The following is a 55,142-nucleotide window of genomic DNA, read 5'->3' as shown; positions in this document are numbered from 1 at the left end:
TCTCCTGCAAACGGGCATGGGCATCGATAACCTGACCGCATAGGAGACCGAGGATCTGCTTTGCCATTGCCGGCAGGTCGGGTTCCGCTTCCTTCGCGGCGATCTGGCGGGCCAAGCCAAGCGCCCGCACCACACCTTGCGGGATGTTGATGCCAAACTCGACCATGAGGCCGCGGATCATGTTCACCAGCTGTCTACGTTGCTTAACCAGCAGATCGCGCACACTCCCGCCAGTGCTCCAGCAGGCGAATGCCAACCAGAAGGTCGAGTCACGCATTGACGCCGCCGTCGACGGCAATGATGCTGCCTGTGATGTAGCTTGCAGAGGGCGACGCGATGAATGCGACAACGCTCGCAACTTCCGTAGGCTGGGCGTAGCGACCAAGGGCGGTTCCCGCTTTTAGCCATTTTGCCGAAGGACCATTATCGGGGTTCATATCTGTTTCGACTGAGCCGAGTGCCAAGGCATTTACGGTGATGCGGCGGCCGCCGAGATCACGGGCTGCGCCTTTGACATAGGCTTCTACAGCTGCCTTGCTGGCAGCATAGTCGGCAAGCCCTGGGCTGCCTGCGCGACGCGCCATCGCTGACGACATCGCGATAATGCGACCATCGTCCTCCATGACCTGGCTTGCAGCCCGGACCAGCCAAATCACGCCGTCGATATTGACGCGGCGCATGTGGTCAAGGGCGTCGGTGTTGCCGTTCATGTCGGTCGGGCCCATGTCAGACACACCGGCATTGGCAACCACGATGTCGAGCCGGCCGAAATACGCCAATGTGGCGCCGACCATTCCCTTGACCTGATCGGCATCCGCCTGATCGGCCCTGAAAGCTTTGGCGCGGACGCCCTTGGCGATAAGCTCCGCCACTACCGCTTCAGCTTTGTCAGCCTGCGCCGTGAAGCTAATCGCGATATCGGCGCCCTGATCTGCAAGGGCGCCGGCAGTTGCCGCTCCAATGCCGCGAGAGCCGCCGGTGATCAATGCGACTTTTCCATTCAAAGGCGTGTGGTTTGTCATGGTGTCTTCCTTGTTGGTCAGCGAAACTGGGCGTGAAAAGGCGCAGCGCTTTTGTCGCGTTTATGCGTTTAAAGTAACGGGTGGGATTAGGAGGTAGCCATCGCCATCGGTGGGAACTGGGGCAAAACGTGTTGTGCCAGCTCGTTGATCACGTCTGGCACTGGACGCAGGCTGAACCGCAGATTGAAGGTGACGTGATTGACTCCCATGTCCCTCAACTGTTCGAGCAGACCGATCAGGTGATGACGACCAAGGCGATAGCCAAGATGGATGGGCTGGGGCATTGCATTCGGATCCGCCGCGAGGTCGATGTAAAGCGACTGCGTGAACGGCTTGAAAATGTCGCCACACTGATCTCGCACCGCTGCTCGGTAGGCATCGAGAACGGTTTTCTGATGTGTAGGCGGGCGCGGATAAGTAATCCATCCATGGCCATTCCTCGCGATCCAGTCGACCGACTGCCTGCTGCTGCCGGTGATGAGCAGGGGAATTTCCTCTGCCACCGGCTTGGGTATCATGTCCGCCCCGGCAAGCGATCCGCCGCTCCAGCAAACAGGTTGCAGGCTGGATTTCTGCACCTGCCGGAAAACTTCGACATATTCGCGAAACAGTGCCGCCCGCGTATCAGGGTTGACCCCAAACGCCGGAAATTCCACAGGTCTATCACCCGAAGCGACACCGAGTAGGAGGCGCCCACCGCTCAACTGATCGACACTGGTGGCAGCCTTGGCCAGATGGAGCGGGTTGCGGATCGGCACGACTATCGAGCCGGTCGCAAGGGCAATATCGGTGGTCTGACCGGCGAGATATCCGAGATAGACGAACGGGTCGTAGATCTGGCCCACGTCGCCGAATGTAGGATCGTAGAGCGGCACGTCGCGCAGCCACAGTGCAGCAAAACCCGCTGCCTCAGCCAGCTTTGCAAGCTGGACTTGCCCGCTCATGGTGGGAAACTCGCCGCTAAAAGACTCGATGGGAAAGAACAATCCCAGTGTCAGCTGGCCAGGCGCAAAGGTGCGCGAAAAACCATGCTGGGCGGCGTAAGGAGCTGATGATGGCTTGAGCATTGCGAGTGGATCAAGCATCGATATGGCTCCCCCAATGAGGGTGCGCTTTAAGGCGGGCGACCAGATCCTTGAGCATGTGCAAGGAGCGTTCCAACTTATTATAAGTGTCACCTCCTTCGTGCCAACCATTGTAGCCGAGCGCGCCCTGATAGCCGAGCCGTGTCAGCAGCGCCAAAACTGCGAAATTGTCGAGTTCGCCCATGTCGAGCGGTTCGATGGTAGCTACTTCAAAGAACCCGAGTGGACTGCGGCGGCTGCCGGAGAAATTGGCCTGCTTGATGAAAGGCATGGCGCGCCTGAGCAAAGGCGCCAGATTTCGCCCCTCTCCCATGTACCACTGTAGTGCGGAAAAGGTCAGGCCGAGGTTGGGGTGATTGATCTTCTCGCAAAGGCGCAATGCGTCGCCGTGTTTTTCGGCCCAGAACTGGATATGAGTATAGATCAGAATGCGCGATCGGCGGGCTGCGGCGACAACCAATGCTTTGTTGAGCCAAGCCATGACTGCGGCATCGCCTTTGGGGTCAGAGCGGCCAAAATTGGTCCCTGCGCTTTTGATAGCGAGATCGATGGTCGATCCCTCAGGCATGGCTTCGATAAGTTTGATGATGCCTGAATTGCGCAGATCCGCTTCACCGACTGACAGATCCAGCACAACGTAAACACCGGCGATGTCGAGGTCGAAACGCTTCTTGACCGTCGCGATTTGTTGCGCGTGTGCCGTCCAGTCACGACCGTCCCAAAGCGTGAGGTGAATGGCGTCATATCCGGTTGCTTTGGTGATTTCGCACCGGTCATCAAACGAATAGACGCCCATCGAGCTGTAGAAGGCAAAATCCATCGAGAAGTATTGCTGGGCCATTGAATTTCCTTATCCGTTGACCGGGACTATAGACCCTGCAATGATATCAAAACAAACAGACATTTTTTGTAGGAGACACAAATTTGAACGCGGCATCCCGCCTCAGCCTGAAGCAATTGCAGGTTTTCTCCGCGTTGCTCAAATCAGGTAATCTTTCTCACGTGGCTGACCAAATAGGTCTGACTCAACAAGCGGTCAGCGCGAATCTGGCCGTGTTGCGAGACATTTTTGGCGATCCGCTTTTTACCCGTACAGGGCGTGGCGTAGCGCCGACAGCTTTGGCAAAAGAGCTTGGAGTGGAGGTTAGTGCGATCCTGTTGGCGCTTGATCTGCTAGTCGCCCGCGCCCCTTTCGATCCAGCCCAGATCGAGGCGACGGTGACTATCTCGGCGGCGGACTATGCTCATGCAGTCGCCATTGCGCCCCAGCTTGGCGCTATCCGGCGGCAAGCTCCCAAACTCAAGATTATTCTCAGCGAACTTGAAGTCGATGCAGTGGTCACTAAAATGGCCAGTGGGCAAGTCGACATCGTCGTCACCATCCCCCAATTTGTGCCCGACACCGTGCCGCGGAGGACGATCCTGCGTGAGCATTATGTTTGCGTTACTGCGGCTGGTTCGCCGCTAGCCGGACAAAGGATCAGTCTCGCTACTTTGGTCGAGCAGCAGCATGTGGTGGTGTCTCCAGCCCGCGCCAACTTGATCGGTTCTGCCGATGATTGGCTCAAGCGATGCGGATTGACTCGCAATATAATCTTGTCAGTGCCTCATTTTCTGTTGCTGCCTCTGGTAGTCGAAGCAACAGGGGCGGTGGCCTTTGTGCCGTCCCGACTTCTGCCCAATCCTCATCTGGTCCGGCTAATGCTTGATGGTGACGTTACACCGCCCGGATTTGAGGTTGTCGCCGCGTGGCATCCCCGATCAGCAACCAGTCCTCTCATCGGCTGGCTGGTAAGTATGCTTGCTGGTACCGGGTTTGGAGAGCCTTGAACGCCAGTTAACAGTTGCAGGGCACGGGCTTTGGACTCAGGGAAAGTCAGGATATCGAGTTGCACGCTTTCGCATCGTCATAGGCCAAATTGTGGTGGCACGAAATCGGTTGTCACCCAAATTTGGCAACCGGTCAGTGTCTGCTTTTTGATTGACCCCTCGAAACCTGCCATTCCGCTTTCCACCCCATCACTGACATCGGATTTATGCAGGCAGACCGGCAGTTTTCCAGAATTCGGCGGGTCGGCTTGAAAGGCCGGCACGGGGGCGCAAAGCAGTCGTTCCCGGAACAAAAATCGAACGGCGGCTTCGGGCCGAAAGTGTCAATTCGAGTACCCATATCGAATCCCTCATATGCACTCGAAGCCGACCTTCATTGAAGGCAGACCGCGATCCCAAATCGGACACTCTCGCGTGGGCACGCCGATGGCCTGACCGAGGCGCATCCACGCCTGCGGGTTGGCACTGCTCTCCGCCGACCCCGGCGCGATGGCAACCGGGGGCGACAGAGCAACGCCTTGCGCCCGGGTTCCCAACGTTTCATTCCTCCGACATGGAACGGATCCGCCGGGCTGGATTTGCGGCCCCGCCCCCTGCCCTCAGAAGCGGACGGACAGGTCGAGCCTGGCCTGGTGGCTGGTCGTGCCGTCGCCGAACTGGCCGCCATAGGAGACGCCGAGCACGGTCGTTTCCGTCACATCCATGTCGAGGCCGAGGCTGAGCAGCGCCAGGTCGCGGGCGAACGGTGCGCCGCCGACGGTGAAGCCGTTGCCGCCGGCGAGCGCCATCGTCGTCAGCGGCTCCGGATCGGCGAAGGCGTGCTGCCAGGCGAGGCTCGCATGGGCGCGCGCCGCCATCGAGCCCAGCATCAAGCCGGTCGTCGCCCGCGCGCCGAGCGTCGTGAAGGTGGCGTCGTCGCTTTGCCCATCCAACGACAGCGCCGCCGCGCCGCCGGTCTCGGCAAAGCCGTCGCTGTCGAGATGGACATAGGCGAGCGCCGCGAAGGGTTCGAACACCGCCGCCTCGGTGCGGATCTTGTAGCCGACCTCGCCGAACACCTGCGTGGTGCGCGCATCGTAGTCCGCCGTCAGCGTGTCGGCGAAACCGCCGATGCCGACCAGGCGCGTCGTGTCGATCTGCTGCCAGCTATGGCTGGCGCCGCCGCTGAGCCCGATGCCGCCGAGTTCCGTGCCGCCATAGAGCCCGAGCGTGGTCCGCCTGTTTCGATTTGGTTGACCAAGGGACAGGCCCTCGCCCCGATCAATTGCTAGAACCTGACGGTCCAGCTCGAGCGCAGCCAGACATCCGGATCGCTGCCCTGGCTGGCGGCATTGAGCATCAGCGAGGCGGTGCCGCCCGCCACGTCGAACTCGGCGCCGGCGCCGCCGCGGACCGAGATCTGGTCGACATCCTGGCCGGCGAAGCTGAAGCCCGACAGGCCGAGGATCTCGCCGCTCGTGCCCGATGCCTGCTTCTCGAAGCGGTAGGAGACCTCCGCCTTGCCGAGCAGCCGGAAGCTGTCGGTGACGCCGTGGACCATGTCGACGCCGAGGCGGGCCATGGTGGAGTGGTCGGTTGCGGCATTGAAGCTTGCGGGGAAACCGCCGCCGGTCTCGGTATAGGCGTCGATTGTCGAGTGCGCGTAGCTCAGGCTCGCATAGGGCGTGAAGCCGGTGCCCTGATATTTGAAAGCGTCGAGCCAGTCGAAGCGCAGCTTGGCGGCGAAGGTCTCGGTGTCGGTCTTTCCGTTGGAATAATCCATGGCGCCGCCGTTGAGATAGCCGCGGTCGACGGTCATCCGACCGCTGGAGAAGAAGCCGCCGAGGGTGGCATGGACATTGCTCTCACCGAGCGCGATGCTGGCCTCGGGCGCCACATAGAAGCCCTTGATGTCGAAGGAGCCGCCGGTGGAAATGTCCTGGTCGGTGTAAAGGCCGCCGGCGGCGATGCGGGCGGTGATGCCGCCGTCGAAGCCGCGCGAATAGCTGACATCACCGAGCGTGAAGCCGCCGTCGGAGGCGCCGCTGTCGATATAGCCGGAATCATTGGTGACGGAGACCGACTGCTGGCCGGGGGCGAGCAGGTCGCGCATCGGATTGCCATGCGCGCCGTTGAGCACGGTGTTGGCAAAGCTGAGGCCAATCCCGGTGCCGGGCGCATTGGCGAGCGTGGCCGCATTTTCGGCGTTGTCTATGATGCCGGAGCCGGTGTCCGAAACCCGCGCGATATATGCATCCCGTTCTGGCTCTGGCCAACCACCACATCGCCGTCTGCGGAGACGCCGATAGCAGTCTTCGCAATGTCCACAGCGACGTCGACGCCATTGTTGCGCAGCCAGTCACCCACCGAGATCACGCCGTCGTCTTGCGTCCAGCGGAAACCGGACTGGGTGTCGTGGAGAAAGATCCCGTCGAAGTAAAAATTCTGACCTGTGCCGACGATGACCGAGCCGTCACCGTTAACCGCAGTGGCCCGCGCAGATGTCATCCCATCGGCAAGCGCCAGACGATGGACGTCGCGTGCGGCATCCCAGTAGACTGCATATTTGGTGCCGGCTTCGAATGCACTGCCGACGATCACCGACCCGTTGTTGCTGGCTGCAACGGCATCAGCGTTTTTTAAGCTGTCGAGATCAGCGTTGTTTCCGCTGTCGAGAAAGGCAAGGCTGTGAATGATGTCGCTGCTGTCCCAGTAGACTGCCGTTCTGTTGTAGGATTCATCGATGGCATAACCAACGATCACCGATCCGTCGGCGCTGACACCCCGGGCCATCGCTTCTGTTTCGCCGGTCAAATGGTCGAGTATGTTAATTCCCTCGGCATCCCAGCGCACAGCCACTTGGTTGCCTTCGCCAGCTGCGTATCCGACGACCGACGAGCCGTCGCCGCTGACGCCCAGGGCTTGAGACCCACCTCCAAAGTCCGGAAGAACCTCGGTTTCCCCATCGACCCATTTCAAAGCGATCGTATTTTCGGTAGAATACTGGAATGCCCCGCCGACAATAATGGTGCCATCCGCGTTCACGGCAACCGCACTCCCCAAAACCCCTGCAGACGGCAGATCGGTGCGAACGCCGGTGCTGTCCCAGTAGGCTGGCCCAACGTATGAGCCAACGACGATCCGGCCATCGGCACTTATACCCGTTGGCGTTCCGCTGAATGTGACGATTCCAGGACTGGGCTCTTCCGACGGGGTAACCTGGAACGTCGCGGCGCTGCCGGCGGCCAAGGGCAGCGATGCCAGCACAAGAGCCAGTGCCGATGTGCGCAGGAGTGCTGCGCGGGCGGTCGGGGCGGTCGCGGAGGGATGGATCGAGACGGACATAGGCAATGGTTCCTTAGCTCATGCGCCAAGAAATGGCGCAGTGTTCCATGGAACCTGCCTAGTCGCTTGCCGGGACACGGGAAACTGCGATCCGTCCGGAAGAATCGGCTTTGCGTCCACCTGTTTGGATTTGGTTAGTCATGCGGCTTCGCATCGCACCGGTGATGCATTCGGGCAACGTTCCGGTCGCCCCGGCGCGCCGGTCCCTGACGGCCCGCCTCAGCTATCGCCCAGCTTGCGGAATTCGCTCGGCGTCATGCCGAAGCGGCGCCGGAAGGCGCGGCTGAACATCGTCGCATCGGTGAGGCCGCACGCAAACATGATCTCGCCGATCGACCGTGTCCTTGCCGTCTGGATCTGCCGCCTGGTGGCATCGAGCCGCGCGTTCAGGATTGTCGCAGCCACCCCTTCGGTCTCCGCGAAAGCCTCGTAGAGCCGGGTGCGCGAAACGCCGAGCGCCTTGCCGATCTCGTTCGGATCGAGCGCCTGGTCGTGCAGGCGGCGCCGGATCATCGCTTCGGCGAGGTCGCGCACGGTGCGGGCCCGTATGTCGCCGTCGGGCCTGTGCCGGCCAAGCGCGTGCTGCAGCAGGTGCAGCACACCCTCGAAGCCGATGTTGGCTTCCACGGCACTCATCTCGGGCAGACCTGCGACATAGGCCTGCAGATGCCCGACGAACAACGCCTGCAACGGCGAGCCGGCGGCGAAGTTCCGTCCGGCCATCGAGTCCAGTTTGCCGATCTGCGCATTGAACACGTCACGCGTCAGATGGATGCGCAATTCGCGGTATTCGCCGCTGCAACTGTTGAGAAACGGCCTGCTCATGTCGACGATGCCGATGTCGCCCGGTCCGACCGCCGCACTGTCGCCACCTTGCGCGATACGGCCGTCGCGTGACAGGAACACCGAGATCGCGACATTGTCCAGGTCGTCCTGCCTGACCTGCGCCCTCGTCCGCTCTATGCAGACCGCTGAGCTCCGCGTGTCCAGCAGATCACCGAGATCGAGCGCCGTAAACTGCCGGCTGGCGGTGAACGCCGCAATGTCAGGCGTTGAGGCGTCGACCATGGGCATCGCCAGATACCGCCAGTACTCGAACGCCCGCTCCGCGTCCGTGTCTTCCGTCGTCTGTGTGATGATGTGGATGGTAGCCCCTCGCGCCGGCAACCCTATCGGACCCGCGCGCTGACGCAGCATAACGCAGTCGCGGCAAATAGTTCAAGCGGGAAGGCAGCGTCCGCAGGGACGCCCGGGACCTGTGGCTGACCAGGCAGGGCCGTGAGGGGGACTGTGAGGCGGCGAGTTGCGTCTTCGTCTGGAAATGCTCTAGCGGCGCACTCCACGATTGCCGGCTTCCCGATTTTCAGTTTTCTTTGCCTCCATCTCCTGCTCGTGGCGTATCTTTGCCGCAGCAAAATCCGCCGCCACCCCGTCCATGCGGGGGCGGCCCTTTGGTCTCCAGTCCTCAATCCCGAACAGCAAGAGATAAGCGCTGAGCAGATCGAAACTGCTGTTCCAGCCACGGCCGTGGCCATCGCGCTCCTCACGGCTGATGAATGGCGTCTGTTTGAACACCATCCGCGTGGTGCCGTCCGCCTGCTCGACAAAGTCCATGGTCACGACTGTCTCGAAGCCGTCGCGCGCGTTGGTGTAGGTGAAGCTCAGGCGGCGTGGTTCGTCGATCTCGAGGAACTCTCCAAAGATCACGTGGGCGTGCCCAGGGCCGGCGGTCATGGTCCGCCGCCACGTCCCGCCAACACGGAAATCCTGTTCGCACTGACTGAGCGCGCAGCCCTCGGGCCCATGCCAGCGCACCAGGTGGTCTGGGTCGCTCCAAAGACGCCAGACGAGGTCCCGCGGTGCGGCGAACACCCGGTCGATGTCGAGTGCGAGCGCGAATTGCTCGGCCGTCGCATTAGTGTTTGGCATCAGGATCTCCCTTCTGAAGCTCGGCCAGGTATGCCTCCATGCGATCGAATGCACCCTGCCAATGCCGGCGATACCGCTCCACCCAGTCCGAGACCTCGGCCAGCGGCGTCGCGTTGAGTTGCACCGGTCGCCATTGCGCGCTCCGGGTCCGCACGACGAGCCCCGCCTGTTCCAGCACCTTGAGATGTCGTGAGATCGCCGGCATCGAGATGGCGAAAGGCTCGGTCAGTTCGCCGACAGAGCCCTCGCCCTCCATCAGACGCTGCAGAATTGCGCGGCGGGTCGGATCGGCGAGTGCGGAAAATGTGACGGACAGGCGATCGATCATCATTTAACCCAGTGGTTATTTAACAAGCATGTTAAGTGCAGCTTTCTGGACTGTCAATATGTCGGCGATTGACCCGGCTCCCGGCCTCGGGATCAAGGCCAAGCCACCGGCGGCTTTCGGGAGTTCGGCGGGTCGACGTGATCGGAGATGGTGACGCACAGTGGACGTTGGATATGAACGACGCGAAGATCAGCTTGGGGCCGAGAACCTCAACTCGAGGTCCCATACCCAAGCCCTCAAATGCACTCCAAGCCGATCGTGGCCGAGGGCTGTGGGAATCCCAAACCGGTCTCTCCCATTCGGATCAATCCACCATGAATCGGCGGCTGTCTCGGCTCAATTCCGAGCCAGCTGCCAAACAAACCGATTCCGGATTTCCCGCCAAAGCATTGAACTCAAATCGACTCCTGGCTACGGCGGGCTCAGCTCCAGCTCTGCCAGGCCGTCCACAGCGCGGTCAGGATCAGCAGCACGCCGATGGCCTGGCCCAGGCGGATCTGCGCCTCATGGTGGCCGCGCAGCCAGAGTCTCAGGCCGGAGGCGCCGAGCGCGATGGTGCCATAGACGGCCAATTGGGTGAGCGCGATGATCAGCCCCATGGCGATGGCCTGCAGCCAGACCGAGCCGTATTCGGGGCGCAGGAACTGCGGGAAGATCGCCAGCATGAACAGATAGGCCTTCGGATTGAGCAGGCAGTTGATGGCGCCGCGGCGGAAACTGGTGGCCAGCGTCACCTCCCTACCCGCTCTCACCTCGCCGAGCGGCGCCGCGCCGCTGATCAGCTGCCAGCCGATCCAGGCGATGTAGACGGCGCCGGTGAGCAGCATGAGGTTGAAGGCGGCGGGGAACGCCTTGAACAGGATGCCGATGCCGAGCACCCCCATGACGACATGGACGACGCCGCCCGCCACCACGCCGGAGACCGCTGCCATGCCGCTGCGGCGGCCGCCGGTCAGGCTCGACGCCATCACATAGGCCATGTCCATGCCGGGCAGGATGATGATGCCGGCAACCAGCAGGAAGAACAGCCAGAGATGGCCGGTATGGGTGAGCGCGAGGTCCTGCATGGCGAGGCTCCTGTTCCGATGCGAGTGAAGTGACTTGTCAGTTGCGATCCCGCTGGCCGGGATGCATTGCCGGCCATTTGCTTGATTTTCCTGGCCACCGCAATGATACTGGCGCCCGGCAACTGACAGCATTGTGTCAGTTGCGATCACCAACCGGGGGAGCGCGGATGCGCAAGGCGTCGCGACTGTTCGAGATCATCCAGATCCTGCGGCTGGCGACAGGGCCGGTGACGGCGGCGGAGATCGGAGCGCGGCTCGGCGTCACCGCGCGCTCGATCTACCGGGACATCGTCGAGCTGCAGGCGATGGCGGTGCCGGTCGAGGGCGGGCGCGGCATCGGCTACATCCTCAGGCCCGGCTTCGAGCTGCCGCCGCTGATGTTCTCGATCGAGGAGACGGAGGCGATCGTGCTGGCGCTGGCGCTGCTCCGGCGCACCGGCGACCGCGGGCTGGATGCGGCGGCCGGGCGCATCAACCGGAAGATCGCCGCGGCGATGCCGGCGCCGCTCCGGCCGCATCTTGCCAGCACCGCGCTGCACGCCTGGGGCTCGGTGGTGGCGCCGGCCGCCGGCATCGACACCGCGCTGGTGCGACAGGCGATCCGCGACGAGCGCAAGCTGACGATCGACTATGCCGACGCCGCCGGTCTCGCCAGCCGCCGAACCATCCGGCCGGTGGCGCTGATCTACTACTCCTCCGCCCACAACATCGTCGCCTGGTGCGAGCTGAGACAGGCGATCCGCCATTTCCGCACCGACCGGGTGACGGCAAGCCGGCTCGAGGAGGCACATTTCCGCGGCGAGGGCGAATCGTTGCGGCGGATATGGATCGCCGGCTGGACGCAGGCCGATGCGGAGCCGCCTCAGGTCTGATGGCCATGGCCCGGCGAGCGGGGGAGTGTCAGGACGGAAACAGGCGCCCTGACCTGAGAACGGCCGCGCCAAGGGCTGCGGCCGCCGGCCGCCATGCCCCGTGCGGATCCCGCGCAAAACGGCCGCGCGGCGCAGAATCCCGTTGCGTTTCGTCGCTTCCGGACACAGTTTGACGCACGCCCGCGGAGCTTCGCCGATGACCTGGTCCCAGATTCTCACCTTCGTCCTTGCCACCACGCTTCTGGTGACGTCACCCGGTCCCAACGGCGTACTGATCGCCCGGACCGTGCCCACCTCCGGCCGCGCCGCCGGCTTTGCGACCATTCTCGGCTTCTTCGCCGCCTTCTACGTGCACGGCACGCTGTCGATCCTCGGCATTTCGATCATCCTGACGAAATCGGCGATCGCATTTGCGATCGTCAAATATCTCGGCGCCGCCTATCTCTGCTGGATCGGCGTCAAAGCGCTAGTGGCGGCCTGGCGGGGCGTGGCGACAGTCCCTGCCGTGACCCCGGCACGACGGCGACGGACGCTGCTCAAGGCGTTCGGCGAGGGGTTCCTGACCAACGGTCTGAACCCGAAAGTGTCGATGTTCTACCTGGCGGTGTTCCCGCAGTTCATCCCGCTCAACGCCCATCCCGTGGCATGGGCGTTCCTGCTGGTGTACCTGCACTCGATGATCAACGTGATCTGGTTCTCCAGCATCGTGTTGCTGTTTTCGAAGCTCACCCGGGTCACACGCGGCGGCCGCTTTCAGCGCTGGCTCAAGGCAGTGACCGGCGGCGTGTTCATCAGCTTCGGATTGAAACTGGCAACGCTGCGGCCCAGTGTGTAAACCATGCCGTAACTCCGAGCGGCGCCGGGACGGCGGATCGTTCCGCCCCCCTCGCGCTGACGGGGCCGCCGCTCACCCCATCAGCGCGTCCTGCAGCCGCTTGACGGCATAGCCCGCCTGCACCGGCCAGTGGGTCCAGGCCTCCCCGTCGCCCAGCGCCGCGCGGGCATGATGCGGGAAGTTGGGATCGTTGAGCGCCTGGCGGGCCATGGCGACGAGATCGGCCCGGCCGCTGTCGACCGCGTCGGCGGCCGCTTCCGGCGTGGTGATCAGGCCGACCGCCATGGTGGCGATGCCGGCTTCCTGCCGGATGCGGCCCGCCAGCGGCACAAGATAGGACGGGGCGGGCTTGAGCGGCGAACCGGCAAAGCCGCTGGCCGAGCAGTCGATCAGGTCGACGCCGCGGGCCTTGAGTTCGCAGGCGAGCACGACGCTGTCCTCGATCTTCCAGCCGTGCTCATGGCCATCGACGGAGGAGATCCGCACCGAGATCGGCTTCTCTGCCGGCCAGACCTCGCGCACCCGCTCGACCACCGCGAGCGCTAGGCGCATGCGGTTCTCGCGGCCGCCGCCATAGGCGTCGCCGCGCCTGTTGGCGATCGGGCTCAGGAACTCGTTGATGAGGTAGCCGTGGGCCGCATGGATCTCGATGATGTCGAATCCGGCGGCAAGCGCGCGGCGCGCTGCGGCGACGAAGGCGGCGGGCAGCGCCTCGATCTCGGCCACTGTCATTTCGGCAGGCTCGGCATAGGCATCGGATTCGGCGATCGCCGAGGGCGCCCGGGTGGTCCAGGGGGTGACGCCGAGCTCGGCCATGTCCTGCGGCGTGACGGTGCCGACCCCACGCCAGGGCAGCCGCGACGAGCCCTTGCGGCCTGCATGGCCGATCTGGATGCCGGCTTTGGCGCCGTTGGCATGGAGATAATCGACGATGCGGGCGAGCGGGGCGACCTGGGCATCGGTCCAGAGGCCGAGGCAGCCATGGGTGATGCGGCCTTCCGGCACCACCGCGGTGGCCTCGACCATGACCAGGCCGTAACCGCCGAGCGCGAAGCGGCCGAGATGGACGTAGTGGTGCTCGTTGGCGAGCCCGTCGGTGGCGGAATACTGGCACATCGGCGAGACCACGAGCCGGTTCTGCACGGTGAGGTCGCGAAGCCGGAACGGGGTAAAGAGCTGGGTCATGCAAGGTCTTTCGGTAAGCGGCGGGCGGGATGGTTCCTGGAAAGGGGTGGCGAATGCCGGTCGCATATGGGGTCTTAGGGCGACAGCTGCCACCCGAACCGGCAAGAGCTCAATCGAATTTTTCTGATGCTCCGGACCATGCGGGTTGCCGGCCGGCGACCGCCCTCCCCAGGCCCTGCAGCATTCCAGCGCTCAACCGCGTCAATCCGCCTCAATGTCGAGCCGACAGGTCATTTCCAAACAGACCGGATCGGTGGTGTGCGGTTCCGGCCGGAATGCCCTTTCTTGAGCGAGGCCGCCGTGGGGGCGGCAAAGAACAAAGGCCGAAAAGCAGGATTGCAATCGTACCGACCAGTTGGTATGGATATCTGACTGGAGACATGCATGACCGACACAGACATCATTCCGACACAGATGAGCGCCCGCGACAAGTTGCTCGCCGCGGGCTTCCAGCTGATCCGCTCGAAGGGCTATTCCGGAACCACCGTGGATGACCTCTGCGCCGCCGCCGGGGTGACCAAGGGCGCCTTCTTCCATCACTTCAGGAGCAAGGAGGCGCTCGGTGTTGCCGCCGCCGATTTCTGGGCGGAGTTCACCGGCCGGCTGTTCGCCGAGGCGCCCTACCACGCTCATGCCGACCCGCTCGACCGGTTCACGGGCTATCTGGATTTCCGCCGCCAGCTGCTGGCCGGCGAGCTGCCGGATTACACCTGCCTGGTGGGTACCATGGTGCAGGAAACCTATCTGACGGCGCCGGCGATCCGGGACGCCTGCGAGGCGTCGATCTCGGGTCATGCCCGCACGCTGGAGCCCGACATCCAGGCCGCCATGGACGCGCGCGGCATGGGCGACCGCGGCTGGACAGCGGGCAGCCTGGCGCTGCACACCCAAGCGGTTCTGCAGGGCGCCTTCATCCTGGCCAAGGCGCAGGATTCGGTGACGGTCGCCGTCGAATCCGTCGACCATCTCAAGCGCTATGTTGCGCTGCTGTTCTCGCCGCCGGGGGGCGCAACCGCCGGCAACGGCTGACCCTGAGCCACCGGCGGCAGGGCGCCGGGATCGGACTTACTTCATGCACCATGAGGAGATGACCATGACCACATCCGACTTCCCCGCCGAGCGCGAACTCGTCATCGACCGCTATGTCGATGCGCCGCGCGATCTCGTCTGGCGCTGCTGGACCGACCCCGAGCTTCTGGTCAAGTGGTTCACGCCCGCTCCCTGGAAGACCAGGAGCGCCAGCATGGACGTGCGCGCCGGAGGCTCGTCGATGGTGGTGATGGAAAGCCCGGAGGGCGAGCTGTTTCCCAATCCCGGCATCTATCTCGAGGTGGTGGAGGGCGAGAAACTGGTCTTCACCGACGCCTACACCGAGGCCTGGGCGCCGAGCGAGAAACCGTTCATGACCGGCATCCTCACTTTCGCCGACGAGGGCAAGGGCACGCGCTACCGCGCCGTCGTCCGCCACTGGAGCGTCGAGGACAGCAAGCGCCACGAGGAGATGGGCTTCCATGACGGCTGGGGCAAGGCCACCGACCAGCTTGAGGAAACCGCGAAATCGCTGGCAGCCGACGCCTGATCCGAGGACTACCTGCTGCCTGCCAGATCATCGAAACCAGTATTCGGGAGAAAGAGGATGAACGCGATCGTCGATGAAGCCGGCTGGCGCTCCGCCCATGCGGAGCTGCTGGCCCGGGAAAAGGCCATGACCCACGAACTGGACCGCCTGGCGGCGCAGCGCCGCCGCATGCCCTGGATGAAGATCGAAAAGCCCTACCGCTTCACAGGTCCCGCCGGCGAGACCGATCTTCACGGCCTGTTCGAGGGTCGCAGCCAGCTCATCGTCTACCATCACATGCTCAAGCCCAACGATCCCGCCCCCTGCTCCGGCTGCAGCATGGTCGGCGATCACATGCCGCATCTGGCCCATCTCAATGCTCGCGACGTGACGCTCGCCTTCATCGCCCGCGCCCCCTCCCCGCAGATCGAGGCCTACAAGCGCCGCATGGGCTGGACCATGCCGTTCTATGAAAGCACCGACAGCTTCGGCACCGACCTCGGCATCGACGGCGGCTTCGGCCTCAATGTCTTCCTCGACACCGACGCCGGCATCATGCGCACCTACTACACCAGCGGGCGCGGGGTTGAGAGCCTGGGCACGCCAATGACGCTGCTCGACATCACGCCCTACGGCCGCCAGGAAAACTGGGAGGACGCGCCGGAAGGCACTCCCCAGGGCGATCCCTACGCCTGGTGGCGCCGCCACGACGAGTATGACGAGCACCCGTCCGCGCCCAGCGCCGCCCGCCGGCACGCCGCCGCCCGCGATTGACCTGCAAGGCTCCGGAGGAGGATCCGCCATGCCCACAGCAGCCAAGAGCTTCAAGCCCGAGGGAATGAACCCGGTCACGCCGCATCTGATCTGCCGCGGAGCGGCCGAGGCCATCGACTTCTATGTCCGCGCCTTCGGGGCGGTGGAGAACGGCCGCATGCCCGGCCCCGACGGCAAGCTGATGAACGCCATGATCACGCTGCAGGGCGGCACCATCATGCTGGTCGACGAAAATTTTCTCCACGGCATGAAGAGCCCGCAGAGCTATGGCGGCAGCGCGGTGTCGGTGCATGTCTTCGTTCCCGACATCGACGCCTTCGCGGCGCGCGCCGAGGCCGAGGGTGCCGAGATCATGATGAAGCCCGAGGACCAGTTCTGGGGCGACCGCTTCTGCATGATGCGCGATCCCTTCGGTCACGTCTGGAGCTTCGCCACCCACCAATACGATCTCACGCCCGAGGAGATGGCGGCAGGCGCCGAGCAGCATCGGGCCGAGATCCGCAAATAGGAGAATCCGCCCATGAGCTTCCAGGCCTATCTCGACACCATCAAGGCGAAGACCGGCAAGACGCCCGAGGATTTTCGCGCGCTTGCCGAAGCAAGGGGCCTGCTCGCGGATGGCATGGTGGCCAAAGGGGTCAAGGCCGGCGATGTCGTCGGCTGGCTCAAGGACGACTTTGACCTCGGCCGCGGCCACGCCATGGCGATCTGGGCGCTGTTTTCCAACATCAAACCAATGCCGGGCGCGTAACCGGCAAGGCAGGAGCAGAGCATGTCCGAATCCGAGGACCAATCCCGCCGGAAGATCGTGCCGTTCATCTGGTACGACAGCGAGGCCGAAGGCGCCGCCCGGCTCTACACATCGCTGTTTCCCGGCGGCCGCATCACCCAGGTCAGCCATTACCGCGGCGAGGGCGAGCACATCCACGGCCAGCCGGCGGGCAAGGTGATGACGGTCGGCTTCGAGCTCGACGGCCAGGCCTTCTGCGGCATCAATGGAGGGCCGGTGTTCAGGCCGAACCCGTCGATCTCGTTCTTCGTCCACCTCGACAGCCACGACAAGGTCGATGCGCTGTGGGCGGGCCTTGTCGATGGCGGCCAGGTGCTGATGGCGCTCGACGCCTATCCCTGGAGCACGCGCTACGGCTGGCTCAGCGACCGCTACGGCGTCTCCTGGCAGATTGCCGCCTGGGACAGGGCGGCTGAACGGCAGAGCATCATCCCGTCGCTGATGTTCACCGGCGACCGCGACGGCCGGGCCGCGGAGGCGATCGATCTCTACACCTCCGTCTTCCCCAACTCCGCCAGGGGAGCCGTCCGCTATCGGCAGACGGGCGACGGACAGCCGCGGGACTCGGTGCTTCACGGCCGGTTCACGCTGTTTGGCCAGAGTTTTTCCATCATGGACGGCGACGGCCCGCACGATTTCACCTTCAACGAAGGCGTGTCGCTGATGGTCTCTTGCGAGGACCAGGCCGAGCTCGACGGCTACTGGGCGGCGCTGACAGCCGATGGCGGCTCGGACATGCGGTGCGGTTGGGTCAGGGACAGATTCGGGGTATTCTGGCAGCTCGTGCCCACGGCGCTGCCTCGGCTGATGACCTCGCCGGATCGCGCGCTCGCGAGCCGCGTGACGCAGGCGATGCTGACGATGAACAGGATCGACATCGCAACCCTCGAGGCGGCAGCCCGGGGCGAGTAGGAGCAAGGGAGAAAGAGATGGCCTATGTGAACGGATTTCTGGTCGCAGTGCCGACCGCGAAAAAGCAGGACTATCTGGAGATGGCAACCTTGGCATCCCAGGTCTTCAAGGACCACGGCGCCATTCAGGTGGTCGAGAGCTGGGGCGACGAGGTGCCGGACGGCAAGCTCACCTCGATGCCGATGGCGGTGAAGGCCGAGGACGGCGAAGTGGTGGTCTTCTCGTGGGTCATGTGGCCGGACAAGCAAACGCAGGCCAGCGGCATGCAGAAGTCGATGGAGGATCCGCGCATGAAGTTCGATCCGGCGGCCTCTCCGTTCGACATGAAACGCATGATCTACGGCGGTTTCGAGGTCATTCTCGACGTGTGAGAGCAGATCCGGCAGCGGCGGGCCAGGCCGGTTCCGCATGCAGACGCGGCCCTGGCCGCGCCCTTTGTGAACCCAGGAAGGAAACGAAAAATGGCATATGTCAGCGGATTCATGGCGCCGGTGCCGTCGGACCGGAAGCAGGACTATCTCGACATCGCGACGAGGTCGGTCGCGGTGTTCAAGGATCATGGCGCCTTGCGGGTGGTGGAAACCTGGGGCGACGAGGTGCCGGAAGGCAAGCTCACTTCGATGCCGATGGCGGTCCAGGCCGGGGAGAGCGAAACCGTGGTCTTCTCCTGGGTGTGGTGGCCGGACAAGGCGACCTATGTCGCCGGCATGGAAAAGGTGATGGCGGACGAGCGCATGGATTTCGATCTCGGCTCGCTGCCTTTCGACATGCAGCGGATGATCTTTGGCGGGTTCGAGGTCATCCTCGACGCCTGACAGCGGACCCGGAGGGAGGATCCCCGCCCTGCCCCGGGAAAATGCGCGAGGAGAACGGAAATGGCCTATGTCAGTGCATTCATCGCCCCGGTGGCGACCGACAGGAAGCAGGCCTATCTGGAGCTGGCCACGATGATGGCCGGAGTGTTCAAGGAGTACGGCGCCAGCCGCATCGTCGAATCCTGGGGCGACAAGGTGCCGGAAGGCAGACTGACGTCGCTGCCGATGGCGGTGCTGGCCCGGCCGGATGAGACCGTGGTCTTCTCCTGGGTCTGGTGGCCGGACAAGGAAACCCAGAAGACCGGCTTCGACAACGCGCTCCGCGACCCGCGCATGCAGCTTGACCCGGCGGCAATGCCCTTCGACATGAAGCGGATGATCTTCGGCGGCTTCGACGTCATTGTTGACGAATGACACGGCGGGGCGAATTGAACCAGCCATCGTGGCGAAGCCCGGCGCGCGGCAGCGCCCCCCCGGGATGCCGCCATGACCTCCGGGCCCGCATCCCGGCTCCCCGCGCCGGGTCGGTAGTCCGTGTCGGGAAGAATAATCCTGCGCGCCCTTGCAATATCCGGCGGAAGGGCCATATTGGTCTCAACACGAAATTTGTCTCCACCCTGACCACGGATGTACTGGCAGCGTGTCGAGGCAAGTCAGGAAGGTCGGTGCGAATTTCGCCCGGCCTTTTTCTTTGCCCGATCGGTGCCGGAGCTCCCACAGTACCCTCCGAGCGTCACCCCGGCCCCCGAGCCGGGGTCCAGCCACCGCGCGTCCGCGTGGTGAGAGACTCTTTTTGCAGACGATCCCGACCGAGAGTCCCCCGGCTCGCCGACACGAGCCCGCTGGATGCCGGGTCGAGCCCGTCATGACGCAGGAGAGTACGCAATCAGCCGCTCAGGCCAGGCGGAAGCCCAGCTTCTTGCCGGTGAGCCTCGCAAGCTGCTGCAGCCGGCCGTCGAGCCGTTCGCCCATCAGGTCGCTGCAGTCCCGCGGCACCACCAGCACGATATCGACATCGCCGTCGCCGGCGCGCGCCGGCTCGAAGGCCAGCCGCGGCACGGTGCCCGGCATCGAGGCCGAGAACAGATAGACCACGCGCAGCATGCCGCCGAGCAGCTTGGCGAGCTCGAGATAGCGCGGCGTGGCGATCGCCGCCATCGAGGCGGAGACGCCGTCGTCGTTGAGACCCTCGAAGCGGAAATAGTTGGCCAGCGCGATATAGGCGCGGCCGGCATGGCTGATGCCGGTGAAGGTGGAATGGGCGATGATGTTGAGCGCCTGCGGGCCGCGGTAATCGGGGTGGGCGCGCCAGGAGATGTCGGCGAGCAGGCACGCGGCCTGGCGGTAGCGGCTGTCATCCTCGGTTTCGGTGATCCCGAAGACCGGAAACATCCGGCCGGTCCATTGCGCGAGCTCGCGGGCATGCTCGGGCGAGCGGGCGCGCAGGATGGCGAGTTCCCCGGCCGCCGTCAGCAGCGGATCGAGGCGCGCCTCGCGCTCGCCCAAGAGCGAATAGAGATAGCCCTCGCGGACGCCGAGCGCGGAGAAGCTCACCCTTTCAGCCTTCATGGCCATCAGCGTCTCCTGCAGCGCCACGGCGCCGTAGGGCAGCAGCGAGCGCCGGTTCTTGGAGACGGCCTTGAGCGTCTCGACGTGGCTGCCCTTCATGCGCGCCACGTCTGCGAGAAACTCGATCGCCTCGGGGGCGGCGATCTCGTATCCCTGCATCATGTGCAGCTGGTAGGAGGTCATCTCCATGTGCAGCTTTGCGATGTTGCGCCAGGTGCCGCCGACGGCATAGAAGGTGCGCCCTGCCCCTCCCTTGAGCACGGGGGCCTTCTTGAGATGCTCGCGCACGATGGCGCGGGCCTTGGTGACGGAACTGCCGGCCAGTTCGGCAAGCCTCAGGCCGCCCAGCGGAAGGGTCTGGCCGCCGGAATAGGCATGATCCCGGACATCGACGAGTTCCAGCGAGCCACCGCCCAGGTCGCCTGCAATGCCGTCGGGCAGATGATAGCCGCTGACGATGCCGAGCGCCGAGTACTTGGCCTCCTCCTCGCCGCTGAGCACCCTGATCCGGCAGCCGAGCACCGCTTCCGCATTGGCGATGAATTCCGGACCGTTCTCGGCCTCGCGGGCGGCGGCGGTGGCAAGCACGTGCATGTCGCGGGCGCGGGCCTGGTGCGCCAGCGCGCGGAAGCGCTTGAGCGCGCCGAGCGCCCGGGCGATGCCGTCGGCGTCCATGCGGCCGCTGCCGGCCAGACCGCGGCCGAGGCCGCACATCACCTTCTCATTGAACAGCACAGCCGGCGCCCGGCTCAGCCCCTCGTAAATGACGAGGCGGACGGAGTTCGACCCTATATCGACAACGGCAACAGGGTGAATGCCCGGCAGCCGGCCTTGCGCTTCCGATTCGACCATCAGGTCTATTGCTTCTCTTTTGCCTTGCGGGCAACCCGGCCCGCGATCAGCTTGGGCGCATTGGACTTCAGGGCTTCACCTCGGCCTGACAGGCTGGGATTGGTCATGAAATACAGCTGCGCATCGAACGGCTCCTCATCCGGCTGGGCTATGACTCGCCGTGAGGTCCCGTCAGGGAGTATCTCGTAACTTTGCTGGTTATCAATCAAATTCCCCAGCATGATCTGCGAGAGCACCTGTTCATGCACAGTCTTGTTGATGATCGGCACCAGGGTTTCGACCCGGCGGTCGAGATTGCGCGGCATCAGGTCGGCCGAGCCGATATAGACCAGCGCCTCCTTCGACGGCAGGCCCGCGCCATTGCCAAAGCAGTAGATGCGGCTGTGCTCGAGGAAGCGGCTGACGATCGACTTGACGTGGATGCGGTCGGACAGGCCGGGCACCTGCGGACGCAGGCAGCAGATGCCGCGAATGATCAGGTCCACTTCGACGCCGGCCTGGCTGGCCCGGTAGAGCGCATCGATGATTTCCGGATCGACGAGCGAATTCATCTTCATCCAGATCGCGGCCTGGCGCCCGGCGCGCGCATGGGCCACCTCCGCCTCGATGTTGTCGAGGATGCGCGCGCGCAGGTTGAGCGGCGAGACGGCAAGCTTGGACAGGCCTTCCGGCTCGCCGTAGCCGGTGATGAAGTTGAACACATGCGCCATGTCGCGGGCAATCACCGGATCGCAGGTGAAGTAGGACAGGTCGGTGTAGATCTTGGCGGTGACCGGGTGGTAGTTGCCGGTGCCGAGATGGCAGTAGGAGACCAGCCGGTTTTCCTCGCGCCGGACGATCAGCGACATCTTGGCGTGGGTCTTGAGCTCGATGAAGCCGAAAACCACCTGCACGCCGGCGCGCTCCAGATCTCGGGCCCAGCGGATGTTGGCTTCCTCGTCGAACCGCGCCTTGAGCTCGACCAGCGCGGTCACCGATTTCCCGGCTTCCGCCGCGTCAACCAGCGCGCGAACGATCGGGCTGTCGTTCGAAGTCCGGTAAAGCGTCTGCTTGATGGCCAGCACGTCGGGGTCGCGCGCTGCCTGAAACAGGAACTGAACCACCGCGTCAAACGACTCGTAGGGATGGTGGATGACGAGGTCCTTCTCGCGGATGGCGGCGAAGGTGTCGCCGGCATGTTCGCGGATGCGTTCGGGAAATCGCGCATTGTAGGGCACGAAGCGCAGGTCCTCGCGCGGGGCCTTGGTGATTTCCGACAGCGTGTGCAGCGCCAGCAGGCCTGGCAGCACGGCGATGCGGTTTTCGGGCACGTTGAGTTCATGCACGACGAATTCGCGCAACGGCTGCGGCAGTTCGGAATCGAACTCTATGCGGATCACCGAGCCGCGGCGGCGGCGCTTGAGCGCGCTCTCGAACAGCCGCACCAGATCCTCGGCCTCCTCCTCGACCTCGATGTCGCTGTCGCGAATGAGACGGAAGGTGCCCGAACCGTGCACGGTGTAGCCGGGATAGAGCCGTCCGATGTACATCGAGACCACGTCCTCGATGGTGATGTAGCGGATCGCGCCGGCGGAATCGGGCAGCCGGACGAAGCGGTCGAGCGCCACCGGAAGGCGGATCAGCGCCGTCATCGGCTCATGGGTTGCCTTGGAGTAGAGCTGCAGGCAGATCGAGAAGCCCAGATTGGGAATGAACGGGAAAGGATGCGCCGGGTCGATGGCCAGCGGCGTGAGCACCGGGAAGATCGACTGCAGGAACTCGTCCTCAAGCCACACCCTGTCGGCGTCGTCGAGCACCGTGGGGCGGACGATGAGGATGTTCTCCGCCGCCAGATGCTGCTGCAGCACGGCGAGCGAGGCCTGCTGCTCGAGTTGCAGGCCATCGATCTCGCTCAGGATGGAATCGAGCTGCTCGGCGGGGCTGAGACCGTCGGCCGACCGGGTGGAGATGCCCTGGCGGACCTGGCCTTCGAGGCCGGCAACTCGGACCATGAAAAACTCGTCCAGATTGGCCGCAGAGATCGACAGGAACCGCACCCGCTCGAGCAGCGGATGATTGTCGTTGAGCGTTTCCTCGAGCACCCGCCGGTTGAACTGCAGCCAGGAGAACTCGCGGTTGACGAAGCGTTCGGGGCTGGACATCAGGTCGACGACCGGAAGCTCCGGCACATCGATCTTCAGCGGCGTCACGTCGGCATTCATATCTGACAGGTCGTCCATGGTCCGGGCATCCGATTGGTCTCGCGCCTGCCTTATAGCACGAGAACGAAGGAACTATGACAGTTCGGTGTCAGCGTTTCCGGCCGCCATTTCGGCCAGCGCCTCGGCGGCCAGCGAGCGGGTGATGCGCGACTGGCGCCCCAGCGCCAGCGCGTCGAGCCGCACGACGAGATGACGGGCGGCGGCCAGCGAGCGTTCCATCCGGGCGACGATATAGGAAATGACCCGGTCGTCGGCCGCCACCTGGCGGTCGGCGAAGAGCTTGACCAGCACCTGGGCGAGCAACTCGTCATCCGGCTCGCCGATCTCGACCGTCATCGCCGCCTTCAGCCGCGAGGCCAGGTCGGGCAGCGCCACGTTCCAGGCGGCCGGCCATAGTCGGGTGGTGATCAGCATGCCGCCGGAATGGGCGCGCACCGCATTGATGAGGTGAAACAGCTGCACCTCGTCAAAGCCGGTCTGGTCGATGTCCTCGATCAGCACCGGACCGGCCGAGGCGAGCGCGATGGCATCGGCGTCTCCGGCGGACGCGGCAATGGACACCGCACCCGATTTTGCCGCCCAGATGGAGGCCAGATGCGACTTGCCCGACCCGGTGGGCCCGGTCAGGATGACGACCGGAGATGGCCAGTCCGGCCAACGGTCGACGATGGCGACGGCGGCGCTCAGCCGGTCGGAAACGATCAGGTCGTCGCGCGAGGATGCGGGTACGGGCGCGAAATCGAGCGGGATCTGGCTGGAGCGCGGCGGCTTGGGCATGTCGGCGGCGGTGTCCTTGCGTTTGGCTTGCTGCGAACGATCGCGGTGCCGGTCAGGGCTTGGCAGGCTTGCCGGGCCGGGCAGCCTGAACGGCACCGACCGCGGCCTTCCGCGGCTTGGCCGCCGCCGGGGCCTGCGGCAGGGTAGCCGGCGCGGCCGGTACCGGCGGCGCGGGGGACCGCTCGGTTCCGTGATACAGGTCGCTTTCCAGATAGCGCTCGATGGTGAAGCGCACAAGCACGCCGATGGCCGCGGCCGTGGGCACGGCCACCAGCAGGCCGACAAATCCGAACAGCGCGCCGAAGGCGAACAGCGCGAACATCAGCCATACCGGATGCAGCCCGACCGACTGGCCGACGAGCCGCGGCTGCAGGATGTTGCCCTCGAAGAACTGCCCCGTGAAAAAGACGGCGGCGACGATGCCGACCATGATGTAGTCGGGCCAGAACTGCACCAGCGCGACGCCCAGCGCCAGCACCAGGCCGAGCATCGAGCCGACATAGGGAATGAAGCTGACGAGACCGGCGAACAGGCCGATCAGCAGGCCGAAATTGAGCCCGGTCATGGTCAGGCCGACGGCGTAGAAAACCCCGAGCAGCAGGCAGACCGTACCCTGGCCGCGAACGAAACCGGCTATCGTGGCGTCGATGCGGCGGGCCAGTTCGCGCACGGTCTCGACATTGTCGCGCGGGATCCAGCTGTCGACGCGGGCCACCATCCGGTCCCAGTCGAGCAGCAGGTAGAAGGCCACCACCGGAGTGACGATGAACAGCGAGGCAATGTCGATGAGCGCCTTGCCGGAGTTCCAGATCTGCTGGAAGATCGTGCCGACAAAGCCTGCCCCCTCCTTGAGGAGGGCGGCGAAGCTGTCCTTCAGCCCCGCCATCTGGGCGACAAGCCAGTCGGGAATGAAACGAGATTCATGCGTGAGCAGCGTCTGCAGGTCGGCGATATAGCCCGGCAGGCGGCTGCCGAAGTCGGCAGCCTGGGTGACGAGCAGCGGAATGATGATGATCAGCGCCAGCGCGAAAACGAGCACGAAGGCGATCAGGATCACCACCGTCGCCATCAGGCGGCTGAGGCCGATACGCTCGAGCCGGTCGGCGACCGGATCGAGGAAATAGGCCAGCGCCATGCCGGCGACGAAGGGCAGCAGGATGGAGCGGAACAGCAGCAGGAAGCCGCCGAAGATCGCCAGCGCCACAAGCCAGAAGAACAGCTGGCGACGCAGGACCTTCGGATCGATATGGGTAGCCATCGCGCTCTCGCTTTTCGTTGTCCGCCGCCCGGTCATGATCCGGCGCCGCCCGATCCGGCCATGTGCCGCAGCCAGATGACGAGATAGGCCGCCGCCGAAGCGATGGTCAAGCCCGCAACCGCCACCACGAGCCAATATACCTGGGCGGCGAATTCGCCCGCACCGGCGAGGCTGGCCAGCACCACGACGATGAGCAGGATCTGGAGCGCGGTGTTGATCTTGGACACCAGCAGCGGCCGCATCTCGACCGGGTTTTCCATCAGCCCTGCGAGCAGGACACCGCCGACGATCATCAGGTCGCGCGATACCACCAGCACCACCAGCCAGAGCGGCAGGGCGCCGAGATAGCCGAGCATGATGGCGACGCTGACCAGCAACAGCTTGTCGGCCATCGGATCGAGATAGGCGCCGAGTTCCGAGCGCTGGTTGAACTGGCGGGCAATGAAGCCGTCGAGCCCGTCCGACAATCCGGCCAGCAGAAAGATCACGAAGGCGGCCTGCATCTGGCCGTTGATCATGGCCATGATGACGAGGGGAACCATGAGGAAACGGGCAATGGTGATGAAGTTCGGCAGTGTCATCTCGGCCCCAGGTCTCCGCGGCATCCTTCGAAGATGGTTGATGCGCCTTCCGAATCCAAGGGTCAACCAACTTCGATGGCCGGAGGAAGGCCGGAAACCGGGGAGAAATGCACCCCTCCGGCTTGCGCCAAGAGCGGCAAAATGCCATCCCCCGGGGATTGCATCCAATGCCCGCACGGACAGGACCTCGCCCCATGACTCACCCGAAGAACGGTCTCACCTACAGCGACGCCGGCGTCGACATCGATGCGGGCAACGAGATGGTCAACCGCATCAAGCCGCTGGTGCGCTCCACCCGCAGGCCGGGCGCCGACGGCGAGATCGGCGGCTTCGGCGGTCTGTTCGACCTGAAGGCGGCGGGATTCACCGATCCGGTGCTGGTGGCGGCCAATGACGGGGTGGGCACCAAGCTGAAGGTCGCCATCGACGCCGACCGGCACGACACCGTCGGCATCGATCTTGTGGCCATGTGCGTCAACGACCTGGTGGTGCAGGGCGCCGAGCCGCTGTTCTTTCTCGATTATTTCGCCACCGGCAAGCTCGACCCGGCGCAGGGCGCGGCCATTGTCGGCGGCATCGCCCAGGGCTGCCTGATGGCCGGCTGCGCGCTGATCGGCGGCGAGACCGCGGAAATGCCCGGAATGTATTCCAAGGGCGACTACGACCTGGCGGGCTTCGCAGTGGGCGCGGCCGAACGCGGCCGCCTGCTGCCCACGCCCGACATCTCCGAGGGCGACGTCATTCTGGGGCTCGCCTCCTCCGGCGTGCATTCCAACGGCTATTCGCTGGTGCGCAAGATCGTCGAGACGAGCGGGCTCGGCTGGGATGCGCCCGCCCCGTTCGCCACAGCCGACGAGGGCGAAACCCTTGGCGCGGCGCTGCTGGAGCCGACACGCATCTATGTCAAGTCGCTGCTCAAGGTGATCCGCGAGACCGGCAAGATCAAGGCGCTGGCGCACATCACCGGCGGCGGCTTCCCGGAAAACATCCCGCGCGTGCTGCCCGAGGGGCTGGCCGCCCATATCGATCTCGACGCCATCTCGCCGCCGCCGGTGTTCTCCTGGCTGGCGCGCACCGGCGGCGTGGCGATGACGGAGATGCTGCGCACCTTCAACTGCGGCGTCGGCATGATCGTCGTCACCGCCGCGGACAATGCCGACGCGGTCGCCGCCGCGCTGTCGGATGCCGGCGAGCAGGTCATCCGGCTCGGACATCTGGGGCCGCGGGAAGCCGGATCGGCGGGAGTGGTGTATTCCGGAACGCTGTCACTATGAGCGCCGCGGCGACCGCCGCCGGCCGGACGAGGGTCGCGGTGCTGATCTCGGGCCGGGGCTCCAACATGGCAGCCCTGATGGAAGCGGCGCGATCGACCGATTATCCGGCCCGCATCGCGCTGGTGATCTCCGACAAGCCGGAAGCCAAGGGGCTGCAGACCGCCGGATCCTACAACATCGCCACCCGGGCGATCGCCCGCACCGCGTTTGCGGACAAGGCCTCGCACGAGGCGGCCATCAGCGAGGCGATCGAGGCCTCGGGCGCCGAACTTGTCTGTCTGGCCGGCTACATGCGGCTGCTTTCGGGCAGCTTCATCCATCGCTGGCGCGGCCGCATCATCAACATTCACCCTTCGCTGCTGCCCTCCTTCCCCGGCCTCGACACCCATCACCGGGCGCTGGCCGCGGGTTGCCGGATCCATGGCTGCACCGTGCATTTCGTCACCGAAGGCATGGACGAAGGTCCGATCATCGCCCAGGCAGCCGTTCCGGTGCTCACCGGCGACACGCCCGAGAGCCTGAGCGCGCGGGTGCTGGAGGCAGAGCACCGGCTCTACCCCGAGGCGCTGGCCATGGTGGCACGCGGCGCGGTGCGCATGGGCGCCGACGGCCAGGCGATCTTCCGGGACTGACGATCCGCGACGGTCATGACCCGGCGCGGGCTCACCGGGCGTCGGCGAGATCCTGAAGACGGAGTTCATCCAGCCGCCCGAGCTGACCCAATTGGTGTTGGCCGAGGCGATGGGTGTCCAGCGGAAGCATGTCAACGAACCGTGCAAAAACCGCCGCAATGTGACGGCGGCGACCGCGCTCATTCTGGCGCGCGTATTCCGGCAACAGCCCGGACTTCTGGCTGAACGCCCAGCGCCGCAGCGACCTTTGGGATGCCATGCACAGCAAACGGGAACTGGCGCGCATCGAGCGCGCGAGACCGCCGACGGCGGCGTCCAGGCGCATGGCTTCACCTGAATCTTGACCATGGCCCGCATCGGTGACCTCTCGCTCCCTAAGTAGTTAGGGGTTCGAGCGGGAGCCGGTCTGCGTCCTTCTCCAATGCGGCAGGCAAAGGTCGCAGGGGGCTTGCATCATTGGCCTTTTTGGCAAATATTCCGCAGCATCGTCGGAACCATTCCGCCGAAGGTTGGTTCGTTCACCGTTGCTGCATGCCGTATGTGCTTTCGCTTGGGCACAGGCGTCGAGTGTGTATTGGGGACACTATGCGTTTACTGGACAGGTTTCTCGAACGGGTGATCCGAAAAGGAAAACTCACCATCATCGGAGCTGACGGATCCGTCCGCACATTCGGCGGTTCAGAACCAGGACCCGAGGCGACCATGCGCTTCACCCGGGACGGGGTCGAGAGAAGGATCGCCATCAACCCGGAACTGAAGGCGGCCGAAGCCTATATGGACGGCGACTTCGTCATGGAAGACAGCACCATCCACGACCTGATGCTCGTCATCTTCCGCAACAAGAGTCGCTTCGACAAATCGCCCAACCAGATCTTCTGGCAGGGCATCGACCGCAAGCTGCGCCGGCTCTACCAGAACAACTCGCTGTCGCGCGCCATCGGCAATGTGCAGAGCCACTATGACATCGGCGACGACATCTACCGCCTGTTCCTGGACAAGGACATGCAGTATTCCTGCGCCTACTTCCCGACCGGAAACGAGACCCTGGAGCAGGCGCAGACCGCCAAGAAGCGGCATCTCGCCGCCAAGCTGCAGCTCAAGGACGGCCAGCGGCTGCTCGACATCGGATGCGGGTGGGGCGGGCTGGCGCTCTACATGGCGCATGTGGCCAAGGTCGAGGTGGTGGGCATTACCCTTTCCGAACACCAACTCGAAGTGGCGCGCAAGCGCGCCGAGATCCTCGGCGTCAGCGACCGGGTCCGGTTCGAGCTGCGCGACTACCGCGAGATCCAGGAGCCGTTCGACCGCATCGTCTCGGTGGGCATGCTCGAGCATGTCGGCGTGCAGTATCTCAAGCCGTATTTCATGGCCGTGCGCGACCAGCTCAAGCCCGACGGCGTGGCCCTGATCCATTCGATCAGCGGCAAGGGCCCTCCCGGCGTCACCGGACCGTTCCTGCGCAAGTACATCTTTCCCGGCGGCTACGCGCCTTCGTTGTCGGAGGCCGTGGCGGCGGTCGAACTCTCCGGCCTCTGGTCGCTCGATTGCGAGATCTGGCGCTGCCACTACGGCTACACCCTGCACCACTGGCGCGAGCGCTTCGCGGCCAACCGCGAGGCGGCAAGCGCCATCATGGACGAGCGTTTCTGCCGGATGTGGGAAATCTACCTGTCGATGTGCGAATGCGCCTTCCTGGAGGGCTCGAGCAACGTCTTCCAGCTGCAACTGGCCCGCAAACGCGACGCGGTGCCGATCACCCGCGACTATATCGCCATCGAGGAGGCCCGCATCGAAAGGCTGGAAGCCGGCTTCGTCGACCGGGTGGCCGATACGGCCTTCGCCGCACTCGAAGCCGACGCGCGCGACAGGGCTCCGGCGCCCGCCCAACGGGAGCGAACGCCGGCGTGACCGGTGCCCGAGGGCGATGATTGCCGCTTCACGCCGCCTGCCCGGACGGCAACGGAATGAACCCGGCCCCGCCCGGCCGGTCCGGTGCTGCCCGCTTTCGGGCAGCTGGCGCCAAAGCACATCGCGGGAATTCAGATTCGCACGATGTGTTTTAGCTCTCTGTTCTGCATGTCGTGGTCCCGAAACCGCTGCACACTTTCGGGCGACACGCATTAGCGGAACTTTAAGCCGCAGCCGTCATTCTCCCGCCGCACCGGGAGAGCTGACATGGCCGCGAGATCCGTTTACCTGCAGGACAAGGTGGAGCCCGCCAGCGGCCGCATGAACCTGTCGTCGCTGCTGGGCGCCCTCAGCTTCGCGCTCGATCTGACAGAGGGACAGCCGCAGGGCCACTGCCTGCGCAGCTGCTGGATCGGCGCCCATGTCGGCCTGGCGCTCGGCCTCGACGAGGCGGCGATGACCGAGTTGCGCTACACCATCCTGCTCAAGGATCTGGGCTGCAGCTCGAACGCGGCGCGCATCTGCGAACTCTATCTGACCGACGACATCTCCTTCAAACGCGACTTCAAGACCGTCGACGGCAGCCTGAGCGCGGCGCTGCGCTTCGTGTTCAAGAAGACGGGTCTGGAATCGGGGCTCAGCGAACGCATCCGCGCCATCGTCAACATCCTGCAGAACGGCGGCGAAATTTCCAGGAGCCTGATCGAGACCCGTTGCCATCGCGGCGCCGACATCGCCGGCAAGATGCGATTCTCGAGCCTTGTCCAGGACGGCATCCGGTCGCTCGACGAGCACTGGGACGGATCGGGAAAGCCCGAAGGGCTGGGCGGCGACGCCATCCCGCTGAACGCCAACATCGCGCTGCTGGCGCAGGTGGCGGACGTGTTCCACCACGAGCAGGGCCAGGACGCCGCGCTGGCGGAAATCAAGGCGCGATCGGGAAGCTGGTTCGATCCGGCCCTGGTCGAGGCCTTCATCCGCGCCCAGGCCGACCCCGAGTTCTGGCGCGTTCTCGGCGGCGACGAGCTGGAGGCCAGGGTGTTTGCCATGGCCGCGGGCCAGGAGCAGGACATTGTCGACGAGGACTATCTCGACGACATCGCCGCCGCCTTCTCCGACATAGTCGACGCCAAGAGTCCGTTTACGGCCGACCACTCCAACCGGGTGACGCTCTACACCGACATGATCGCCGAGGAGATGGGTCTGTCCGACCCGCACCGGCGCTGGCTCAGGCGCGCGGCGCTGCTGCACGACATCGGCAAGCTCGCCGTCTCCAACCAGATCCTCGACAAGCCCGACAAGCTCGACGAGAAGGAATGGAAATCCGTCCGCAGCCACTCGCTCATGAGCGAACGGATCCTTGAGCGCGCAGCAGCCTTTGCCGACATCGCCCCGGTGGCCGGCGCCCACCACGAGAGGCTCGACGGCAAGGGCTATCCCTACGGCCTCTCCGGCGACGAGATCTGCCTCGAGGCCCGCATCCTGACCGTCGCCGACGTGTTCGACGCGCTGTCGGCGGAGCGGCCCTACCGGGCGGCAATGCCGATTGCCCAGGCGCTGGCGATCCTCGACAAGGACATCGACCTCGCCTTCGATCCGGCCTGCGTGGCGGCGCTCAAGCGCGGATTGCGGAAGCTGGAAGCAGACACGCTCGCCGCCTGAGCTTGCCGCCACCGGCGACTCTCTCCATACTTGCGCGGCAAGCCCTTGTTTCCGGAAGATGTTTCGATGCGGATAGCAGTGATCGCCGACACCCACGGCAACCGGATCGCGCTCGACGCCGTGCTTCGGCATCTCGGCGCCGCCGCCCCCGACCTGATCGTCAATCTTGGCGACCTCGTCTCCGGCCCCTTCGACCCGGCAGGCAGCGCCGATGTGCAGATGGGCCTTGATTGCGCGACCATCGCCGGCAACCACGAGCGCCAGCTCATCGAGGGCGGGACCGGCTTTTCCGATGTCTTCGCGCGGCCACGCCTGTCCGAAGCGCACATGGACTGGATCAAGTCACTCCCCGCCACCCTGAGGCTGGCCGAGGGGGAGGTCTTCGCCTGCCACGGCAGTCCGGCGGGCGGCGATCTCGAATACCTGCTCGAGGATGTGACGTCAGGACGGCCGATGGTCGACAGCGAGCAGGCGATCCTGCGCCGGCTGGCCGGCAGCGGCGAGGCCCGGCTGGTGTTGTGCGGGCACACCCACACGCCGCGCATCGTCAGCGTCGGCGGCATCCTCGTCGTCAATCCGGGAAGCGTCGGAATGCCCGGCTATCGCGACACCCTGCCGGTGCCCCATGTCATGGAAACCGGTGCGCCGCACGCCCGCTATGCGATCGTGGAGAGGCTTGCGGAAGGCTGGGCGGCGGAACTGCGGGCGGTGCCCTACGACTTCGAGGCGGCGGCGCGCCAGGCGGAAGCCGCCGGCCGCGAGGCAGTGGCGCACTCGATCCGCACGGGTCGGATGCCACCGGCCTGACCCCACCCCTGCCCGCGCGTGTCAGGGCCACTCCCCACTGCCGGCGCGGCGGAAGGCGGGGCAGCTCTCGCCACCCCGCCCTCTTTTTTGGCTCAAACCGGCTCAGACCAGCTCGGGCGTCACGTCGAGCGTGCCGGAAATGGCGTTCGAATAGGGGCAGACCTTGTGGCCGCCGGCGATCAGGTCCTCTGCGACATCCTTGTCGACGCCCGGCAGCGAGACCTTGATCTTGACGTCGAGGCCGAACCCCATGTCCTCGCGCGGACCGATGCCGACTTCGACATTGACGGTCGCGTCGTCGGGAACCTTGACCTTCTTCTGGTTGGCATAAAAGCGCATGGCGCCCATGAAGCAGGCGGCGTAGCCGGTGGCGAAGAGCTGTTCCGGATTGACGCCATCGCCGCCGGGGCCGCCCATTTCCTTGGGAACGACCAGATTGACGTCGACCGCGCCGTCATGGGTGCGGGACTTGCCGTCGCGGCCGCCGCCGGTTGCGGTGGCATTGGTGGAATAGACGATTTTCGTGGGCATGGGATCATCCTTCTATTGCATACGATTAAGTCGTGCACGATATATATTCGCAGAGCCGCGGCCTGTCAACCGCACGCGCTTGCGATTGCATCGTGCGCGACATAGGCTGGCCCCCAAGGAGACGTTCCATGACCGACCAGAGCAAGACCGCGAAACTGGCCTGCATTCAGGTGGAGGCCATGCTGTGCTTCGACCTCTATTCCACCCATCACGCGGTCGGGCAGGTCTACAAGCCGCTGCTGGCGCCGCTTGGCGTTACCTATCCCCAGTATCTGGTGCTCACCGTGCTCTGGGCAAGTGACAATCTCACCGTCGGCGCCATCGGCGAGCGGCTGTATCTCGAATCCTCGACGCTGACACCGCTTATCAAGCGGCTGGAGGGGCAGGGCCTGGTCAAGCGCAAGCGCGACCGCGAGGACGAGCGCAAGGTGCGGGTCAAGCTCACCAAGGCCGGCGACGCCATGCGCGCCGACGTGCAGCACATTCCGACCTGCCTGACGGAAGCCTTCGGCGTGCCGATGCCGGAACTGATGGGCGTGCATGAGACGCTGGGCAAGATCCGCGCCGCACTGAAGAAGCAGGCAGAGGCGGAGGCAAGGGGAGACGCCTGACTTCCGGTCATGGTGGCGGGCGTTCAAAGCCCCCCTCGCAGACCGTCGTCCCAACGGCCCTGGTCGCCAATTGGCCGCCCGTCGGCTTACCCTGCCCTTACCCAGACCCGGCTGTCGTGGAAGGCCACGCCGCCGTAGGGGGCGCAGGCGTCGGCGCCGGTGAGCGCGTTGATGCCCTCTCCGCCCTAATCCTAAAAGGGCCCTTTATCCCACCTGGGCGGTCGTTGGATCACCGACATCAGCGACGTTTGGGAATTCGATATTGTTCCGAATGTGCACGAACCACCCCTCTGCATCGTTCAGATGCCCATCTCCGTCAATCGAAACCTCAGACTTACTCACGGACTGCCCGACATTTCCGCCGATGACAAACGCCTTCTTTCTTGTCTTGTCGATTTCGACAACGATATCGGTGTGACTCGTGAACCATCCCTTGGCGGGCGCTTGTTCATAAGACAATTTTGCATCCGCACCCCTTGGGCGACCGATGAGATCCCCCACGCGCAAGACCTCCTCCCCCAACTTATAGCCGACGAGTGACGCCTTCAATTTATTGTTTTTTCTGTTGTTGATGGATTGTACAATCCATGTGGCGTGGCCCGACGAATAGGGAAATTTGTTTCCGGCGCCCGCTTGCTGCATGCAGTAGGAAACGAACGCGGCGGACCATGCCAATTTCGTGGTTCCGTCAAGCCTTCCCTTGCTCTTCGCATATTTGCTTACAAGTTTTTTGTATTCAGACGCGCCTATCGAAAGCCAGTAATCGGCAACGCGAGATGAATAGGGCTCCACTGCCTCCTTATTCTTTCCGTTCAATATCTTATCCTTTCTTCCGATGTCATTACCGAAGAAATTCCACTCCGCGTTGGCCATGGCCAACAATGAATGCAAAAAGCTCATACCCACCCCCCCAATGTAACAGATACTGCATCATATTACATTTTTCTCAGAATATATACGTTGCTTTATTGTAATTGCTTTGAATTTAATTCCGATTCATACATTCGTTTGAATGTAAATCTATTGGTATCCACACAATGCGGTGCACCAACGGGGTTCTGTGGGAATATCTTGGAAATGAGGGCGGCCGCGCCCTCCGATATGCGCAAGCGCGTGGCAATCGGCGAACCATGCACTCGAAGCTCTTTGCAGGCGGCGCGTCCGCGGTGCTTACCCTGCCCTCACCCAGACCCGGCTGTCGTGGAAGGCCACGCCGCCATAGGGGGCGCAGGCGTCGGCGCCGGTGAGCGCGTTGATGCCCTCGCCGCCAGCGAAGGCCGAGTTCGGCCACAGGCCCTCGTGGATGACCACGCCGCGGCGCTGGCCGGCATCGTGGCGGGCATGCATGGCGATCTCGCCGCGCAGATTGCCGAGCTTGACCCGGCCGCCGTCCTCGATGCCGAGTTCCGCCGCGTCGTCCGGATGGATCATCAACTCGGGCCGCCGCTCCTTGGCCTTCGAACCGGGCGTTTCGGCGAAGCTCGAATTCAGGAACGAACGCGACGGCGAGGTGGCGAGCCGGAACGGATGCGCCTCGTCGGCGGTCTCGATCAGCTCGACATGGTCGGGAAACAGCGGCAGCCGCTCGTGCGGGCCGAGCGGACCGACGCGCTCGGGCGGCCGGGTGACGGCCGGCGTGCCGGTCCAGTCCGGCTTGAAGCGGTACTTGCCGTCCTTGTGGCCGAAACCGTCTAGGAAATGCGCGGTGCGGAAATCCGGCTGCAGGTCGGCCCATTTCTCCGCCTCGAAGGACTCGAAGTCGCCGAGCCCGCGTTTTTCCAGCATGCGGTCGATGTGCTGGCGCTCGCTCATGCCGAAGCCCTGGCACCCGCTGACGCCGAGGCGCTTTCCCAGTTCCTCGTAGACATAGTGGTTGGTCTTCGGTCCCTCGGGCGGATCGACCAGCTTTGGGCCGAGCACCACATGCTGGTGGCCGCCGCCGCGATAGATGTCGTCGTGCTCGAGAAACATGGTCGCCGGCAGCACCACGTCGGCGAGCTTGGCCGTGTCGGTCATGAACTGCTCGTGCACGACGACAAAGAGGTCGTCGCGCTTGAGACCCGCGATCACCTTGCGCTGCTCGGGCGCGACATTGGCCGGGTTGGTGTTCTGGAACATGATCGCGGTCACCGGCGGGCCGCCATTGAGCGCCTCGGCCTCCCCGGTCAGCACCCGGCCGATGCGGGAATGGTCGAGCCAGCGGCGGCGCGGATCGAAATGCCTGCGGCCCTCAAGCTCCGACTTGTCGAGCCGGAAGATGTCGGAGTTGGAGTGGAAGGCGCCGCCGCCCTCGTGCCGGAACGAGCCGGTGACGACGGCCAGCGACAGCGCCGCATGCATGTTGGCCGAGCCGTTGCGCTGCCGGGTGAAGCCGTAGCCGAGGCGGAAATAGGTCTTGGCCGTGGTGCCGACAAGCCGGGCAAAGGCCTCGATCTCGGCCGCGGGAACGCCGCAGATGGCTTCAGCCCATTCCGGCGTGCGGGTCTGAAGATGCGATTCAAGACCGGCCGGGTCGTCACTGTATTCGTTGAGATAATCCCGATCGGCGAGATTGTCCCGGAAGAGCACGTGCATGACCGCGCAGGCGAAGGCGCCGTCGGTGCCGGGGCGGAGCAGGATCTTGATGTCGGCCTGCTTCATCGTCGGGTTGTCGTAGATGTCGATGACGACGATCCTGGCGCCGCGCTCCTTGCGGGCGCGGATGGCGTGGGTCATCACATTGACCTGGGTGGACACCGCGTTGGTGCCCCAGATGACGACGCAGTCGGATTTCGCCATCTCGCGCGGATCCGGGCCGCGCAGCGCGCCGGCGCCCATGGTGTAGCCGGTCCAGGACAGGTTGATGCAGATCGAGTCGAACTGGTTGGAATAGCCCTTGGCGTGGCGCAGCCGGTGCACGCCGTCGCGCTGCACCAGGCCCATGGTGCCGGCATAGTAGTTGAGCCATACCGTTTCCGGGCCGTGCCTGGCCTCGGCTTCATTGAACTTCTCGGCGATCAGGTCCAGCGCCGCGCCGAAACTCGCTTCCTTCCAGGTGCCCTCGCCCTTGGCGCCGGACCGGATCAGCGGCTTGAGCAGCCGGTCGGGATGATGGATGCGCTCGGCATAGCGGGCCACCTTGGCGCAGATGACGCCGGCGGTGTAGCTGTTGTCGCTCGCACCCCGCACCCGGCCGATACGTCCGGTCGACAAGAGCTCGACATCGAGCGCGCAGGTCGAGGGGCAGTCGTGGGGACAGGCGGTGTGGCCGAACACCGGACCTGCGGATTGCCGGGAAGATTTGGGGAAAGGTGTCGCATCGGTCATGCTTCCTCTATAAGGGAAAGCAACGCACCGCGCCACGGTCGGCATGCGGGCCATCACATCATTTCACCGGGGCATCAGCGGCGACGATGAATTATCGGCATTCCTATCATGCAGGCAATTTCGCCGACGTGCTCAAGCACGCGGTGCTGGCCTCGATCATCACCTACCTCAAGCGGAAGGACCACGCCTTCCGGGTTATCGACACCCATGCCGGTCCGGGCCTCTACGACCTTTCGGGCAAGGAGGCGCAGGCCACCGGCGAATGGCGCGAGGGTGTCGGCAGGGTGATCGCCGCCAAGAAGTCGCCGGCACTGACCGCATTCCTCGCGCCCTGGCTTGACGCGGTCAGGCAGCTCAATGCCGAGGCGGCTCCGGAAGGCAAGGAGCACGACGGCGGCATCCGGCTCTATCCCGGCTCGCCGAAGCTCACCCGCATGCTGATGCGCAAGCAGGACAGGCTCTCGGCGATCGAATTGCACCCTGCCGACGCGAGGCAGCTGGCCGCGCTGTTTGCCGGCGACTATCAGGCGCGCGTCACCGAACTCGACGGCTGGCTGGCGCTGGGCGGACACCTGCCGCCGAAGGAAAAGCGCGGCCTGGTGCTGATCGACCCGCCTTTCGAGATCGAGGGTGAATTCGACCGTATGGTCGATGGCCTGGCCCGCGCCACCCGGCGCTTTGCCGGCGGCACCTACTGCCTGTGGCATCCGATCAAGATCGACAGCGCCGTGGACGCCTTCCACAAGAAGGTGCAGGCGCTGGGCCGACCCAACACGCTGGCCGCCGAAATCATGGTCCGCAACAACAAGAACGCGCCCGGGCTGAACGGCTCGGGACTGGTGATCGTCAACCCGCCCTTCACGCTGGAAGCCGAGCTTCGCGCGGTGCTGCCGGAGCTTGCCAAGCTGCTTGCCACCGGCGCAGGCGGGTCCAGCCGGGTGATGAGGCTGGTGGGCGAGGAGAGGCCCGAGTAGTGGAGCGCCGCGGCCGCCGCGAGGCCAATGCGGCACGGACCGGCAGATGCGTGACAGTCGTGCGGAGATGGCGACACGGCCCCCACGCTCGATCTGCCACACCGTTTCCGGCGCCGGGGCGACCGCGTCGCATGGGGCCGCATCCGCCGGTGGCCGGTGGTGCTGGTGCACGGAACACCATTTTCCAGCCAGGTCTGGCGCCGCATCGCGCCGCTCCTGGCGCGGCACTGGACCGTGCACTGTTTCGACCTGATCGGCCACGGGCAGTCGGAGATGTGCGATGGCCAGGACGTGTGGCTCGGCGTCCAGAACGGCCTGCCTGCAGCGCTGCGCTCCCCTTGGCCGCTCGACCGCCAGGACATGTTGTATCGCGAGTTCGGGCAGCTCATCGCCGGCGGCAGGCTCATCCGGGTGCCCAATGCCGGCCATCTCCTCCGGGAGGATGCTCCCGAGGCGATCATCGCGGCGATGCTCGCCCCCCTCGCCTGAGGGCCGCGCTCCGGCGGCGGCGCCGCGCGACGATGAACGCCAAAGCAACCATTTCGCGCGCCAGCCCTTGACTTGACGCCCCTGCGGCACTTGATCATTGTTTGCCCGCTTGGCGTTCCAAGATTCGGTCAGCACAAAGGAAATCCTGATGAGCATCCGCACTTCACGCCGTCCCGCCGGCGCCGCCGCGCTTCGCCTCGCCATGGCGGGGCTGCTTGCCATCACCGCGCTGATGCCTGTCGCCGCGACGCCGGCGCGCGCCTTCACCGGCGGCAACTTTCCAGCCTGCGAGGCGCCGCAGGTGCTCACCTACATTCAGAAGCGGTTCGTCTGGACCGACCAGCACCTGCTCAAGCGCGGCCTGGCGATCGACGCCATCCATCATCCGGAGACGAACCGCGTCGTCCCCGCGGGATATGGCGAGCCGATCGGTCGGCTCTACTGCCACGCGACAGCCCGGATGAACGACGGCCACAAGCGTGAGATCTGGTATCTGATCGAAGCCGGCATGGGATTTGCCGGGATTGCCGACAATGTCGAGTTCTGCATCTCCGGCCTCGACCCCTTCAAGGTCTACGGCGCCTGGTGCCGCTCGGTGCGCTGAGCGCCGTGACGGTCGGCTCCTTGCTGCGGCCGGTCGCCGCTGCCGCGGCACTGCTTGTGGCACTTTCCGGCTGTTCGGATGCGGATGGTGGCGACACCGCGACCCAAGACGCCGCTGCCCCGCGGGCTTCGCAGACATCGCAGCCCTCGCCTGTTCCCGCCGATCTCCCCCGCGGCAAGGGATTTGATTTCTACGTGCTGGCGCTGTCCTGGTCGCCCAGCTACTGCCTGGGCGCCGATGCCGGCGGCGGCGGCCAATGCGCGTCCGGTCGGGAACTCGGCTTTGTCGTCCACGGCCTCTGGCCGCAGTTCGAGCACGGCTATCCGCAATACTGCGCCTCCGCCTTGTCCGAAAGGGTGACGGAGGCGGCGGGCGCACCGATGCTGGATCTGGTCCCCAGCATGGGGCTGCTGGGGCACATGTGGCGCAAGCACGGTCTGTGCGCGGGGCTGAGCCAGCAGGATTTCTTTCGCGTCACACGCGCGGCGCGGGCGCGGATCGCCATTCCGCAGGTCTTTGCCGACTCGCCGCGCAACCTTTCATCTACGGCGGCTGAAAGCGCCTTCGTCGATGCCAATCCCGGCATGAGCCGGACCGGAATCGCAGCCGTCTGCAAGGGCGGGCGCTTGCAGGAAGTGCGCATCTGCCTTACCCATGCGCTGGAGTTCCGCGCCTGCCGCGAAGTCGACGCCGCGGGCTGCCAGGCCGGAAGCCTGGCCGTTCCGCCGCCGCGCTGACCGGTGGCTCCCCACCGTCCCGGCCTCGTCCGATCATTGCAGAAGGTATCCCATGAAAATCCTCTATTCCCCCGCCTCCCCCTATTCCGCCAAGGTGCGAATGGCCGCCCAGCATGCGGGCATGGACCTCGAGTCGGTGATCGTCGAAACCAGCAAGGATCCCGCGGAGCTCATCTCCGCCAATCCGCTCGGCAAGATTCCGACGCTTGTCCTCGATGACGGCCGCGGCATTCATGACAGCCGCGCCATCATGCATTACCTCGATCGCGAGGGCAGCAGGCGGATCTATCCGCGCAAGGGCGAAAAGCGGACCGACGCCGAAGTGCTCGAGGCCCTCGCCGACGGCATCTGCGATTGCCTGCTCGCCATCGTCTACGAAAAGCGCATGCGGCCGGAGGAAAAGGTGCACCAGGACTGGATCGAGCGGCAGTGGGCCAAGGCCGAACGCGGCATGGACCATCTGGAGGCAAACATGCCGAGACTCGGCAAGACGCTTCACGGCGGCCATTTTTCGGTTGCCGCCATGACGTCCTACCTGGCGCTGCGCTTTCCGGGCCAGTGGGAACGCGGGCGGCCCAAGCTCAAGGCGTTCTCGCGCAAATTCTCGATCAGTTTCCCCGAGCTCGACGGACTGCGGCCGAAGGGCTGACCGAACATCGCCGGTGCGGCGAGGCTGCGTCACCTTGGTTCTTGCAAGAAACAAAGACAAGTTCTAGATCGACGGCGTCTGACCACCCCGCGCGGTGCGGTGTGGTCAGACGGACGGTCATGCCGCAAGCCCCGGTCGGAGTCGTCAAACAGAATGTGGCCCCGCCCGTACGGATGGTTCGATGCATCTCAAACGCCCGCACATCCGCAGTGAACTGCTCAGCCTACTGGTGGCTGCCTATCTCGTGCTCGCGTTCAACGCGACATTCTGGACCAAGGCGTCCGACTACTTCGGCGACGGTTCCGCCGGCTTCTGGGCGTTTGCGATCGCGATTTCCGCAGGCTTCGCCATTTGCATGGTCGTCGTCTCGGTCAAGTACCTGACCAAGCCCATCTTCATCCTGCTCATCCTGATCGCGGCGGCGACCGCCTGGTTCACTGATTCGTTCGGCGCCGTCATCGACCGCGAGATGATCCTCAACACGGTGCAGACGACGCCGGCCGAAGCCGGCCACCTGATGACGCCGGGATTCCTGCTGCACTATCTGCTCTTCGCGATCGTGCCCGCCATGCTCATCGCCTGGATCCGGATCGTGCACCGGCCGTTCATGGCCAAGCTCGCCTGGAACGCCGGGCTGACCGTGATGCTGGCGGCGATCTTCGTCGCCAGCGCGGCGCTGCAGATGCCGGCCATTGCGTCGACGCTGCGCCAGCACAGGGATCTTTTGAAATATCTCACTCCGGTGACGCCGCTGGTCAGCGTGTCGCAATATTCGTTCCAGACCGCGAGCAACATCAATCGCGAAGTCGTCGTCGTCGATGCCGACGCGCGCAGGGGCATTGCTGCGGCGGCGGACCGCAAACCCATGGTGACGATCATTGTCGCCGGCGAGACGGCGCGCGCGCAGAACTTCTCGCTGGGCGGTTACAGTCGGACGACGAACCCGTTGCTCGAGAAGCAGGACATCACCTATTTCCCCAATGCCACCAGTTGCGGGACCGCCACCGCCACCTCCATCCCCTGCATGTTCTCGCAGTTCGGCCGCCGCGACTTCAGCTTCGAGCGCGGCCAGTACACAGAGAACCTTCTCGACGTCCTGCGCCATGCCGGTGTGCAGGTGGAATGGTGGGAGAACAACACCGGTGACAAGGGTGTCGCCGCGCGGTCGGCGTCGACCGACTTCTCCGCGCTCAACGATCCTGCCTACTGCGTCAGCCACGAATGTCTCGACGGGATCCTGCTCGACCGCCTCGATGGCTGGCTCGACGGCGTCTCCTCGGATTCGGTGCTGGTGCTGCACCAGCTCGGCAGCCACGGCCCGGCCTATTTCCTGCGCTATCCGGACGAATTCAGACGCTTTGTCCCCGACTGCCGCACGGCGGAGTTCGCCGAATGCACCCAGGAGGAGATCGTCAATGCCTATGACAACACCATCCTCTACACCGACCACATCCTCTCGGGCGTGATCGACAGGCTGAAGGCGCGCGCGAACACCCTGTCCGGCGCCATGCTCTACATGTCCGATCACGGCGAATCGCTGGGTGAGAAAGGCCTGTACCTGCATGGCACGCCCTACATGTTCGCCCCGCGCGAACAGACACATGTGCCCTTCGTGATGTGGATGTCGGACGGATTTGCCGGTGCGGCGAAGATCGACCGGGCTTGCATTTCAGCGCTGGCCGGTGAAGAAGTCTCGCATGACAATCTCTATCATACAGCGCTCGGCATGATGGACATCATCGCAGCCAGCCGCGACCCGAAACTCGACCTGAGCAACGGCTGCCGGCAGGCGGCAAGCCAATGAGCGAGCACGGAGAGCCGGGCTCGCAGCGACGGCCTGTCAAGATCGAAGGCTGGCGCCACGCATTCGCCGCCGCGCGGTATTCCGGCGGCGGCCTCATGCGGCTTTGGCAGGAGGCGGCGTTCCGGCACGAGGCGATCTCCTATGGCTGCATCGTCGTCGTGTTCACGGCCATCGGCGCCGATGCCACCGCCCATGTGGGCGCCCTGGTGCTGTTCCTGCTGCTGATCGCCATCGAGGCGCTCAACACCGCCATCGAGGAACTGGTCGACCGGGTTTCCCCGGAAATCTCCTCCATGGGCCAGCATGCCAAGGATCTGGGCTCGTTCGCCGTCTTCTGCCTGCTGTTGATCAACGGCATCTGGGCCGCCTATGTGGTGGGAAGTCACCTGTTCGGCATCTGAAGCCGAACACAGGCGCCGGCAGCCGCGCAGACGCCATCGCGGCCAGCACCGATCAGGTCCCTGGCCATTCCATTCGCGAAACAAAAAAGCCCGGGCGCGAACGCCCGGGCTTGCAAACACACCGGCAAAGATTGCCGGCGATGTCGGATCAGAACTTGACGCCGAGACCGACGCGGACCGAGTTGTCATCGAAGCCGCTCGACACAGTACCCAGGTCGAGATCGTAATCCTTCGACTGGTAGTCGGTGTAGCGGTATTCGACGCGGGCCGTGATGTTCTTGGTCAGGAACGCTTCGGCGCCGGCACCAACGGTGTAGCCGTAGTGGACATTGCTGTCGTCGGACGTGGCATCGTTGAGCTTGAACTTCGACGCGGCCAGACCACCGGTCGCATAGACCAGGAACGGGTTGACGTCATAGCCGAGACGGGCACGCAGCGAACCGTTCACGCCCTGCTCGGCGCCAACGAGACCATTGGAGGTGTCATTGTTGCTGAGCGCAACATCGGCTTCCACACCGTAGACGAAGTTGTCCATCTGCCAGTTGTAGCCGCCGTAGACACCGCCGCCGAAACCGTTGTTGCCGTCGCCGGCCACATCGGTGTCGCCGCGGCTGTAGACGCCGAACACACCGGCATAGCCACCGGCCCACAGATAGGCAGGAGCGGTCGCCAGGTCGGCAACCGGCGGCTCGGCGGGCTGGTCCATAATGGCGTCAGCGGCATGGGCCGAGAACGACAATGGCAGCATCATGGTGGCGGCGAGAAGCGCCATTTTGGTCGTACGCATAGAAAACTCCTTGGTTTATTTCCATCATCACAACGGATGAAGTCGGGTTGGGTTCCGTCCCCCTCGAGTGCCTAAGATGGTGGATGAATGCGGCGGGCGCGGAGCCGAAATGTGGAAACAACGCGGCACAAACAAGGCGCCCCCGGCTGTTGCGGACGGGCAACAAATTCGGCTTTGCTCAGGGACGAGCAGGCACGGGGCCGGCGGCGCGGCGTTGCATTGAGGCCGCCACAGCCTATATGGGGCCTATCGAAACCTCACCAGAAAGCCCGTATTTCCCTATGATAAGCATATTAACGCTGGTTGCGGGCCTGATCCTGCTCGTTGTGGCAGGTGACTATCTGGTCCGCGGCGCCGTCGGCCTGGCCGAGCGTCTGGCCATCGATCCTCTTATCATTGGCTTAACTGTTGTGGCATTCGGCACCTCGGCGCCGGAATTGTTCGTGTCCCTGCAGGCGGCGTTCAACGGCGAGTCGGGAATCGCCATCGGCAATGTGGTCGGCTCCAACATCGCCAATGTGCTGCTGGTGATGGGCGCTCCGGCGCTCTTGATGACGATCCACAGCAATGAGAAGGGCATCGGCGTCTCGCTGATCGTGATGGTGCTGGTCAGTGCCGTGCTGATGGCCTTCATGGCCTCGGGCCAGATCACCCGCCTCAACGGCGCCGTGCTGCTGGCGATCATGTTCGGCTATATCGGCTGGCAGATCCATTCGGCGCGCCGCGGACGGCTGGCGATGCCACCGGCCTGCGACCGCCCCGAGCCGGCGCACGAGTTGCTGTCAACGACATGGATCGCCGTGTTCATGGCCGGCGGCCTCGTCGGACTTCCCATCGGGGCCTGGCTGACCGTGGACGCGGCGTCCGCGATCGCCCGGCTGCTCGGCGCCTCGGAAACCGCCATCGGACTGACCGTTGTCGCCGTCGGCACCTCGCTGCCGGAACTGGTGACCTCGCTAATGGCCGCCTACCGCCGGTCCGGCGCGGTGGCGATCGGCAATGTGGTCGGCTCCAACATCTTCAACATCGGGCTCATTCTCGGACTGACCGGCGTGATTCTGCCGCTCGATGTCGATGCGCGCGTGATTCACATCGACATGTGGGTGATGCTGGCCACGGCCTTGCTGGTGGTGGCGCTGGCGCACTGGTCGGTGCCGATCAGGAAGCTCGGCGGCATCGCCATGCTGGCGGCCTTCGGCGTCTACATCGCGTCGGTGTTCTAGCACCGTCCGCGTCGCCGGGACCGCACTCGCCTGGCCGGCGGGACTTGCACCAGCACGGCGGACGCGAGACAACTTGACCTGCACGGGGACTCAGACAGGACGGCTTGATGACACCACAGGGTAAGATCGCGCTGGTTACCGGCGCCGGCCGCCGGATCGGCCGCGCCGTCGCCGAAGATCTCGGCCGCCACGGATTTCACGTCGCCGTGCATGCCAACCGCTCCGGCGAGGAAGCAGAGTCCGTGGCGCAGGCCATCCGCTCCGCCGGCGGCCGGGCGCGGGTGTTCCTGGCCGACCTCTCCGACGCGGCGGCGGTCCGGCGGCTGCACGCCGAGGTGGCCGAGGCCCTGGGGCCGATCGACCTGCTGGTCAACAATGCCTCGGTGTTCCAGGAGGATGCCGCCGACGATTTCGACGAGGCCGGCTTCGACCGGCATTTCGCCATTCATCTCAAGGCGCCGCTGATCCTGGCCGAGGCCATGGCCAGGGGCCTTCCCGCCACCTCGCACGGGCTGATCGTCAACATGATCGACCAGCGGGTCTGGCGGCTGACGCCGAAGTTCTTCTCCTATACACTGTCCAAGGCGGCGCTGTGGACGGCAACGCAGACCATGGCGCAGGCGCTGGCGCCGCGCATCCGCGTCAACGCCATCGGCCCCGGGCCGACGCTGGCCAACGAGCGGCAGTCGGCCGAGGATTTCGCCCAACAGGCGGACTCCGTGCCGCTGGGCCACGGGCCGGAGCTGAAGGAATTCGGCAGCACCATCCGCTACCTGTGGGAGACCGGATCGATCACCGGGCAGATGATTGCCCTGGACGGAGGTCAGCATCTTGCGTGGCAGACGCCAGATGTTGCAAACATCGCAGAATGAGCCGTTCCCCGACCCCGAAATCGCCAGGCCGCAGCGCCGATACGCCCGTCTCCGACGGCGGCATGGTCTATGACGAGAACGACAACGACGAGGAGGACGATGCCGCCAGCGTCGCCCCCGCAGACAACATCCTCGCGCCGGTGGAGTGGAATGAAAGTCCGGGCGTTACCCCGGGTCTGAAGGGCGCCGAGGTGATCCAGGTGCTGGTCAGGCATCTGCCCAACCAGCCCGGCGTCTACCGGATGATGAATGCTGCCGGCGACGTGCTCTATGTCGGCAAGGCGCGCAGCCTGAAGAAGCGGGTGACCAATTACGCCCAGGGCCGCGGCCACACCAACCGCATCACCCGGATGATCGCCGAGACGACGAACATGGAGTTCGTCACCACGCGCACCGAGACCGACGCGCTGCTGCTCGAGGCCAATCTGATCAAGCGGCTGAAGCCGCGCTTCAACGTGCTGATGCGCGACGACAAGTCGTTTCCCTATATCCTGATCACCGGCGACCACGAGGCGCCGGCGATCTTCAAGCACCGCGGCGCGCGCTCGCGCAAGGGCGACTTCTTCGGCCCCTTCGCCTCCGCCGGCGCGGTGGGCCGCACCATCAACGCGCTGCAGCGCGCCTTCCTGCTCAGGACCTGCACCGATTCCACCTATGAGGGCCGCACGCGGCCGTGCCTGCTTTACCAGATCAAGCGCTGCTCGGCGCCCTGCACCGGCGAGATCAGCCTCGATGGCTATGCCGAACTGGTGAGCGAAGCCAGGGACTTTCTCTCCGGCCGCAGCCAGGCGGTGAAGTCGCATCTCGGTGCGGCGATGCAGCAGGCGTCCGACGAGATGGATTTCGAGCGCGCCGCCGTCTACCGCGACCGGCTGTCGGCGCTGTCGCATGTGCAGGGCCACCAGGGCATCAATCCGCAGACGGTCGACGAGGCCGACGTCTTCGCCATCCACACCGATTCGGGGCTCGCCTGCATCCAGGTGTTCTTCTTCCGCACCGGACAGAACTGGGGCAACCGCGCCTATTTCCCCAAGGCGGATCCGTCGCTGGAGCCCGGCGAGGTGCTGGGCGCCTTCATCGGCCAGTTCTACGACGACAAGCCGGCGCCGAAGCTGGTGCTGATCTCGGAGGATTTTGCCGACCGGGCGCTGCTCGCCTTGGCGCTGTCTGTGCGCTCGGACAGAAAGGTCACCATCACCGTGCCGCATCGGGGCGAGAAGAAGGAACTGACCGACGACGTGCTGCAGAACGCGCGCGAGGCGCATGGACGGCATCTGGCCGAGACCCAGTCGCAGGCGCGCCTGCTGGAGGGGCTGGCCACCACATTCGGGCTGGCGAAAGTCCCGCGCCGCATCGAGGTGTTCGACAACTCGCACATCATGGGCACCAACGCGGTGGGCGGCATGATCGTCGCCGGACCCGAAGGCTTCGTCAAGAATCAGTACCGCAAGTTCAACATCCGTTCGACCGAGATCACCCCGGGCGACGATTTCGGCATGATGAAGGAAGTCATGCAGCGGCGCTTCTCGCGGCTGATCAAGGAGCACGGCGAGGGTCCTGCCCCGGCAGATGAAACCCCGGCCCCAGGCGACCCCGGCGCGGATGCCGGAGGCGTGCTGCCCGGCGCGGCCGACCAGATCGAGACCGGCAGCGAGCTTCTCGACACCGGCGCCTTCCCGGCCTGGCCCGACCTGATCCTGATCGATGGCGGCCAGGGCCAGATGACGGCGGTGCGCGCCATCCTCGACGAACTCGGCATCGCCGACAAGGTGACCGCCATCGGGGTGGCCAAGGGCATGGACCGCGAGGCCGGGCGCGAGCGCTTCTTCATGCTCGGCCGCCAGCCCTTCACGCTGCCGCCACGCGATCCGGTGCTGTATTTCGTGCAGCGCATGCGCGACGAGGCGCACCGCTTCGCCATCGGCACCCACAGGGCCCGGCGCAAGAAGGAAATGGTGCGCAATCCGCTCGACGAGATCGCCGGCATCGGCCCTACCCGCAAGCGGGCGCTGCTGATGGCGTTCGGCACCGCCAAGGCTGTGTCGCGCGCCGGCGTCGAGGACCTGCTGACCGTCGACGGCATCTCGCAGTCGACGGCGGAACTCATCTACAACCATTTCCACGAGAACAAGACGTAGCCGCAGGATCCACGGCGGTGGTGGTGCGCGGGCAGCCCGACCGCCCGGCGGATCTTGAAATCCTCGCCCGGCTGGTCCAGATTGAGACTGTCTGAAACAGGTCAGGTCGGTGCGGTTGGCCCGACCCCCGCCACGTGCGGGTCCTTTCCGCAGCTCGGCATGGTGCCCGGCTCCGGTCCCAAGACCTTCCCCGCGCCCGCAATCACGCGGGCCGCGAATGAAAGGTTTTGACCATGCAGCAGCAGATTTCCGTCATCACGCTCGGCATCGCCGATCTTGCCCGCTCCCGCCGCTTCTACGGTGAAGGGTTTGGCTGGACGCCGGTGTTCGAGAATCCCGAGATCGCCTTCTACCAGATGAACGGGCTGGTGCTCGGCACCTGGCTGAAGCCGGAACTGGAGAAGGACATGCAGCGCCCCGGCCTTGTCTCGCCCGGCGCCTTTGCACTGGCGCACAATGTCGGCTCGGTCGAGGCGGTCAACACGCTCATCGACCGGCTGGTGCAGGCCGGCGGACGCCTGCTCCGGCCCGGCGACGCGCCGGTGCACGGCGGCTTCCGCGGCTATGTCGCCGATCCCGACGATCATGGCTGGGAAATCGCCTTCAATCCGGCGTGGGCGATCGACGAGAACGGCCATGTGAGCTTCGGTCTCTGACCCCCGGCACACAGCCAGGCGGGCCTGACTGTGTGCCGATTTGCGACACTCCGGCCCGCACCAGCACCGGGCCGGAGGCTTTTTCGATGTCGGGCTGGCCTCCGGTGGCTTTTCTGCGCAATTGCGCTAAAAGATTGCGGCATAGTGACCGGAGCAATCCGATTGCGGTTGACCTTGCCGGGTCAAGCCGTTCATCTGGCCACATCTCAGACACAAGGCGTCCCATGGCCTCCCGCGCACTCAACATACCGAACCTGCTCACCTATGGCCGCATCCTGGCGGTTCCCCTGATCGTGCTCTGCTTCTTCCTCGAGGGCCGGCTGCACGGCTCCGACATCGCCCGCTGGGCGGCGCTCGGCATCTTCGTCCTCGCATCCGTGACGGACTTCTTCGACGGCTATCTCGCCCGGATCTGGGATCAGACCTCGAACATCGGACGGATGCTGGACCCGATCGCCGACAAGCTGCTGGTCTCCTCGATCCTGCTGCTGGTCGCCGCCGACGGCACCATTGCCGGCTGGACCATCTGGGCGGCGATCATCATCCTGTGCCGCGAGATCCTGGTCTCCGGCCTGCGCGAGTATCTCGCCGCGCTCAAGGTCTCGGTCCCGGTGACCTGGATCGCCAAGTGGAAGACCACGCTGCAGATGGTGGCGCTCGGTTTCCTGCTTGCGGGCCCCGCCGGCGACAAGGTGCTGCCCTACACCACCCAGATCGGCATCGGCCTGTTGTGGATCGCGGCCCTGGTGACCATCTACACGGGCTATGACTATTTCCGCGCCGGCTACCGCCATGTGGTGAATGAATGAGCGTCAACATCGTCTATTTCGCCTGGGTGCGCGAGCGCATCGGCAAGGGATCGGAGGTCATCGACGTGCCCGCGAGCGTGGCCACCGTCGGCGATCTGATCGCGCATCTGGCGACGCTGGGCGAGGAATACGAGGCGGCATTCCAGATGCCCGGCGTCATCCGCGCCGCCATCGACCAGGAGCATGTCGAACATTCCGAGCCGATCGGCTCCGCGCGCGAGATCGCGCTGTTTCCGCCGATGACGGGCGGCTGAGCCATGCCGGCGCCCGTCCCGGTCACCGTCCGCATCCAGGCGGCTGATTTCGACATCGCCGCCGAGATCGCCGCGATGACCGCGGGCCGGACAGGCATCGGCGCGGTGGTGACTTTTTCCGGCCTGTGCCGGGACGACGGCGGCCGGCTTGAAAGCCTCGAACTCGAGCACTATCCGGGAATGGCCGAAAAGGCGATCACGAGCATCGCCGAGACCGCAGTGGCGCGGTTCTCGCTCAATGCCATCACCGCCATCCACCGTCATGGCCGCATCGCCCCGGGCGGCAACATCGTGCTGGTGCTCGCCGCAGCGCCGCATCGCCGCGCCGCCTTCGAGGGCGCCGAATTCCTGATGGACTATCTCAAGACCGAGGCGCCCTTCTGGAAGAAGGAGCACCTGAAGGATGGCTCCAGCGGCGACTGGGTCTCGGCCAAGGATGCCGACGATGCCGCCAGGGAGCGGTGGCGGAAGGACTCATGAGTGCTACCGTCAGACTTGACGAGAGCTGGAAGGCGGCCCTGTCGGAGGATCTGGACAGCGCCTACATGACGGATCTGAGGACATTCCTGAATTCCGAGATCGCCTCGGGAAAGCAGATATTCCCCAGGGGAGCCGAGTATTTTTCGGCGCTCGACCTGACTCCGCTCGACAAGGTCAAGGTGGTCATCCTCGGCCAGGATCCCTATCATGGCGAGGGTCAGGCGCACGGCCTGTGCTTTTCCGTGCAGCCGGGCGTGCGCACCCCGCCGTCGCTGACCAACATCTACAAGGAACTCGAGGCCGATCTCGGCATCCCCCGGGCCGGGCACGGCAACCTCGAAAGCTGGGCGCGGCAGGGCGTGCTCCTGCTCAACAGCGTGCTGACCGTCGAGCGCGGCCTTGCCGCCTCGCATCGCGGACGCGGCTGGGAGCAGTTCACCGATGCGGTGATCGCCCGGGTCAACGACCTGCCGCATCCGGTGGTGTTCCTGCTCTGGGGCGCCTATGCGCAGAAGAAGGCGGCATTCGTCGACGCCGGCCGCCATCTGGTGCTGACGGCGGCGCACCCCTCGCCGCTGTCGGCGCATAACGGCTTTTTGGGGTGCCGGCATTTCTCCAGGACCAATGCCTTCCTGAAGAAGAACGACATGTCGCCGATCGACTGGCAGCTACCCCCGACCGCCTGACGGTCCGGCATCCATCACCGTTTGCACACGGACGCTTCTGCCTTTCAGTCAATCGCAGAGCCATGGCGGTCCGAGTCCAAGATGACGCCCGGCCTTTCGGAAAGGCCCGGGCGGATCGCGGCAGCAGGAAAAGTCCGGAAATCTTGATCTGAGACAAGTCACGCTCTCGGCGATCATCCTATGACAGGACGGGTCGTGGATTACGGACCGAACTCACGATCCCGGCGGGATGTGTGAAAGGACCTGGCAGTGAGAACCATCAAGTCTGTCTTCTGGGCCGCGCTCGCGCTCATGACGCTGCTCTGGATAGCCGCCGATCCCTCCGTTTTCGAGGCCGGAAGCGTGCTGGCGCTGCGCGGATACATGATGCAATACAGCGGCGTGCTGGCGATCGCCGCCATGAGCATCGCCATGGTGCTGGCGCTGAGGCCGCGCTGGCCGGAACGATGGCTCGGTGGTCTCGACAAGATGTACCGCCTGCACAAATGGCTGGGCATCGCGGCGCTGATCTTCGCTGTCGTCCATTGGTTGTGGTCGGAGGTTCCGAAATGGGCCATCGGCCTGGGGTTGATGGCGCGCCCGGAGCGCGGCGAGCGGCCGGAACCGACCAGCGCGATCGAACAATCCCTCGCCGGACTGCGCGACCCTGCCGAAGGGCTGGGGGAATGGGCCTTCTACGCGACTGTTCTGTTGATTGCCGCGGCGCTGATTCCGCGCATTCCATACCGGCTGTTCTTCAAGACGCACCGGTATCTGGCCGTGTTCTATCTCGTGCTCGCCTTCCACACCGTGGTGCTGACGAAATTCAGCTACTGGACCTCGCCGTTGGGAATCAGCCTCGCACTGCTGCTGGCCGCCGGCAGCTTCGCGGCCGTGGTGGTTGTGTTCAGGCGCGTGGCGGGAAGACGGCAGGTAACAGGGACGATTGCCGAGATCCGCACCTTTCCCGGCGTGCAGGCGCTCGAAACCCGGATCCGGCTGCAGCCCGGCTGGCCCGGCCACAAGCCCGGCCAGTTCGCCTTTGCCACCTCGGACAGTCAGGAAGGCGCCCACCCCTACACCATCGCCTCGGCATGGGACCCGGCGGATCCGTCGATCAGCTTCATCATCAAGGCGCTGGGCGACCACACGCGCCGTCTTGCCGAGAAGCTCGGCGTCGGCCAGCAGGTCAGGATCGAAGGCCCCTACGGCTGCTTCACCTTCGACGACGACGCCAGGCGCCAGGTCTGGATCGGTGGCGGCATCGGCATCACCCCGTTCATCGCCCGCATGAAGCATCTCGCGCACGCGCGAAAGCACGCCCCGGGCACGGCCCCGCAGATCATCGACCTGTTCCACACCACGGCCGATCTCGACGAGGAGGCGCTGGCGCGGCTGGCGGCCGACGCGGTGGATGCGGATGTGCGGCTGCATATCCTGATCGACGCCAGGGACGGCACGCTCACGGGCGCCCGCATCCGCAAGGTGGTGCCTGACTGGCGTGACGCCAGCTTCTGGTTCTGCGGACCCGTCGGTTTCGGCGATGCGCTCAGATCCGACTTCGCCGCCCATGGCATGGACACCGGCAGGCGGTTTCACCAGGAGCTGTTCAGCATGCGGTGAAACGCCTGAGGCCGGCGCGGAGACCCGGCACGTGACATTGAGCCCGGCTGGCAGACGCAAGGACCGCACCCGGCGCTTCCCATACGGCAACGGGCCCGCGACATGGCGCCTCAACCGACGGGACGGACCACCGGATCGGGATCGACATCCCGGTCGAACTCATAGCCGAAAGCCTTGAGATCGCGCCCGTAGATGGTTTCGACGATCGCCCTGCTCTCGTCACTGTAGTAGCTCGAATAATGCGCGCGGGGCATCACATGCGCCCGCGGCAGAGGCGCCTCGGGCGAGACGCCGATATCCGCGCAGATGCGACTGACGGATGCTTCCAGATTTTCGAAGCGGAACAGGTTCCTGACGATGATCCGTCCGCTGCCGTCATCCAGCATGCTCGTCTGGTCGCGGGCCCCGAAGCGCAGCTTGTCCTTCTCGACGCGGGCAAAGTCGAGAAAGCTCATGGCGCTGTATCGTGCGGCGTTGTGGTGGGTCTGCCCGTTCAGAATGAAGTTGTAGCGGGAAACGAACAGATCATACGGATTGCGCAACAGCGCAAATGTGTAGAAGGCGTCGAAACGCTCGGCGCCATATTTCAGCCGGGACCAGCGCGCGGTGGTGTGCATCGGGAAATAGGCCTTCTCCGGCCGTTCCGGGATCGGCAGCTTCGACAGCACCCGGCGGAACTGCGATCTGGGCCGACTGGGCAGCGACGCGGGCCGGAGAAGCCGGGTGATGCTCAGCCCGGCGGTCTTGGGCACGTGGATGAAGATGAACTTGTGTGTGAGGGAATAGAGCAGCGGAACGAACCTTCTCGAATGCCGGCGGCCAGCAGCGGCGGCGGCGATGCTACGCACGGAAGCGACGTTCAGCCAGTAGCCCGTATTCTTGTTGCAATCGGGGCCGGAGCACAGCCTTTGTCCATGAAACAGCCAGGGCGCTTCTCGCCGGCTTGGCCGCACCGCCCGACACCGGCGTCGCAGGTCCCGACATCATGAAGGCGGCCCGGGAGCCGCCTTCCGCATTCCGATCAGGCGCGCCGGATGTCCGGCGGCGATGCTGTCGCTCAGCCGACGATTTCGGTGCCGGCGAACCAGTAGGCGATTTCTTCGGCCGCGGTTTCCGGAGCGTCGGAGCCGTGGACCGAATTCTCGCCGATGGACAGCGCGAAGGTCTTGCGGATGGTGCCCTCGTCGGCGTTGGCCGGGTTCGTGGCGCCCATGATCTCGCGGTTCTTGAGGATGGCGTTCTCGCCTTCCAGCACCTGGACGACGGTCGGGCCGGAGGTCATGCCTTCCACCAGTTCGCCGAAGAAGGGGCGTTCCTTGTGCACGGCATAGAAGCCTTCGGCTTCGCGGGTGCTCATCCAGACGCGCTTGGAGGCGACGACGCGCAGGCCGGCGTCCTCGAATACCTTGGTGATGGCGCCGGTCAGGTTGCGCTTGGTGGCGTCGGGCTTGATCATCGAGAATGTGCGTTCAATCGCCATGGTCTCATTCCTTTAGCGGTTTGCCCGCCGGTGAGCGGGCCAAATGGGGTGCAAAAAGCCGGGCCGAAGAAGATCCGGCCCGGGTTGGCGCCTAAATAGCCGCCATGGCGGCGTCCCACAAGGGGGCGACGGCGTTTTCGCCGGGCTCAGGCCGAGGCGGCCGGCACCGAGCGGCCCAGGCCGTCATGCAGGTCGAGACAGCGCTCGAACCACTGCGCCACCGGATCGGCGGCGTCGAGCAGCTGCGCCGTGGAGGTGACACGCACCCATTGCAGCGCGCCGAAGACGATGTAATCGGCAAACAGCGGCTCTGAGCCGCCGATCCACAGCTGCGATTTCAGCATGTGGCGCAGCGGCTGCATCCGGGCGGCAAAGCCAGCGATCTCGGCAGCGCGGCCCTCGGTCACCTGCTCGAGCGTCTTGCCCATGCGGCTTTCCCGGCTCGACCGGAAATAGGCCTGGTCGGCGGGGGCCAGGCGGTCGTGGATCTCCAGCAGGGCGATGACGCCGAGCGCCGGGTGAAGGCTGGTCTGGCTCCAGCCCTCGACGAGGCGGGCCGCCGCCTGGCCGCCCTCGCCGCCGAACAGGCTCGGCCGGTCGGGATAGGTTTCCTCGAGATAGTCGGCGATGAGGAAGCTGTCGGCGACGATGCGGCTGCCGTCGCGGATCACCGGGACGATCGGCGAGATGCCGTCCTCGACATTCGGCACCTCGGTGAACGGCACACCCTCGCGCTCATAGGGCAAGCCCTTGTGGGCAAGCGACATCATGGTCTTCCAGCAATGCGGGCTGAAGGGACGCGCGTCGTCGGCGCCGATGAGGTCGAACAGCTTGATGGTCATGAAAACTCCCGGGGATTGCGTGTGACCATCAGCTACAGGATTTGGCGGTGCGTGCCAATGCAGCGGTGCGGCCTGCGATCGACGGTCCTCGCCCGGTTCGACTCCGACCAGCAAGATGGCGTCGATTGCGGACCCTGGAGCGACGGGATGGCCGCCTCGGGATGGCCGCCTCGGCAGGGCTGGCGCGGTCCAACGGGATGCGCGCCAGCCCTGCCCTATTCCGCCGCCGCCGGCGCTGCCTGGATCATCGACTGGAACAACGTCAGCCGCGCCGAGGCGAGATGGGCGCCGCAGGCGGCTTTGACCGCGACCTCGTCGCGCGCCGTCAGCGCCTCGATGTAGCGCAGGTGCTCGGCGATGGCTGCCCGGTTGCGGCTCTTCTCGCTCTTCTTGTTCCACTGGTAGTGATAGTGGAAGACGACGGTGATGACGTCGTAGAAATCCTCGATGAAGCGGTTGGGCGCGCCGTGGATGACGAGTCGGTGGAAGCGGTCGTCGAGGTCGGAAAAATCGTGGTAGCGCGCGTCGATGTCGGCAAGCAGCGCGTGGTGCTCCTGCTCGATCTGCCTGAGCTTCTTCCACACCGGCGCCTCCGGCGGCTGGCGGCAGAAGGCGAGCGCCGAACGCATCTCGAACATTTCCCGGATCTCGAAAAGCTCGGAGGCGAAATCCCCGGAAAATCCCTTGAACACCCAGCCCGATCCGGGACGTTTCTCGACCAGGCCGAAGCGGCTGAAGCGGTTGAGGAATTCGCGGATGCCGGTGGTGGAGATGGCAAACCGCCGCGCCATCTCGGCTTCGTTGATGGCCATTCCGGGCCTGGCGTCGCCGCGCAGCATCCATTCCATGAACAGCTTCTCGAGCCGCTCGGAAGCCGACACGGTCTCCACCGCCGGATGATAGGCCGCATCGCAGTCGTGGCTGGTCACGTAGCGGACGCGGTCCTCGAAGCGCAGCAGGCCGAGGCCGCACAATTCGCCGATGACCTTTCGGATCGTCGTGCGGCTGGCGCCGAGCGAATGGGCCAGGACGGTCTCCGAGGGCAGCGCGTCGCCGACCGGCACCTCGCGCAGCAGGTCGAGCATCTGGTTGAAGGTCCGCTTGTAGACGGTATCGCTTTTCATCTCTGCCGTGGCGCCCCGCTGGTTCTTTTCCCTGTTATTTATCCATAAAAAACAATTTGACGCCAGCCCGGATTCTCGGTTTTTTATGGATAAGAGACAGCCGGAAGAGGGCCGGACTGCCGGGGGGGGGGGGGGGGGGGCAAAAAACAAAAAACAACCCCCCCCCCGCGGGGGGGGGGGCCGGGGGGCCGTCCCCCCCCGCCCCCCCCCCCCCCGGGCGGCCGGGGCCGGAGGGG

59 protein-coding genes and 1 pseudogene (1 of these 60 running past the window's edge) are annotated in these 55,142 nt (G+C 64.9%); 35 read left to right on the top strand and 25 right to left on the bottom strand.

Translation table 11 applies throughout. The features are described 5' to 3' along the window. The 4 genes from DFR52_RS00305 to DFR52_RS00290 form a co-directional block, all read right to left on the bottom strand. Positions 1-277 carry the 5' portion of a hypothetical protein gene (locus tag DFR52_RS00305; protein WP_110029954.1) on the bottom strand. The gene continues 86 nt to the left of window position 1, outside the view, so only the first 277 of its 363 coding nucleotides appear in the window; its start codon is at positions 275-277; the stop codon falls past the left edge of the window. Continuing rightward, positions 270-1,022 (bottom strand): SDR family NAD(P)-dependent oxidoreductase, encoded by a 753-nt coding sequence (locus DFR52_RS00300; RefSeq protein ID WP_110029953.1) that lies wholly within the window; start codon positions 1,020-1,022, stop codon positions 270-272. The genes DFR52_RS00305 and DFR52_RS00300 overlap by 8 nt, the downstream gene beginning before the upstream one ends. Before the next feature lie 86 nt (positions 1,023-1,108). Then, complete coding sequence (locus tag DFR52_RS00295; protein WP_210205739.1) at positions 1,109-2,107, bottom strand: LLM class oxidoreductase; 999 nt, start codon at positions 2,105-2,107, stop codon at positions 1,109-1,111. Further along, entirely contained in the window at positions 2,100-2,948 is an 849-nt protein-coding gene (locus DFR52_RS00290) for a sugar phosphate isomerase/epimerase family protein (protein WP_110029952.1), read from the bottom strand. The genes DFR52_RS00295 and DFR52_RS00290 overlap by 8 nt, the downstream gene beginning before the upstream one ends. An 83-nt stretch (positions 2,949-3,031) precedes the next feature. Between DFR52_RS00290 and DFR52_RS00285 the strand changes: the two genes are divergently transcribed. Continuing rightward, on the top strand, positions 3,032-3,937 hold the full coding sequence (locus DFR52_RS00285; RefSeq protein ID WP_110029951.1) for a LysR family transcriptional regulator: 906 nt from the start codon (positions 3,032-3,034) through the stop codon (positions 3,935-3,937). Positions 3,938-4,536: 599 nt separating this feature from the next. Here the strand turns inward: DFR52_RS00285 and DFR52_RS00280 are convergent. The 7 genes from DFR52_RS00280 to DFR52_RS00250 all read right to left on the bottom strand — a co-directional run bounded on the left by DFR52_RS00280 (position 4,537) and on the right by DFR52_RS00250 (position 10,585). Beyond that, complete coding sequence (locus DFR52_RS00280) at positions 4,537-5,184, bottom strand: autotransporter outer membrane beta-barrel domain-containing protein (protein WP_280954179.1); 648 nt, start codon at positions 5,182-5,184, stop codon at positions 4,537-4,539. A gap of 20 nt (positions 5,185-5,204) precedes the next feature. Further along, positions 5,205-6,029, bottom strand: coding sequence for an autotransporter outer membrane beta-barrel domain-containing protein (locus tag DFR52_RS00275; RefSeq protein ID WP_146215511.1), 825 nt, complete (start codon positions 6,027-6,029; stop codon positions 5,205-5,207). A 98-nt stretch (positions 6,030-6,127) separates the two neighbouring features. Then, positions 6,128-7,261, bottom strand: coding sequence for a hypothetical protein (locus DFR52_RS00270; protein WP_110029948.1), 1,134 nt, complete (start codon positions 7,259-7,261; stop codon positions 6,128-6,130). A 219-nt stretch (positions 7,262-7,480) separates the two neighbouring features. Next, complete coding sequence (locus tag DFR52_RS00265; RefSeq protein WP_158284815.1) at positions 7,481-8,329, bottom strand: helix-turn-helix domain-containing protein; 849 nt, start codon at positions 8,327-8,329, stop codon at positions 7,481-7,483. A 258-nt stretch (positions 8,330-8,587) separates the two neighbouring features. Next, positions 8,588-9,190, bottom strand: coding sequence for an SRPBCC family protein (locus tag DFR52_RS00260; RefSeq protein WP_110029946.1), 603 nt, complete (start codon positions 9,188-9,190; stop codon positions 8,588-8,590). Beyond that, the gene (locus DFR52_RS00255; protein WP_110029945.1) at positions 9,177-9,521 is read right to left on the bottom strand and encodes an ArsR/SmtB family transcription factor; all 345 of its coding nucleotides are present in this window, start codon (positions 9,519-9,521) and stop codon (positions 9,177-9,179) included. The genes DFR52_RS00260 and DFR52_RS00255 overlap by 14 nt, the downstream gene beginning before the upstream one ends. Before the next feature lie 419 nt (positions 9,522-9,940). After that, positions 9,941-10,585 (bottom strand): LysE family translocator, encoded by a 645-nt coding sequence (locus DFR52_RS00250; protein WP_110029944.1) that lies wholly within the window; start codon positions 10,583-10,585, stop codon positions 9,941-9,943. A 167-nt stretch (positions 10,586-10,752) separates the two neighbouring features. Between DFR52_RS00250 and DFR52_RS00245 the strand changes: the two genes are divergently transcribed. Further along, positions 10,753-11,457, top strand: a complete 705-nt coding sequence (locus DFR52_RS00245; protein WP_110029943.1) for a helix-turn-helix transcriptional regulator — start codon at positions 10,753-10,755, stop codon at positions 11,455-11,457. 196 nt (positions 11,458-11,653) lie between these two features. Beyond that, entirely contained in the window at positions 11,654-12,292 is a 639-nt protein-coding gene (locus tag DFR52_RS00240) for a LysE family translocator (protein ID WP_110029942.1), read from the top strand. Between the two features lie 72 nt (positions 12,293-12,364). Here the strand turns inward: DFR52_RS00240 and DFR52_RS00235 are convergent, their stop codons facing one another. Beyond that, a complete protein-coding gene (locus DFR52_RS00235) occupies positions 12,365-13,477 on the bottom strand; it encodes an NADH:flavin oxidoreductase/NADH oxidase (protein ID WP_110029941.1) in 1,113 nt (370 codons plus the stop codon). Between the two features lie 384 nt (positions 13,478-13,861). Here DFR52_RS00235 and DFR52_RS00230 point away from each other — a divergent pair, with 384 nt between their 5' ends. The 9 genes from DFR52_RS00230 (at position 13,862) to DFR52_RS00190 (ending at position 18,740) form a co-directional block, all read left to right on the top strand. Further along, positions 13,862-14,506 carry a TetR/AcrR family transcriptional regulator gene (locus DFR52_RS00230; RefSeq protein WP_110029940.1) on the top strand — a complete coding sequence of 215 codons (645 nt, stop codon included), beginning with the start codon at positions 13,862-13,864 and terminating at the stop codon, positions 14,504-14,506. Between the two features lie 58 nt (positions 14,507-14,564). After that, positions 14,565-15,056, top strand: coding sequence for an SRPBCC family protein (locus tag DFR52_RS00225; protein WP_110031036.1), 492 nt, complete (start codon positions 14,565-14,567; stop codon positions 15,054-15,056). A gap of 57 nt (positions 15,057-15,113) precedes the next feature. Then, positions 15,114-15,809, top strand: a complete 696-nt coding sequence (locus DFR52_RS00220; RefSeq protein ID WP_110029939.1) for a DUF899 domain-containing protein — start codon at positions 15,114-15,116, stop codon at positions 15,807-15,809. 28 nt (positions 15,810-15,837) lie between these two features. Then, positions 15,838-16,317 (top strand): VOC family protein, encoded by a 480-nt coding sequence (locus DFR52_RS00215; RefSeq protein ID WP_110029938.1) that lies wholly within the window; start codon positions 15,838-15,840, stop codon positions 16,315-16,317. Positions 16,318-16,329: 12 nt separating this feature from the next. Then, positions 16,330-16,560, top strand: a complete 231-nt coding sequence (locus DFR52_RS00210) for a DUF4287 domain-containing protein (RefSeq protein ID WP_110029937.1) — start codon at positions 16,330-16,332, stop codon at positions 16,558-16,560. Between the two features lie 21 nt (positions 16,561-16,581). Beyond that, positions 16,582-17,511: a VOC family protein gene (locus tag DFR52_RS24755; RefSeq protein ID WP_110029936.1), complete on the top strand. Its 930-nt coding sequence runs from the start codon at positions 16,582-16,584 to the stop codon at positions 17,509-17,511. Positions 17,512-17,528: 17 nt separating this feature from the next. Next, positions 17,529-17,882: a DUF1428 domain-containing protein gene (locus DFR52_RS00200; protein ID WP_110029935.1), complete on the top strand. Its 354-nt coding sequence runs from the start codon at positions 17,529-17,531 to the stop codon at positions 17,880-17,882. A gap of 90 nt (positions 17,883-17,972) precedes the next feature. Then, positions 17,973-18,326 carry a DUF1428 domain-containing protein gene (locus tag DFR52_RS00195; protein ID WP_110029934.1) on the top strand — a complete coding sequence of 118 codons (354 nt, stop codon included), beginning with the start codon at positions 17,973-17,975 and terminating at the stop codon, positions 18,324-18,326. 60 nt (positions 18,327-18,386) lie between these two features. Continuing rightward, positions 18,387-18,740, top strand: a complete 354-nt coding sequence (locus DFR52_RS00190) for a DUF1428 domain-containing protein (RefSeq protein ID WP_110029933.1) — start codon at positions 18,387-18,389, stop codon at positions 18,738-18,740. A 480-nt stretch (positions 18,741-19,220) separates the two neighbouring features. On the opposite strand, the gene ppx is transcribed toward DFR52_RS00190, so the two are convergent. The 5 genes from ppx to DFR52_RS00165 form a co-directional block, all read right to left on the bottom strand. Further along, on the bottom strand, positions 19,221-20,747 hold the full coding sequence (ppx, locus tag DFR52_RS00185; protein WP_110029932.1) for an exopolyphosphatase: 1,527 nt from the start codon (positions 20,745-20,747) through the stop codon (positions 19,221-19,223). Positions 20,748-20,752: 5 nt separating this feature from the next. Continuing rightward, positions 20,753-22,948 (bottom strand): RNA degradosome polyphosphate kinase, encoded by a 2,196-nt coding sequence (locus tag DFR52_RS00180; RefSeq protein ID WP_245415200.1) that lies wholly within the window; start codon positions 22,946-22,948, stop codon positions 20,753-20,755. A gap of 72 nt (positions 22,949-23,020) precedes the next feature. Beyond that, positions 23,021-23,725 carry a DnaA regulatory inactivator HdaA gene (gene hdaA / locus DFR52_RS00175; protein WP_110031035.1) on the bottom strand — a complete coding sequence of 235 codons (705 nt, stop codon included), beginning with the start codon at positions 23,723-23,725 and terminating at the stop codon, positions 23,021-23,023. Between the two features lie 52 nt (positions 23,726-23,777). Beyond that, positions 23,778-24,983, bottom strand: a complete 1,206-nt coding sequence (locus DFR52_RS00170) for an AI-2E family transporter (RefSeq protein ID WP_110029930.1) — start codon at positions 24,981-24,983, stop codon at positions 23,778-23,780. A 32-nt stretch (positions 24,984-25,015) separates the two neighbouring features. Beyond that, complete coding sequence (locus DFR52_RS00165) at positions 25,016-25,564, bottom strand: CDP-alcohol phosphatidyltransferase family protein (protein WP_110029929.1); 549 nt, start codon at positions 25,562-25,564, stop codon at positions 25,016-25,018. A 194-nt stretch (positions 25,565-25,758) separates the two neighbouring features. Here DFR52_RS00165 and purM point away from each other — a divergent pair, with 194 nt between their 5' ends. From purM to DFR52_RS00135, 6 genes and pseudogenes are all read left to right on the top strand, one after another. Continuing rightward, on the top strand, positions 25,759-26,838 hold the full coding sequence (gene purM, locus DFR52_RS00160) for a phosphoribosylformylglycinamidine cyclo-ligase (RefSeq protein WP_110029928.1): 1,080 nt from the start codon (positions 25,759-25,761) through the stop codon (positions 26,836-26,838). After that, positions 26,835-27,470, top strand: a complete 636-nt coding sequence (purN, locus tag DFR52_RS00155) for a phosphoribosylglycinamide formyltransferase (protein WP_110029927.1) — start codon at positions 26,835-26,837, stop codon at positions 27,468-27,470. Before purM ends, purN begins: the two co-directional genes overlap by 4 nt. Positions 27,471-27,519: 49 nt before the next feature. After that, positions 27,520-27,814 (top strand): annotated as a pseudogene (locus tag DFR52_RS00150) (HigA family addiction module antitoxin). A gap of 358 nt (positions 27,815-28,172) precedes the next feature. Then, on the top strand, positions 28,173-29,378 hold the full coding sequence (locus tag DFR52_RS00145; RefSeq protein ID WP_245415136.1) for an SAM-dependent methyltransferase: 1,206 nt from the start codon (positions 28,173-28,175) through the stop codon (positions 29,376-29,378). Between the two features lie 267 nt (positions 29,379-29,645). Beyond that, positions 29,646-31,040 carry an HD-GYP domain-containing protein gene (locus tag DFR52_RS00140; protein WP_245415135.1) on the top strand — a complete coding sequence of 465 codons (1,395 nt, stop codon included), beginning with the start codon at positions 29,646-29,648 and terminating at the stop codon, positions 31,038-31,040. 66 nt (positions 31,041-31,106) lie between these two features. Next, the gene (locus DFR52_RS00135; RefSeq protein WP_110029925.1) at positions 31,107-31,847 is read left to right on the top strand and encodes a metallophosphoesterase family protein; all 741 of its coding nucleotides are present in this window, start codon (positions 31,107-31,109) and stop codon (positions 31,845-31,847) included. 102 nt (positions 31,848-31,949) lie between these two features. Here the strand turns inward: DFR52_RS00135 and DFR52_RS00130 are convergent, their stop codons facing one another. Continuing rightward, positions 31,950-32,378 carry an organic hydroperoxide resistance protein gene (locus DFR52_RS00130; RefSeq protein ID WP_110029924.1) on the bottom strand — a complete coding sequence of 143 codons (429 nt, stop codon included), beginning with the start codon at positions 32,376-32,378 and terminating at the stop codon, positions 31,950-31,952. Between the two features lie 128 nt (positions 32,379-32,506). Here DFR52_RS00130 and DFR52_RS00125 point away from each other — a divergent pair, with 128 nt between their 5' ends. Continuing rightward, a complete protein-coding gene (locus DFR52_RS00125; protein WP_110029923.1) occupies positions 32,507-32,989 on the top strand; it encodes a MarR family winged helix-turn-helix transcriptional regulator in 483 nt (160 codons plus the stop codon). A gap of 204 nt (positions 32,990-33,193) precedes the next feature. On the opposite strand, the gene DFR52_RS00120 is transcribed toward DFR52_RS00125, so the two are convergent. After that, positions 33,194-33,889 (bottom strand): DUF2272 domain-containing protein, encoded by a 696-nt coding sequence (locus DFR52_RS00120; RefSeq protein ID WP_110029922.1) that lies wholly within the window; start codon positions 33,887-33,889, stop codon positions 33,194-33,196. 270 nt (positions 33,890-34,159) lie between these two features. Next, positions 34,160-36,295 carry a molybdopterin-containing oxidoreductase family protein gene (locus DFR52_RS00115; protein WP_110029921.1) on the bottom strand — a complete coding sequence of 712 codons (2,136 nt, stop codon included), beginning with the start codon at positions 36,293-36,295 and terminating at the stop codon, positions 34,160-34,162. An 86-nt stretch (positions 36,296-36,381) separates the two neighbouring features. On the opposite strand from DFR52_RS00115, the gene DFR52_RS00110 reads away from it, so the two are divergent. The 7 genes from DFR52_RS00110 (at position 36,382) to DFR52_RS00080 (ending at position 41,953) form a co-directional block, all read left to right on the top strand. Further along, entirely contained in the window at positions 36,382-37,269 is an 888-nt protein-coding gene (locus DFR52_RS00110) for a 23S rRNA (adenine(2030)-N(6))-methyltransferase RlmJ (protein ID WP_110029920.1), read from the top strand. A gap of 165 nt (positions 37,270-37,434) precedes the next feature. Further along, positions 37,435-37,758, top strand: coding sequence for an alpha/beta fold hydrolase (locus DFR52_RS00105; RefSeq protein WP_245415134.1), 324 nt, complete (start codon positions 37,435-37,437; stop codon positions 37,756-37,758). 148 nt (positions 37,759-37,906) lie between these two features. Next, positions 37,907-38,362, top strand: a complete 456-nt coding sequence (locus tag DFR52_RS00100; RefSeq protein ID WP_110029918.1) for a hypothetical protein — start codon at positions 37,907-37,909, stop codon at positions 38,360-38,362. A 5-nt stretch (positions 38,363-38,367) separates the two neighbouring features. Continuing rightward, on the top strand, positions 38,368-39,099 hold the full coding sequence (locus DFR52_RS00095) for a ribonuclease T2 family protein (protein ID WP_245415133.1): 732 nt from the start codon (positions 38,368-38,370) through the stop codon (positions 39,097-39,099). Between the two features lie 52 nt (positions 39,100-39,151). Further along, the gene (locus DFR52_RS00090; RefSeq protein ID WP_110029917.1) at positions 39,152-39,748 is read left to right on the top strand and encodes a glutathione S-transferase; all 597 of its coding nucleotides are present in this window, start codon (positions 39,152-39,154) and stop codon (positions 39,746-39,748) included. 181 nt (positions 39,749-39,929) lie between these two features. Continuing rightward, entirely contained in the window at positions 39,930-41,552 is a 1,623-nt protein-coding gene (locus tag DFR52_RS00085) for a phosphoethanolamine transferase (RefSeq protein ID WP_110029916.1), read from the top strand. Next, positions 41,549-41,953 (top strand): diacylglycerol kinase, encoded by a 405-nt coding sequence (locus DFR52_RS00080; RefSeq protein WP_110029915.1) that lies wholly within the window; start codon positions 41,549-41,551, stop codon positions 41,951-41,953. The genes DFR52_RS00085 and DFR52_RS00080 overlap by 4 nt, the downstream gene beginning before the upstream one ends. A gap of 148 nt (positions 41,954-42,101) precedes the next feature. On the opposite strand, the gene DFR52_RS00075 is transcribed toward DFR52_RS00080, so the two are convergent. Beyond that, positions 42,102-42,740, bottom strand: coding sequence for an outer membrane protein (locus DFR52_RS00075; RefSeq protein WP_110029914.1), 639 nt, complete (start codon positions 42,738-42,740; stop codon positions 42,102-42,104). Between the two features lie 281 nt (positions 42,741-43,021). Between DFR52_RS00075 and DFR52_RS00070 the strand changes: the two genes are divergently transcribed. From DFR52_RS00070 to DFR52_RS00030, 9 genes are all read left to right on the top strand, one after another. Further along, positions 43,022-43,963, top strand: a complete 942-nt coding sequence (locus DFR52_RS00070; protein ID WP_110029913.1) for a calcium/sodium antiporter — start codon at positions 43,022-43,024, stop codon at positions 43,961-43,963. Between the two features lie 107 nt (positions 43,964-44,070). Beyond that, a complete protein-coding gene (locus tag DFR52_RS00065) occupies positions 44,071-44,835 on the top strand; it encodes an SDR family oxidoreductase (protein ID WP_110029912.1) in 765 nt (254 codons plus the stop codon). Positions 44,836-44,897: 62 nt separating this feature from the next. Continuing rightward, positions 44,898-46,973, top strand: coding sequence for an excinuclease ABC subunit UvrC (gene uvrC / locus DFR52_RS00060; protein WP_110031032.1), 2,076 nt, complete (start codon positions 44,898-44,900; stop codon positions 46,971-46,973). Between the two features lie 233 nt (positions 46,974-47,206). After that, positions 47,207-47,629: a VOC family protein gene (locus DFR52_RS00055; RefSeq protein ID WP_110029911.1), complete on the top strand. Its 423-nt coding sequence runs from the start codon at positions 47,207-47,209 to the stop codon at positions 47,627-47,629. A 224-nt stretch (positions 47,630-47,853) separates the two neighbouring features. After that, positions 47,854-48,438, top strand: a complete 585-nt coding sequence (gene pgsA, locus DFR52_RS00050) for a CDP-diacylglycerol--glycerol-3-phosphate 3-phosphatidyltransferase (RefSeq protein WP_110029910.1) — start codon at positions 47,854-47,856, stop codon at positions 48,436-48,438. Then, positions 48,435-48,692, top strand: coding sequence for a molybdopterin converting factor subunit 1 (gene moaD / locus DFR52_RS00045; RefSeq protein WP_110029909.1), 258 nt, complete (start codon positions 48,435-48,437; stop codon positions 48,690-48,692). The genes pgsA and moaD overlap by 4 nt, the downstream gene beginning before the upstream one ends. A gap of 3 nt (positions 48,693-48,695) precedes the next feature. Then, positions 48,696-49,172 carry a molybdenum cofactor biosynthesis protein MoaE gene (locus tag DFR52_RS00040; RefSeq protein ID WP_110029908.1) on the top strand — a complete coding sequence of 159 codons (477 nt, stop codon included), beginning with the start codon at positions 48,696-48,698 and terminating at the stop codon, positions 49,170-49,172. Continuing rightward, entirely contained in the window at positions 49,169-49,858 is a 690-nt protein-coding gene (gene ung, locus DFR52_RS00035; protein WP_110029907.1) for a uracil-DNA glycosylase, read from the top strand. The genes DFR52_RS00040 and ung overlap by 4 nt, the downstream gene beginning before the upstream one ends. Before the next feature lie 249 nt (positions 49,859-50,107). Continuing rightward, a complete protein-coding gene (locus DFR52_RS00030) occupies positions 50,108-51,460 on the top strand; it encodes a ferredoxin reductase family protein (protein WP_245415132.1) in 1,353 nt (450 codons plus the stop codon). A 110-nt stretch (positions 51,461-51,570) separates the two neighbouring features. On the opposite strand, the gene DFR52_RS00025 is transcribed toward DFR52_RS00030, so the two are convergent. The 4 genes from DFR52_RS00025 to DFR52_RS00010 all read right to left on the bottom strand — a co-directional run bounded on the left by DFR52_RS00025 (position 51,571) and on the right by DFR52_RS00010 (position 54,906). Beyond that, positions 51,571-52,308 (bottom strand): sulfotransferase family 2 domain-containing protein, encoded by a 738-nt coding sequence (locus DFR52_RS00025; protein WP_158284814.1) that lies wholly within the window; start codon positions 52,306-52,308, stop codon positions 51,571-51,573. A 209-nt stretch (positions 52,309-52,517) separates the two neighbouring features. Beyond that, positions 52,518-52,940 (bottom strand): nucleoside-diphosphate kinase, encoded by a 423-nt coding sequence (gene ndk / locus DFR52_RS00020; RefSeq protein WP_110029905.1) that lies wholly within the window; start codon positions 52,938-52,940, stop codon positions 52,518-52,520. Positions 52,941-53,086: 146 nt separating this feature from the next. Next, positions 53,087-53,782 (bottom strand): glutathione S-transferase family protein, encoded by a 696-nt coding sequence (locus tag DFR52_RS00015; protein WP_110029904.1) that lies wholly within the window; start codon positions 53,780-53,782, stop codon positions 53,087-53,089. A gap of 215 nt (positions 53,783-53,997) precedes the next feature. Next, positions 53,998-54,906: a GntR family transcriptional regulator gene (locus DFR52_RS00010; RefSeq protein ID WP_110029903.1), complete on the bottom strand. Its 909-nt coding sequence runs from the start codon at positions 54,904-54,906 to the stop codon at positions 53,998-54,000. Positions 54,907-55,142: the final 236 nt, after the last annotated feature.

It is taken from the genome of Hoeflea marina (assembly GCF_003182275.1).
Lineage (GTDB): Bacteria > Pseudomonadota > Alphaproteobacteria > Rhizobiales > Rhizobiaceae > Hoeflea > Hoeflea marina.
Note: the sequence above shows the minus strand (reverse complement) of the source record. Positions and strands in the feature narration are given on the sequence as shown.

Excerpts from the sequence above, each read along its gene's own strand:
- DFR52_RS00300 (WP_110029953.1), bottom strand. The coding sequence starts at position 1,022 with ATGACAAACCACACGCCTTTGAATGGAAAAGTCGCATTGATCACCGGC.
- DFR52_RS00295 (WP_210205739.1), bottom strand. The coding sequence starts at position 2,107 with ATGCTTGATCCACTCGCAATGCTCAAGCCATCATCAGCTCCTTACGCC.
- DFR52_RS00290 (WP_110029952.1), bottom strand. The coding sequence starts at position 2,948 with ATGGCCCAGCAATACTTCTCGATGGATTTTGCCTTCTACAGCTCGATG.
- DFR52_RS00275 (WP_146215511.1), bottom strand. The coding sequence starts at position 6,029 with ATGCGCGACCTGCTCGCCCCCGGCCAGCAGTCGGTCTCCGTCACCAAT.
- DFR52_RS00270 (WP_110029948.1), bottom strand. The coding sequence starts at position 7,261 with ATGTCCGTCTCGATCCATCCCTCCGCGACCGCCCCGACCGCCCGCGCA.
- DFR52_RS00265 (WP_158284815.1), bottom strand. The coding sequence starts at position 8,329 with ATGGTCGACGCCTCAACGCCTGACATTGCGGCGTTCACCGCCAGCCGG.
- DFR52_RS00260 (WP_110029946.1), bottom strand. The coding sequence starts at position 9,190 with ATGCCAAACACTAATGCGACGGCCGAGCAATTCGCGCTCGCACTCGAC.
- DFR52_RS00255 (WP_110029945.1), bottom strand. The coding sequence starts at position 9,521 with ATGATGATCGATCGCCTGTCCGTCACATTTTCCGCACTCGCCGATCCG.
- DFR52_RS00250 (WP_110029944.1), bottom strand. The coding sequence starts at position 10,585 with ATGCAGGACCTCGCGCTCACCCATACCGGCCATCTCTGGCTGTTCTTC.
- DFR52_RS00245 (WP_110029943.1), top strand. The coding sequence starts at position 10,753 with ATGCGCAAGGCGTCGCGACTGTTCGAGATCATCCAGATCCTGCGGCTG.
- DFR52_RS00240 (WP_110029942.1), top strand. The coding sequence starts at position 11,654 with ATGACCTGGTCCCAGATTCTCACCTTCGTCCTTGCCACCACGCTTCTG.
- DFR52_RS00235 (WP_110029941.1), bottom strand. The coding sequence starts at position 13,477 with ATGACCCAGCTCTTTACCCCGTTCCGGCTTCGCGACCTCACCGTGCAG.
- DFR52_RS00230 (WP_110029940.1), top strand. The coding sequence starts at position 13,862 with ATGACCGACACAGACATCATTCCGACACAGATGAGCGCCCGCGACAAG.
- DFR52_RS00225 (WP_110031036.1), top strand. The coding sequence starts at position 14,565 with ATGACCATGACCACATCCGACTTCCCCGCCGAGCGCGAACTCGTCATC.
- DFR52_RS00220 (WP_110029939.1), top strand. The coding sequence starts at position 15,114 with ATGAACGCGATCGTCGATGAAGCCGGCTGGCGCTCCGCCCATGCGGAG.
- DFR52_RS00215 (WP_110029938.1), top strand. The coding sequence starts at position 15,838 with ATGCCCACAGCAGCCAAGAGCTTCAAGCCCGAGGGAATGAACCCGGTC.
- DFR52_RS00210 (WP_110029937.1), top strand. The coding sequence starts at position 16,330 with ATGAGCTTCCAGGCCTATCTCGACACCATCAAGGCGAAGACCGGCAAG.
- DFR52_RS24755 (WP_110029936.1), top strand. The coding sequence starts at position 16,582 with ATGTCCGAATCCGAGGACCAATCCCGCCGGAAGATCGTGCCGTTCATC.
- DFR52_RS00200 (WP_110029935.1), top strand. The coding sequence starts at position 17,529 with ATGGCCTATGTGAACGGATTTCTGGTCGCAGTGCCGACCGCGAAAAAG.
- DFR52_RS00195 (WP_110029934.1), top strand. The coding sequence starts at position 17,973 with ATGGCATATGTCAGCGGATTCATGGCGCCGGTGCCGTCGGACCGGAAG.
- DFR52_RS00190 (WP_110029933.1), top strand. The coding sequence starts at position 18,387 with ATGGCCTATGTCAGTGCATTCATCGCCCCGGTGGCGACCGACAGGAAG.
- ppx (WP_110029932.1), bottom strand. The coding sequence starts at position 20,747 with ATGGTCGAATCGGAAGCGCAAGGCCGGCTGCCGGGCATTCACCCTGTT.
- DFR52_RS00180 (WP_245415200.1), bottom strand. The coding sequence starts at position 22,948 with ATGAATGCCGACGTGACGCCGCTGAAGATCGATGTGCCGGAGCTTCCG.
- hdaA (WP_110031035.1), bottom strand. The coding sequence starts at position 23,725 with ATGCCCAAGCCGCCGCGCTCCAGCCAGATCCCGCTCGATTTCGCGCCC.
- DFR52_RS00170 (WP_110029930.1), bottom strand. The coding sequence starts at position 24,983 with ATGGCTACCCATATCGATCCGAAGGTCCTGCGTCGCCAGCTGTTCTTC.
- DFR52_RS00165 (WP_110029929.1), bottom strand. The coding sequence starts at position 25,564 with ATGACACTGCCGAACTTCATCACCATTGCCCGTTTCCTCATGGTTCCC.
- purM (WP_110029928.1), top strand. The coding sequence starts at position 25,759 with ATGACTCACCCGAAGAACGGTCTCACCTACAGCGACGCCGGCGTCGAC.
- purN (WP_110029927.1), top strand. The coding sequence starts at position 26,835 with ATGAGCGCCGCGGCGACCGCCGCCGGCCGGACGAGGGTCGCGGTGCTG.
- DFR52_RS00145 (WP_245415136.1), top strand. The coding sequence starts at position 28,173 with ATGCGCTTCACCCGGGACGGGGTCGAGAGAAGGATCGCCATCAACCCG.
- DFR52_RS00140 (WP_245415135.1), top strand. The coding sequence starts at position 29,646 with ATGGCCGCGAGATCCGTTTACCTGCAGGACAAGGTGGAGCCCGCCAGC.
- DFR52_RS00135 (WP_110029925.1), top strand. The coding sequence starts at position 31,107 with ATGCGGATAGCAGTGATCGCCGACACCCACGGCAACCGGATCGCGCTC.
- DFR52_RS00130 (WP_110029924.1), bottom strand. The coding sequence starts at position 32,378 with ATGCCCACGAAAATCGTCTATTCCACCAATGCCACCGCAACCGGCGGC.
- DFR52_RS00125 (WP_110029923.1), top strand. The coding sequence starts at position 32,507 with ATGACCGACCAGAGCAAGACCGCGAAACTGGCCTGCATTCAGGTGGAG.
- DFR52_RS00120 (WP_110029922.1), bottom strand. The coding sequence starts at position 33,889 with ATGAGCTTTTTGCATTCATTGTTGGCCATGGCCAACGCGGAGTGGAAT.
- DFR52_RS00115 (WP_110029921.1), bottom strand. The coding sequence starts at position 36,295 with ATGACCGATGCGACACCTTTCCCCAAATCTTCCCGGCAATCCGCAGGT.
- DFR52_RS00110 (WP_110029920.1), top strand. The coding sequence starts at position 36,382 with ATGAATTATCGGCATTCCTATCATGCAGGCAATTTCGCCGACGTGCTC.
- DFR52_RS00100 (WP_110029918.1), top strand. The coding sequence starts at position 37,907 with ATGAGCATCCGCACTTCACGCCGTCCCGCCGGCGCCGCCGCGCTTCGC.
- DFR52_RS00090 (WP_110029917.1), top strand. The coding sequence starts at position 39,152 with ATGAAAATCCTCTATTCCCCCGCCTCCCCCTATTCCGCCAAGGTGCGA.
- DFR52_RS00085 (WP_110029916.1), top strand. The coding sequence starts at position 39,930 with ATGCATCTCAAACGCCCGCACATCCGCAGTGAACTGCTCAGCCTACTG.
- DFR52_RS00080 (WP_110029915.1), top strand. The coding sequence starts at position 41,549 with ATGAGCGAGCACGGAGAGCCGGGCTCGCAGCGACGGCCTGTCAAGATC.
- DFR52_RS00075 (WP_110029914.1), bottom strand. The coding sequence starts at position 42,740 with ATGCGTACGACCAAAATGGCGCTTCTCGCCGCCACCATGATGCTGCCA.
- DFR52_RS00070 (WP_110029913.1), top strand. The coding sequence starts at position 43,022 with ATGATAAGCATATTAACGCTGGTTGCGGGCCTGATCCTGCTCGTTGTG.
- DFR52_RS00065 (WP_110029912.1), top strand. The coding sequence starts at position 44,071 with ATGACACCACAGGGTAAGATCGCGCTGGTTACCGGCGCCGGCCGCCGG.
- uvrC (WP_110031032.1), top strand. The coding sequence starts at position 44,898 with ATGGTCTATGACGAGAACGACAACGACGAGGAGGACGATGCCGCCAGC.
- DFR52_RS00055 (WP_110029911.1), top strand. The coding sequence starts at position 47,207 with ATGCAGCAGCAGATTTCCGTCATCACGCTCGGCATCGCCGATCTTGCC.
- pgsA (WP_110029910.1), top strand. The coding sequence starts at position 47,854 with ATGGCCTCCCGCGCACTCAACATACCGAACCTGCTCACCTATGGCCGC.
- moaD (WP_110029909.1), top strand. The coding sequence starts at position 48,435 with ATGAGCGTCAACATCGTCTATTTCGCCTGGGTGCGCGAGCGCATCGGC.
- DFR52_RS00040 (WP_110029908.1), top strand. The coding sequence starts at position 48,696 with ATGCCGGCGCCCGTCCCGGTCACCGTCCGCATCCAGGCGGCTGATTTC.
- ung (WP_110029907.1), top strand. The coding sequence starts at position 49,169 with ATGAGTGCTACCGTCAGACTTGACGAGAGCTGGAAGGCGGCCCTGTCG.
- ndk (WP_110029905.1), bottom strand. The coding sequence starts at position 52,940 with ATGGCGATTGAACGCACATTCTCGATGATCAAGCCCGACGCCACCAAG.
- DFR52_RS00015 (WP_110029904.1), bottom strand. The coding sequence starts at position 53,782 with ATGACCATCAAGCTGTTCGACCTCATCGGCGCCGACGACGCGCGTCCC.
- DFR52_RS00010 (WP_110029903.1), bottom strand. The coding sequence starts at position 54,906 with ATGAAAAGCGATACCGTCTACAAGCGGACCTTCAACCAGATGCTCGAC.